Here is a 57,671-nt window from a genome sequence, read left to right as displayed (position 1 = left end):
CACCTTCCTGGTTCAATTCGGGCTGGCGCAACCGTCCTGGTTGCGCCCCCGGATTTCGCTCCTAAGCTTCGCCAAGGGCTGTTTCCGGCGCTCCAACATGTCGTTCGCTAATGATAACGGAACTCCCCTGTTATCCACATTTTAAAAAAAGCATAATTTCCTAAACAATAAAAAAATTACCCTCACTTGTGAATCGGTCGTAGACCGTAACAGGAGGGCTGTTTTGCTTAGTTTTATACCATTTTGGCATTTTTTAAGGCTGCTACAAAGACATCCACCAGCTGGGGGTCGAAGTGTTTGCCGGCGCACCTTTGGATTTCCTGCAGCGCTTCCTCGGGGCTTTTGCCCTTGCGGTAAGGGCGGTCGCTGGTAATGGCGTCAAAGGCGTCGGCAATGGCAATGATCCTGGCCACCAGGGGAATTTGCTTACCCCGCAGGCCGCTGGGGTAGCCGGTGCCGTCATATTTCTCCTGGTGATACATGACGCCTTCATATATTTGTTTCATAATGGATTTGGGTTCGATTTGTTCGATAATCTGGGCGCCGATCACCGGGTGGCTCTTCATGATCTGCCATTTTTGTTCGTCCAGGGGACCCGGATCCAGCAGCACGTTATCCCGGATGCCGATCTTACCCACATCATGCAGCAGGGCAGCCTGCTGCAGAATTTCCTGCTGCTTGGCGCTCATGCCCATTTCCCGGGCCATCAACAGGGACAGCTCGCTGACCCTTTCCGAGTGGCCCCGGGTGTAGGGATCCCTGGCATCCAGAGCCGAAGAAAGGGCTCTGATCAGGCTGATCATTAATTTTTCCTGGTTGGCAAACAGCAGGCTGTTATCGATAATGACCGCCGCCTGGCTGGCAAAGGTGTTGCAAAGTCTCAAATCCCTGCCGCCGAACCGGTTGCCGTCCTGTTTGTTGATTAACTGCAGGCAGCCCAGGGTGCGTCCCTTACTGACCAGCGGCAGAAAAACCATGCTGGAAACGGCAAAGTTCAACGCATAGGTGGCAAGCTCCAACAAATGTCCGTCCTGTTTACCGGCGCCGGTGATGACCGGCTTCCCTGCCACGGCCAGGCCGTTCACATAATCTTGAAACTGCCTGCGCAGCAGGGTAACGGAGTCAAAGTCCAGCCCGTAGGAAGCCACCGGAGAGATTTCCTGTTCTTCTCCCGGCCTCAGCCACAGGATACCGGTTTCGGCCTTAACCAGGAGCACCGCCTGCTCCATCAAAATTTCCACCACTTCCTCCAGGCGGAGGTTGGAGCTGAGCAGGGCGCCCACCTCGATCAGGGTTTCAATTTCCTCGGTGGTGAAGGGATTTTCTGTTTCTACAGCCATACCATGCTCTGCCACAGGAAATTTCTCCTGCAAAATAATATTTAAATAAAATATTGGCTATATTCCAAAAAAACCTGCTGTTTTTAAAGAAACAAGTCTTTTTTAAGTTTTTTGTGCAAAAGTTTTACCCCGGAAACCCCGGGGTAAATTGTTTTATCTATATTTGCTGCAGCATGTTTCTGGCGTTGGCAATGGATTGTTGGACAGCCTCGGGAGCCGGGCCGCCCCTGACTTTCCTGGCGGCGGCGCAGTGCTCCACCCCGATGGCGGCATAAATGTCCTCCGCAAAGGCCGGGGACAGTTCTTTGTATTCCTCCGGGGTCAGTTCTTCCAGGGCCTTTCCCTGCTGCAGGCAGTAGAAGACAGCTTTTCCCACAATTTCGTGGGCTTCCCGGAAGGGTACACCCTTTTTAGCCAGGTAATCCGCCACATCGGTGGCGTTGGTGAAACCGCCCCGGGCCGCCCGGGCCATGTTTTCTTTGCGCACCGTCATGGTGGCAAGCATGGGACGGAAGACCAGCAGGCAGCCCTTGACGGTGTCAATGGCATCAAACAGCGCCTCTTTGTCCTCCTGCATGTCTTTGTTATAGGCCATGGGCAGCCCCTTGAGCATGGTTAACAGGCCCATCAAATCGCCGTACACCCGGCCGGTTTTGCCCCGGATCAGTTCCGCCACGTCGGGGTTCTTTTTCTGGGGCATAATGCTGGAACCGGTGCTGTAGGCATCATCCAGTTCAATAAAGCAAATTCGCCGGTGGACCAGAGAATAATTTCTTCACAAAAACGGCTGAGATGCATCATGATCAGCGAAGCTGCGGCACAAAACTCCACGGAAAAATCCCTGTCGCTGACAGCGTCCAGGCTGTTCTCACTGACGGCGGCAAACCCCAGCAGTTCTGCGGTATACTCCCGGTCCAGCGGGAAGGTTGTGCCGGCCAGCGCCCCGGCCCCCAGGGGCATGACATCAGTGCGCTTGTGGCAGTCCGCCAGCCTGTCCATGTCCCTGAGGAACATCTGGCATAGGCCATCAGGTGGTGGGCCAGGGTGATGGGTTGGGCCCGCTGCATATGGGTATAGCCAGGCATCACGGTATGCAGGTGCTGCTCCGCCAGGCTAAGCAACGTCTCGATGAGTTCTTTCAACTGGGCACGGATTTCGGTGATTTCATCCTTAAGGTACATGCGGATGTCCACTGCCACCTGGTCGTTGCGGCTGCGGGCGGTATGCAGCTTCTTGCCTACGGCGCCGATTTTGGCGATGAGCAGCTGCTCCACATTCATGTGAATATCTTCCGCAGCAATGTCAAACTCCACGTTGCCGCTTTCAATCTCCGCCAGGATTTCTTGTAAACCCCAGACAATTTGCTCCGCTTCCTCGGGAGTAATGATGCCCACTTTCCCCAGCATGGCAGCATGGGCAATGCTGCCCCGGATATCCTGCTTGTACAGTCTCCGGTCAAAAGAAATGGAGGAGTGAAAGTCCTCCACCAAACGATCGGTTGTTTTCTGGAAGCGACCGCCCCATAATTTCATCGTTATACATCTCCTATGTATGACAAAGTGTATGGACACACATTTAGTGTTTATTAATGGTTATTGTGACGCTTCTCACCTAAGTCCCGCCTTTTTCTCCATCATGGCCCGGACTTTCAGGGGCAGGCCGAAGAGGTTGATGAAGCCTGCGGCGTCGGCCTGGTTGTAGACTTCGTCACGGCCGAAGGTGGACAGTTCTTCGTCATAGAGAGAGTAGGGCGAGGTGGTACCGGCGGGCATGATGTTGCCTTTATAGAGTTTCAGTTTGACGGTACCGGTGACGGTGCGCTGGGTGCTGTCCACAAAGGCATCCAGGGCTTCCCGCAGGGGGGCGAACCACACGCCGTCATAAACCAGTTCGGCATACCGCAGGGCAACCTGTTCCTTATAATGCAGGGTAGCCCGGTCCAACGTCAGCAGTTCCAGCTCGTGGTGGGCGTACACCAGGATGGCGCCGCCGGGGGTCTCATAAACACCCCGGGACTTCATACCCACCAGGCGGTTTTCCACCATGTCCACGATACCGATGCCGTTGGCCCCGCCGATGGCGTTCAGCTTTTCCAGCAGGCTGACTCCATCCATCCGCTGGCCGTTTAATGATACAGGAATCCCCTTCTCAAAACCGATTTCCACATAGGCGGGCCGGTCCGGCGCCTTTTCCGGAGGCACGGTCAGCATCAGCATATCGTAGGAAGCAGCATTGGCGGGACTTTCCAGTTCGCCGCCTTCGTGGCTGATGTGCCAGATATTGCGGTCCCGGCTGTAGATGCTCTTCTTGGTTACCGGCACAGGGATTCCCCTGGCTTCGGCATAGTCAATGGCGTCTTCCCGGGAGCGGATGTCCCACTCCCGCCAGGAGCTATGACTTTCAGGTGCGGGGCCAGGGCCTTGACGCCCAGTTCAAAACGCACCTGGTCGTTGCCCTTGCCGGTGGCGCCGTGGGCTACGGCCACAGCGCCCTCTTTTTCGGCGATTTCCGCCAGTTTCTTGGCGATCAGCGGCCGGGCAAAGGAGGTGCCCAGCAGGTATTTTCCTTCGTAGACGGCGCCAGCCTTTAAAGTCGGCCATATGTATTCTTCCACGAATTCCTTGCGCAGGTCTTCAATGTAAATTTTGCTGGCGCCGCTCTGGATGGCCTTTTCTTCCAGGGGGGCCAGTTCCTCTCCCTGGCCCAGGTCGGCGGTCATGGCAATGACTTCGTAGCCGTAGTTTTCTTTCAGCCAGGCAATGATAACGGAGGTATCCAGCCTCCGGAGTAGGCCAGTATAACTTTTGGCATGCAATAAGCCCCTTTCATTGGTTTTAATTTTAGTGTTTTCGACAATTTGCTAGATATTCCTACCTGAGGTCATTTGTCTTGCCAAATAATCATAGGAAAAGGCTGATGGTCCCTTAAGCGAACCAACAGCCAGAAATTTTTACATCAACAGCGCCATAACCGCCTTCTGGACGTGCAGGCGGTTTTCCGCTTCGTCCCAGACCACCGAGTGGGGTCCGTCGATAATTTCCGCCGTGACTTCCTCACCCCGGTGGGCCGGCAGGCAGTGCAGGAAGATGAAATCCTTTTTGGCGTGGGAGCACAGGGCTTCGTTCACCTGGTAAGAAGCAAAGACCTTTTCCCGTTCCTGCTGCTCCGCTTCCTGCCCCATGCTGGCCCACACATCCGTGACGATGACATCCGCATCTTGAACGGCCTCCACCGGATCGGTGAGTACCTCGATTTTAGCGCCGGTGGCCTGGGCATCCTGTTTGGCCAGTTCCTCCACCCAGGCCTTGGGCCGGTATCCCTCCGGGGAAGCCACGCTGATATCCATGCCTACCTTGGCACAGCCGTACATCAGCGAATGGGCAATGTTGTTGCCATCCCCTACGTAAGCCAGCTTCAGACCTGACAGTTTGCCCTTGTGTTCTTTGACGGTCAGCAGGTCCGCCAGGATCTGGCAGGGGTGGGTCAGGTCGGTGAGGCCGTTGATGACCGGAATGTCGGCATATCGGGCCAGTTCCTCCACCTCGCTCTGGTCAAAGGTGCGGATCATGATGCCGTCCACCATGCGAGACAACACCCTGGCGGTATCCGCCACCGATTCTCCCCGGCCCATCTGAATGTCCTTGGGACTTAAGAAGAGCCCGTAGCCGCCCAGTTGATAGATGCCTACCTCAAAGCTGACCCGGGTGCGGGTGGAACTCTTTTGAAAGATCATGGCCAGGATTTTTCCCTGCAGATAGGGGTGCGGGATGCCGGCCTTTTGCAGGCCTTTGATGCGGGCGGCTTCCTCCAGCAGCAGGTTGACTTCTTCCACCGTAAAGTCATGCAGGGTCAGTAAATCCCTGCCCTTCAGTCTTTTATTCAGGTCTTCCATCTATGTCATCCCCTCCGGCCATTAACCTATGTTTTTGGCAGGCCTTTTTTCATTGAGAAACTCGGTAAAGCGATCCAGGGAGACCGGCGCCACCGGGTCGCCCTGTAGCAGTTCGTGCAGCACACCGGCCATGGCCTTGGCGGTATCCAGGGAAGTTAAGCAGGGCACTTTATACTCCGCTGCCAGCCGGCGCAGGCGGAAGCCGGCACGCCCGGGCACCTTGCCCCTGGTGGGGGTATTGATCACCATTTGCACATTGCCGGAACGCACTCGGGCCAGGGGATCTTCGGTGCCCACCACCGGCAGCCCGGCGGAGGCCAGGGCGGCAGCGGTATTCATGGTGGCGTACAGCTTGAAGCCCAGGTTGGCGTACTGGCGGGCCACCGCCACGGCCTCCAGCTTATCCCGGTCCGCCACCGAGAAGAGGACAGCGCCGCTTTTGGCCACTTTCAGTCCGGCGGAGGTAATGGCCTTGTAGAAGGCGTGGGAGAAGGATTTGTCAACCCCCATCACCTCTCCGGTGGATTTCATTTCCGGTCCCAGGGAGGTTTCCACCAGCCCCAATTTTTCAAAGGAGAATACCGGCGCCTTGACGGTAATATGATCGGAGACCGGGCCCAGTCCGGGACGGTAGCCCAGGTCCGCCAGGCTTTTGCCCAGCATGCAGCGGGTGGCGGTCTGCACCATGGGAACCCCGGTCACCTTGGAGAGGATCGGCACCGTCCGGGAAGCCCGGGGGTTCACTTCCAGCACAAAGACTTCCCAGTCGCCCACCACGTATTGGATATTCATCAGGCCGCAGACCTTTAAGGCCCTGCCGATGCGGACAGTGTAGTCCACCACCTGCTCCATTTCCTTCTGGCTCAGGCTCTGGGGCGGGTATACCGCAATGCTGTCCCCGGAGTGAACCCCCGCCCGCTCGATGTGCTCCATAATGCCGGGAATAAAGATCTTCTGCCCGTCCCCAATGGCGTCCACTTCCACTTCTTTGCCCCGCACATATTTATCCACCAGCACCGGGTGCCTGGGGGACACCTGCACGGCGCTGGACATGTATTTCAACAGCTGGTCGTCGTTGTAGACAATCTCCATGGCCCGGCCGCCCAGCACGTAGGAAGGGCGCACCAGCACCGGGAAGCCCAGGTCTGCCGCAATTTGCCGGGCCTGCTCCACGGTGGTGGCGGTTTTCCCTTCGGTCTGGGGGATGCCCAGGCCTTTCAGCAGTTTTTCAAATTTCTCCCGGTCTTCGGCGGCGTCAATGCCCTCCACCGGGGTGCCCAGGATGTTCACTCCCAGTTCCGCCAGGTCGCCGGCCAGGTTGATGGCGGTCTGCCCGCCAAACTGGACAATGACACCCAGGGGCTTCTCTTTATCAATGATGTTCATGACGTCTTCCACCGTCAAGGGCTCGAAATACAGCTTGTCGGCGGTATCAAAGTCGGTGGAAACGGTCTCGGGGTTGTTGTTGATAATAATGGCCTCGACATTTTCCTTCTGCAGGCCCCAGACCGAGTGCACCGAGCAGTAGTCAAATTCCACGCCCTGGCCGATGCGGATGGGGCCGGAGCCCAGCACAACCACTTTTGGCCGCCCGGACACTGCCACCTCATCCTCGGCATCATAGGTGGAATAGTAATAGGGTGTGGAGGCTTCAAACTCGGCGGCGCAGGTATCCACCACCTTGTAGGTGGGCAAAATACCGTATTGCTTGCGCAGTTCGCGGATCTCTTTCATAGATTTGCCGCACAGACGCCCGATGTGGGCATCGGATAAGCCGCAAATCTTGGCCTTGCGCAGCAGTTCCTGCCCGGGCAGCCCGCCGGCCTTGCGGATTTGCTGCTCCAGCACCACCAGGTCCTTGATTTTTTCCAGGAACCAGTAGTCTATACCGGTCAGCTGCCGAACTTCCTTCAGGGTCCAGTAGCGGCGGAAGGCCTCGGCCACCACAAACAGCCGCTCGTCGTCCGGCCGGTTCAGCTTGCTTTCCAGTTCCATCTCGGTCCAGCTGGCGCTGCCCTTGATCTGCAGGCTGTCGACGCCGATCTCCAGGGAGCGCACCGCCTTCATTAAAGCCCCCTCAAAGCTCCGGTCAATGGCCATCACTTCGCCGGTGGCCTTCATCTGGGTGCCCAGGCTCCGGTCGCCGCTGGCGAATTTGTCAAAGGGCCAGCGGGGAATTTTGACCACCACGTAATCCAGGGTAGGTTCAAAGCAGGCGGTGGTCTTGCCGGTCACCGGGTTGGTAATTTCATCCAGATTGAGCCCGATGGCGATTTTGGCGGCCAGTTTGGCAATGGGGTAGCCGGTGGCCTTGGAAGCCAGGGCCGAAGAACGGCTGACCCGGGGATTTACTTCAATGACAATATAATTCATGCTGTGGGGGTCCAGGGCAAACTGCACGTTGCAGCCCCCGGCCACTTTGAGAGCACGGATGATCTTCAGGGAGGCGCTGCGCAGCATTTGATATTCCCGGTCCGACAGGGTCTGGGAGGGCGCCACCACGATGCTGTCCCCGGTATGGACTCCCACCGGGTCGATGTTTTCCATATTGCAGATGGTGATGCAGTTGTCCGCATTGTCCCGCATCACTTCATACTCGATTTCTTTCCAGCCTGCCACACTGCGCTCCAGCAGCACCTGGTTGATCATGCTCATCTTGAGACCCCGGTGGCAGGTGGCGGTTAATTCCTTTTCATCCTTGACGATGCCGCCGCCGGTGCCGCCCAGGGTATAGGCCGGGCGTACGATGAGCGGGTACCCGATTTTGTTGGCGAAGTCAATGCATTCCTCAACGGTGCTGGCAATGGTGCTTTCCGGAATGGGCTCGCCGATTTCCAGCATGGTGGCCCGGAAAAGTTCCCGGTCTTCGGCCTTTTTAATGGTTTCCAGGGAGGTGCCCAGCAGTTCCACACCGTACTTTTCCAGGATGCCGCGCTCGGCCAGTTCCACCGCCATGTTCAGGCCGGTCTGGCCCCCCAGGGTCGGCAGCAGGCCGTCCGGGCGCTCCTTGGCGATAATTTTTTCAATGCTTTCCCAGGTGATCGGCTCTATATAGACAACATCGGCGATGTCCCCGTCGGTCATGATGGTGGCCGGGTTGGAATTCACCAGCACCACTTTGATGCCCTCTTCCCGCAGCGCTTTGCAAGCCTGGGTTCCGGCATAGTCAAATTCCGCCGCCTGGCCGATGATGATGGGACCGGAACCGATTACCAGTACTGTTTTGATGTCCTTCCGTTTGGGCATCGTGAACCTCCTACAATACATTCTTCATTGCTTGATCCAGAATAGCCACTGCCTGGTCCACTTCATCTCTGGTTATGATCAGGGGCGGCAGGAATCTCAACACGTTGCCGTTGGTGCAGTTGATGAGCAGTCCCTGCTCCAGGCAGCGGGCGACGATGTCCTTGCCTTCGATGGCCAGCTCCATCCCCAGCATCAGGCCCAGTCCCCGGACTTCTTTGACATAGGGATATTTCTGTGCTAGGGTGGTTAATTGGTTCTTAAAGTATTCGCCCATGCTTTGGGCGTTTTCCTGCACCCCGTCCTGGAGGATGGTTTCCATGGCTGCCAGGGCAGCGGCGCAGGCCAGGGGGTTGCCCCCGAAGGTGCTGGCGTGATCGCCCGGTTGGAAGGCGCTTGCCACGTGATCCTTGGCCAGCATCGCCCCGATGGGGAAGCCGCCGCCCAGTGCCTTGGCCAGGGTAATAATATCCGGTTCTACCTGGTAGTGCTGGTAAGCCAGAAACTTGCCGGTACGTCCCAAACCGCACTGAACTTCATCAAAAATGAGGAGCAGCCCCTTCTCTTTACACAGCCCGGCAACCCCTTCCAGGTACGCCGGATGGGCCGGAATGACGCCCCCTTCCCCCTGCACCGGTTCCAGCATCACCGCGCAGGTTTGGGGACCGATGCTTTGCTCCAGGGCCGCCAAATCGTTGTAGGGCACATAGTTGAAGCCCGGGGGCAGGGGATCAAAACCCTTTTGATATTTGGTCTGGCCTGTGGCGGTAACAGCCGCCAGGGTGCGTCCGTGAAAGGAATTGGTGGCTGTAATGATTTCATATTTGTCCGGGCCGAGGTTTACTTTGGCATACTTGCGGGCCAGTTTAATGGCCCCTTCGTTGGCTTCGGCGCCGCTGTTGCAGAAAAAGACTTTCCCTGCACAGGAGTTTTCCACCAATAATTTGGCCAGTTTTACCTGTGGTTCGATCCAGTAAAGGTTGGAGCAGTGCAGCAGGGTTTTGGCCTGCCGGCAGACGGCCTCCGCCACTTTCGGGTGAGCGTGGCCCAGGGAATTCACCGCCAGCCCCCTACAAAGTCCAAATACTGCCGCCCGTCCGCATCCCAGACCCGGCACCCTTCCCCTTTAACAAGTGCCATAGGCAGCCGCCCATACGTATTCATCACATACTCCTGCCCCATGGCCAATATCTCTTGGTTATTCATTCTTTCCCACCTGACCTTTCATTTAAAAAGGCCGACGTCCGACGACTGACGACCGACGACTAAACAACCATGGTTCCGATCCCTTTGTCCGTGAATACCTCCAGCAGGATGGAGTGGGGCACCCGCCCGTCCAGGATGTGGGTGGTGGCCACCCCGCCCTTGATGGCGTTAATGCAGCATTCCACCTTGGGGATCATACCCCCCTGGATAACGCCCCGCTCAATCAGCGTAGGGATTTCCTCCACCTTGATGGTGGACAGCAGGGAATCTTTATCGTTACGATCCGCCAGGATCCCTTCTACATCGGTTAAGATAATCAATTTATCCGCCTGCAGCGCGGTGGCAATGGCGCCGGCCACCGTGTCCGCGTTAATGTTGTAGCTTTCCCCTTGCTGGTCCACACCCACCGGGGAAACCACCGGAATGTAGCCCTCTTTGATGACCGTCTCCAGCAGTTGGGGATTAATCTGGGCCACTTCTCCCACGAAGCCGATGTCCTGCTGCCCGCTGCCAAGCTTTTTGCCGGCGATGATTAAATTGGCGTCCTTGCCCGAAAGACCGACGCCCCGGCCCCCCAGCCTGTTGATGAGGGCCACGATTTCTTTATTCAGCTTGCCCAGCACCATTTCCACCACTTCCATGGTGGGGGAGTCGGTTACCCGCAGGCCGCCGACAAACCGAGACTCTATGCCCAGCCTTTTCAGCATGCCGGTGATTTCCGGGCCGCCCCCGTGCACCACCACCGGGTTGATGCCCACAAACTTCATTAACACCAGGTCGGTCATGACGGCCTGCTTCAGCTCGCCGTTGATCATGCATGGCCGCCGTATTTGATGACAACGGTTTTCCCGTAAAATTTCTTGATATAAGGCAGTGCCTCCACCAGGATGCCGGCCTTTTCCAGTGCAGTTAGCATAGTTTTATAGATTCTCCCTCATCGCTCCTATATTCCTAAAGGTAGTTCCTGGCACTCTGCCATCAGCCGTCAGCTTTCAGCTTTTTTGGCCTTAGCCATTAGCTTTTGGCCCTTGGCTATTAGAACAGTTTGGTTGGCAAATGGCCAACAGCCAAAGGCTAATTATGTTCGATAACTGCCGTTAATCCTTACGTAATCATAGGTTAAATCACAGCCCCAGGCTGTGGCGGAATACGCGCCGGATTTTAAGTCCACAAAGATAATCACCGGGTCCTGGCTTAACATTTCGGTGGCCCGTTCCTCGTCGAATTCAACCGCCCCGCCGTCTTTGGCCACCTGGACGTCGCCGATAAAAATATCCGCCCGGGCGGGGTCAAAGACAGCTCCGGAATACCCCAGGGCACAGAGGATGCGCCCCCAGTTGGCGTCTTTGCCGAACACCGCAGCTTTAAACAGGTTGGAGCCCACCACCGAGCGGGCCGCCAGGTTGGCATCCTGTCTGGACGGTGCACCGGTGACGTTCACTTCGATGAGCCGGGTGGCTCCCTCACCGTCCCGGGCAATCATTTTGGCCAGGGCGGTGCATACTTCCAGCAGTCCCTCGTAGAAAAAGCGGTAATCCTCGGAATCCAACTTGATCTCCGGGTTGCCTGCCTGGCCGTTGGCCAGCACCACCACCATATCATTGGTGCTGGTGTCCCCGTCCACCGTGATCATATTAAAGGAGCGATCCACCGCCCTCTTGAGGGCGGTTTGCAGTGCCTCGCTGCCAATGGCGGCATCGGTGGTGATAAAGCACAGCATGGTGGCCATGTTGGGGTGAATCATGCCCGAACCTTTGGCCATGCCGCCGATGGTCACAACACTCTTCTTGATGTGTACCTGCACCGCAAATTCCTTGGGCACCAGGTCTGTGGTCATAATGGCCCGGGAGGCCAGTGCGTGATTCTCTTTATTTAAGGAGGCCACCGCCTGCGGCACTGCGGCTGTAATCTTCTCCACCGGCAGCGGTACGCCGATCACCCCGGTGGAGGCCACCAGCACTTCCTCCTCGGCAATGCCCAGGGAAGACGCTACGGCCCGGGCCATCTCCACGGCATCCGGCAGGCCCCTCTCGCCGGTGCAGGCGTTGGCGTTGCCGGCGTTAACAATCACCGCCCGGGCGGTTCCCGCAGCAACCCTCTGGCGGGTCAGTTCCAGGGGGGCTGCCTTTACCAGGTTGGTGGTATAAACCCCCGCCGCGCTGGCCGGCGCTTCGGAATAGATGAGGGCCAGGTCTGGTTTGCTGTCCTTTTTCAGCCCTGCGGGCACCCCGCTGGCAGAAAAACCCCTGGGGGCGGTCACCCCGCCGAGGATATTTTTATAAGCTCCTGCTTCCGTCATAATTTTCCTTCCTCTCCTACGGGTACATCCCCGCAAAGTCCAGGCCGGTGTCCTCCGGCAGCCCCAGCATGACATTTAGATTTTGTACTGCCTGGCCTGCGGCACCCTTCATGAGATTATCAATGGCAGATAAGACAATCACCCGCCCGGTTCTGGGGTCCACTGTCACGGAAAGATCACAGTGGTTGGACCCGGCCACTGCCTTGGTGGACGGGTACATGCCCGCCGGCAGCACCCTGACAAACCGTTCCCCCTTGTAAAACTGCCGGTAGAAATCGGTAAGTTCCTCGGTATTGAGTTCCGCGGTCAGTTTCCCGTACATGGTGCTGAGAATGCCCCGGACCATGGGGGTAAGGTGCGGGGTAAAATTCACGGTCACCGGCATACCCGCCAGTTCCGATAACTCCTGCTCAATTTCCGGCGTATGGCGGTGGGTTGCCACCCCGTAGGCTTGAAAGTTTTCGGTGGTCTCCGAAAAATGAGTCTTCAGGCTTAACCCCCGGCCGGCGCCGGAAACGCCGGATTTGGAGTCAATAATAATGGTTTCCGTATCAATTAATTTATTAGTAAGCAGGGGTGCCAATCCCAGAATGGCGCTGGTGGGGTAACAGCCCGGGTTACCCACGATGACACTGCCCCTGATTTCTGCCCGGTTCAGTTCCGGCAAACCATAAACCGCTGATGCCACCAGAACCGAGGCGGTATGCTCTGTCTTGTACCAGGACTGGTAGACATCCACGTCTTTCAAACGGAAATCCGCACCCAGGTCGATCAGCCGCCTGCCGCGGCGCATCACCTCATGCCCGACGGGCATGGCATGGCCGTGGGGAAGGGCGGTAAAAATCACATCACAGCGGGAAACCAGATCACTTAAATTGAATTCTTCCAGGGTTTTGTCCACCATTCCGTATAAATGGGGGAAAACCTCCCACATGTTTTTTCCGGCATAGGTCTGGGAGGTTAGAACACTTAACTCCACCTTTGGATGACCGGCCAGCAGGCGTACCAATTCAGCGCCCGCATAGCCGGTTGCTCCCACCACTCCTACCTTGATCATTCCGGCACCTCCAAAATAATGCATAATTATTTGTATATTCTATGTTTTTATTCATAAAATTAAGGGGTTAATATTTATAATTATACATAACAGCGAATAAAATACAATGATTAATTTTTACCCTTTGATTTTTATGGCTTGCCCGCACTCCCGGCAGGCTTGTCCCGCCAGACCCACCACCTCGGTTTGATAGCCGCCCCTTTTGATGATTAATTTACCGCATCGGGGACAATAGGTATTCTGGGTGGAGGGGTCCCCCAGGTTGCCCAGAAATACGTAGTTTAACTTTTCCCTGGCCATCTCATAGGCCCGGTGCATGGTTTCCACCGGGGTGGGCGGCAGGTCAAATTTGTAGTTGGGAAAGTAGCGGGAAAAGTGAACCGGTATGTCCGGGTTCATGCCCGCCACCCAGTCCACCAGTTCCCTGATTTCTTCGGGAGAGTCGTTCAGCCCGGGCACCAGCAGGGTGGTGATTTCCACATGGCACTGCCGCTGGGCGATTTCCACCGTTCGGATGACCGGTGCCAGGCGTCCCACACAGTTTTCTTTGTAATATTTATCCGTAAACCCCTTGACATCAATGTTCATGGCATCGATATAGGGCAGTAGTTTCTTTAAGGGCTCTTCTTTTGCGTAGCCGTTGGTCACCAGCACATTTTGCAAGCCGGCCTCCCGGGCCAGGCGGGCGGTATCATAAACATACTCGTACCACATAAAGGGCTCCGAGTAGGTATAGGCAATGCCCACACAGGGCAGCCCCTTGTCCCTTTGTTCCAGGGCCAGGTCCACCGCCTCTTTGGGCAGCAGCTTCAAGGTATTGGGGTCGCCATGGGCAATCTGCCAATTCTGGCAGAAGCCGCAGCGCAGGTTGCAGCCCACGGTGCCCAGGGAAAGAATCAGGTTGCCGGGGTAAAAGTGGTAAAGGGGTTTCTTTTCCATGGGATCCAGGGCATAGGAGGATACCTTCCCGTAGTTCAAGGTATATAAAACATCTCCCCTGTTTTCCCGCACCCGGCAAAACCCCCTGTGCCCGTCCTTAATGCTGCAGCCCTTGGGACAGAGCTCACAGAAAACCAAACCATTGTCCTTCTTGTGCCAAAACATCGCTTCATGCATTTGCACACCACTCCGGTTCTCTTCTATGAATGGTTTATTCCCACCTCTAACCTCTCACTTCCCACTTCTCAGCAGTAGCGAACCACCTCAAACCGCTCCAACTGCACTTCTTCCTCCGGGGCGATGCCGGCCTTCTGCTTGGCGATCTCCACCTGCTGCCGGGGTGTGTCAACTCCCTCCAGGTCCGGCAGCAGCAGGCCGCTCCTGCTGCCCCGCCGCACAATCACCCCGTATTTCTTCACGTCCAGTTGGTCGATGCTCTGGATGGGTTCCGGCGGCATCAATACGTCCACCGAAACTGTCAGTTCATCCAACTCATCCAGGCGGATGGGGTAAAAGCGGGGGTCCTGGGTGCCGGCACTCACGGCGTTGTAGGCCACTTCCTGCACCACGTTCTGCCGGGTGGGAGCGGTGGTGCCGATACACCCTCTTAACTGGCCGTTCTTTTTAAAGGAAACAAAGGCACCGGCCTTACCGGCAAACTCCGGCGGAACTTGATAGCTGTCCGGTTCTTTCCACTGCCCCTTGAGATGACTCTCCAAACTCTGCCGGGCCACCTGAATCAGGTAGCTTTCCCGGCTTCGCATTCCCTCCAGGGCCTTTTTGCGGTCCTCCTGCAGCTTCTCCAGCAATTCTCTGCCCGGATCGCTGCCGGTGGGCGCCAGGGAGTACACCAGATAGCCGACTCCAAAGGGACCCTCATAGGATAACACTTCACTGTTTACCGCACAGCCGTCCAGCGCCCCCAGCATCATGATGATGGGGCGCAGGCCGCACTCGCCGGCCCGCTCGCACAGGTCTTCTTCCAGGTTGATGATGCCCGGTACATCCAGGTTCTTGATCAGGGACACAATGGTCCGGTCGAACTCCTTCCCTCGGGGGTCATAACCCGCCGGGGCATCCGGTGTCAGCCGGTGGGATAAGTCGCCGCTGGCAATCACCGCCACTTTGGTTTCCGACGCCCGGGCAGCCCGCTGCACCGCAACGCCAAAGGCATATAATTTTTCCGGTGAAAAGACACCCATGGAGCAGGGGACCAGGGGCAGGTCAACCCCGGCCTGCCGGAGGTAGTACAGGGGAACGGTAAACCCGTGGTCCAGGCTTAGATCCACCCCTACCCGGCCCGCCACTTTTGGATCAATCTCAACCACAGGCAGGCCGAGGTCTTCGGCCTGCCAGCCGATTTCATTTCCCAGTTCCTTGTCGTAGCGGCAGGTAAAGGCCACCTCTGCCGCCCCGAAGCGCCGCAGGTCTCCCTTGGATTCAGGCAGCGCGTTAATGGCAATGGCATCCCCGAAGACCGGAGCATGGGGGGAAATCATGACCAGCGTGGCGGCACCGCTGCTCTTAATCCGGCGCCCCAGTTCCAGCATTGCGTCCCGGGTGGCCATAATCTTATCCGCCTCGGCGCCGCCCACTTCCGGCAAAGCAATGGGCGGGTGAGGCATGATACCACAGAATACCACCGTCATAGTGCATCCCTCCGAACCTATGAAATTCCGAAACTACCGGGCTTTCATCCGTATTCTTACTTAAATACTCACTTTTTATGTGATGCCCGTAAATCCCTTATAGACAAACATACCGCCCAGCCAAACCAAAAAGATGCCGCAGGCACTAAAATGCCTCTGTAGATGGTCGGGCTGAGAATTTTTCTGCCGGCTGTCACAGCCCCGGCAATCAAAGAGTACCAGAGCAGGTCCGCCAGGAAATGTCCGGCTACAAATGCACCGAGGCCCATGGTGCCTTCTTTCATGGAAAGGGTGATATAGCCTAAGCCCACCGTTGCCCACCAGAGCGACCAGTAGGGGTTAGAAAAGGAAACAACGGCGCCTACGGCCACCAGGTGCAAATCTGTTTTGACTTCCCCCTTTTCCCCGGGGGAGGGGTCCCCGTGGCCCGGCATTTCAAGTGAAACTTTTCTAAGATAGGCATCCCTGGCCATGCCGTATCCCATATAGAAAAGGAACACACCGCCGAGGACGGCAATCATACTGCCCACACTGGGTACAGTAAGGATTTTGGCTAACCCTGACAGCAACGCCAGCACCAGCGACAGTTCCAACAGCACGTGTCCTAAAATGAGCAGCGGTCCCGCCATAAACCCTCGTTTGGCGCTCTCACTGAGGGCCAATGTGAAGAGCGGTCCGGGCATCATGGCTCCGGAGAGGGCCAAGACAAAAGATGACACAAATATCGCCAGGATCTCCATAAAAATCACCTCGCCTTAAACTTCTGGTATCTCGGGCAAATCCCTGCCATTCTGTCAAGGGTGGAAGGAACAAATTTACCTTTGTCGAAGGTATAGTTTTTAAAGGGGGGTTTTTGATGATTGACAAAGTGATGTCTGCCCTGTTCAAAGCCAGCGAAAACATGAGGGTCACCCCTGGGAAACACGTCGACAAAATCCAACAAAAACCCTTTGGACTGGAACAAAACCTGGCCGCCGAGGCGGCCAGGGAAATGACCAAAACCGGCCGTCCTGCGGGACCCAGGACACCGGACCCCGTCACCGCTCCCGACCGGCAGGATCAGTTGGCCTTTGTGCCGCTTCCTTTGCGCACCCCGCTCTACGAAGATGCCAGGTTTTATTGGAAAGTAAAAGACTTTTCCGCCAAAACCGGGAAAGACGGGGAAGCCAAGGTTATTTTCAGTCTCAACACCGATACCCTGGGCCTATTGTGGTTTACCTTAACCACCCAGCCCGGCAGCTCCCTGTCGGTGCAATGCATTACCGAAATCCAGACCGCGGCCGAAATCTTCCGGGCCGGCGCGGCGGATCTGCAGAAGGAATTGACGGAACTGGGCTATCAAAACGTGATTGTTTCCTGCCGGATGCAACCCGGCATACGCAGTATCGCCGACATTGACCCGGATTTTGCCTCCGGGGAAAGCAACATCTTATTGGATGTGCAGGTGTGAGTATGAAAACGAAGAGAGAAAGGGTCGCCGCAGCCCTGCGCTACCGTCAGGACCGGGACAATGCGCCCACCGTTGTGGCCGTTGGCAAAGGGGATATGGCCAATGCCATGGAAAAATCGCCCGGGAAAATGACATTCCCCTTTACCGCGATGAAACCCTGGCCCATACCCTGGTTGAACTGGGCCTGGGCGTGGAAATTCCCCGGGAACTTTATGAGGCCGTGGCCAAAGTGCTGGTGCATGTGGCTGCTTTGGATAAGAAACTCATTCGGTAGTGTTGTAGCTCATCAAGAGCCGGGCGGAAATTGTTTTTCTGCCCACACAAAATAACTTAATAACTTAGGTAGCAGGTACCTGCGGGAAGAGTGGCCACCACCAGGGGACTCGCTGCCGCAATCTCTTGAAGGGCATTTAGCGCAAAGTCCACTTCTTCGGGTTTGTTGAAATAGGAGAAACTAAAACGCACCAGCTTTTCCTCAAAGGTGCCCAGGGTGCGGTGGGCATCCGGGGCGCAGTGCAGTCCTGCCCGGCAGGCGATAGTATATTTTTTATCCAGCAGGTCTCCCACCTCGCCGGCTTTATAGCCGTCAATGCGGAAGGAAACCACCGGCACCCGTTTCTCCAAATCCCCTGGTCCGTAAATATGAAGCCCGTTAATTTGGGCTGCCCCCTCCAGAAACCGTTTGGTTAATTTCATTTCGTGTCCCCTGATTTTGGCCATCCCAACCCGGCGCAGGAATTTGACTCCCGCTCCTAAACCGGCAATTCCCACAGCGTTCAAGGTGCCGCATTCATATTTTTCCGGCAGCATGTCGGGCTGGGTCGGGGTTTCGGAGCCGCTCCCGGTGCCACCTTCCCGCAGGGTCATTAACTGCACACCCTCCCGGATATAAAGACCTCCGGTACCCTGGGCCCCAGCAGGCTTTTATGCCCCGGGAAGGTTAATATGCTGATGTTTAATTTTTTTACATCTATGTCCAGCAGACCGGCCGTCTGGGCCGCATCCATGAGAAAGTGAACCTGATGCCTGGCAGCAATGCGCCCCACCTCTTCCACCGGCATGATGGAGCCGGTCACATTGGAGGCATGGGTCATAACAATGGCCCGAGTATTGGGCCGGATGGCCTTTTCGATCTCATGAACATCAATATTCCCCCGGCTGTCACATTGCACTTTGGTAACCTGCACCCCGTAGGATTCCAGGGTATGGAGTGGCCGGGTCACGGAATTGTGTTCCATGGAACTGGTAACCACATGATCTCCGGGTCGTAATAATCCTTTGATGGCCAGGTTTAAGCTGTCGGTGGCGTTTAAAGTGAAGATCATCCGGTGATGGTCCCCTACGTTAAAAAGGTCAGCCAAAAGCTGCCTCGTTTCATCAACAATTCGATTGGCCTCAACGGTTTTTTTGTGACCTGCTCGCCCGGGGCTGGCTCCCACTTCTCTGATAAAGTGTTCCATTGCCTGCCAGACTTCCGGCGGCTTGGGCCAGGAAGTGGCAGCGGAATCAAAATAAATCAATCTTATCTCCCCCTTTACAATTCTGGTCTTTTTAATGTTCCATACTATGCAAAGCATTATTCTCCAGTGACTCCTGGTGATATTTATTGGGACTTCAAACAAAAGATCACCCGGCGGGACAAATGCTCTGTCCAGGCGGATGATCCGGTGTTTACGGTGCTGGTATATGATTACCGGGCTGCTGCTGAAATGTTTTCAGGACATCTTTTTCATTGACGCCGGAGTTTTCTCTGCTTTTTTCTTTCTCCTCATAATATTTTATAATCCCGGCGGCAATGCTCCAGGCCACTTTACTCTGGTACAAAGGATCCTGCAGCAGTTTATCCTCTTTGGGGTTGGTCAAAAAGCCGATTTCTACGATAGCCGCCGGCATCTTGGTTGTTCTTGTAACAAAGTAGTCCACCTGCTTGGCTTTCCGGTGGGTATTGCCTAAAATGACGGCCATTTCCTTCTGAATGCATTTAGCCAAAATTTTACTTTCCGGGGAATTGGGCTGGGAGAACACCTGGGCTCCGTGTTCCTTCTGGCCGGGAAACCCATTGCAGTGAATGCTGACGAACAAGTCGGCGTTTCTTTCATTGGCCAATTCCGCCCGCCGGGATAAATCCTGCCTTTTTTTGCTGCCCTGGACCGAAGTGTCGCTTAAATCTATATCAGTGTCCCTGGTCAAGATAACCGCTGCTCCCATTTCACCCAGAACGGTGGCCAGTCGTTTGGACACCTCCAGGTTGATCTCCTTCTCGGGCACCCCGCTGACACCGATCTTCCCCGGGTCTCTCCCCCCGTGCCCCGGGTCCACCACAATCACCTTGTTGGCCAGAACATAGGACATGGCCGCAATGTTCTTTTCTTCTTGTTTTATCATGCCATCTTATAAATTTGAACCGACAGCACCAACAGGACCAAACACCCGATGATGTATCGTTTATTTATTTTGACTGCTCTGATGATGGCCAAGACCTACCACTCCTTTAACCAGTACAAGTCTTCTAAAGGAATGGTATGCACAAAAATTGGTAAATAGAAGCAGTCGCAGCAAAAAAAGCCAGTTTCATTGGCAGTTGGTCATTGATTCTGCATAGATTGTAAGAACCGGAAATAGTTTGGGTCAGGTTTGAACTTATTATTGACTTATTCATTAATCCCAGGTTTATCTATTTCATGATAAAGGCTTACCCGTGTCCCCGCTCCTAAAAAGTCAAGTAAGCGCTTATACGCGGGAAAATATCCAGGAACAGCAACACCCCGACGATCATTAGGATAAGACCGCTGGCCACAGAGAGGACAGTGAGATACTTGTTGAACCTGGGCAGATAGTTGACCGTCCAACTGATACTGATGGCTGCCAGCATAAAGGGAATCGCCAATCCCAGGGAATAAACCCCCAGCAAAAGGACCCCTTTGGTTACCGTGCCGGACATTCCGGCATATACCAGGATGGACCCCAGGACTGGGCCCACGCAGGGAGTCCACCCGGCAGCAAAGGTAACCCCCAGCAGCAACGCCCCCAGGGAACCGTTCACCCGGACGGGAAGATGAACCTTGTATGTCCGGTAAAGGGCCTGCCACTTCAGCAGCCCGGTCATCTGCAGGCCCATGATGAAAATGATGATGCCGCCAACCTTGGCCAGCACTTGCTTATGTGCCAGAAAAAATTTGCCTATATAACTGCCGGTGGCCCCCATTAAAATAAACACCAGCATAAAGCCCAGGTTAAACAGGGCTGCCCTGCTGATCACCAACCGCTTATTAACCTCCGGGGTCCCCGCTGTGATGGACACCCCGGCCAAATAAGAAATATATCCCGGCACCAGCGGCAGTATGCAGGGTGAAAGAAAAGAAACGATACCTGCCCCAAAGGCCAGGTATAACGGAACAGAAGACATCGGAATCACCACTTAACTTTTTAAATCTTTATATCAATGATAACACAATTGTTCCATTGTTTTAGTTAGAAAAATGACACCCTCCTAAAACCAGTCAGGCCCTAAAAGCACCAGATACTCCCTGTCCAAATTAACAAGGTATCCTCTATAAGTCCAACAGTTCAAAACCGGTGCCGGGATCAATTTTCCTTTGGGCGGAAGTGTTCTTAAGTTCTAAAATGACGACTTCCCCGATGTGCCAAATGGTAATACCCTCCCTGGTGCAACCGGTTACGGTTTCTTTGTTACGCCCAAAGGCAGAGTGTAAGTGCAATTTCGGACTCTTTTCTTCATTGGTAAACAAAGTCCCAACACCTACGGCTTCGCTTACCCCAAACAAACTTGTGATCATGGGTACCGGTTTTGGGGACGTACCGTCTTCCGGTCCAACCACAACCTTGCTGTCTTTATCAACACCGCCAAGAAAAAACACGATTGCGGATTTTATCTGATTGGCCTTTGCAAATCCCTCAATGGTGTCGGGTATCTTGTCTCCGTGTTCCAGTCTTAAAATAAAGATCCTGCCCAAGTTGGCTTCCGAATACTTCATAAATGTCTCCCCTCAATTCGACGAAATGTCTTCTAAACAACTTCGTATAAAGGTCTTGCACTTCCGGCACCCTTGAGCCCAGTTTAAAACTTGCATACCGGTCAACCGACTCCGGACATCTATAACACCTTTTTCTAACAAAGACGGCCGAATCCTGCCGGCGGGTGTGAAAATATCCTCTGGCAACGGTCCCAGATCTTTTAGTCGCAACTGAACGTGGTAGTATCACGGAACATCCGCTTTACTTGATGGGTGTTGCCTGGTTTTGGACCGGTGTCGGTAATCTTTTCGGGGAGTGTTATCAGACCTTTTAATGGGGATTTTTTTATCCAAGCGAGCAGTTCATCGGCTTCCTCTACCACTTGGCCCAGACGCTCCAAATTGGCCGATTCATCCAAATGATGTTCAAAGAAAATTGTGATGCTGAATAGTTACTAAAAATGCAAAAAAGGAAGGCATTTGCCTTCCTTTTGTATGTTCGAAGATTAACGTTTGGAGAATTGGGGTGCACGACGGGCTTTCTTGAGACCGTACTTACGACGCTCTTTCATCCGCGGGTCACGGGTTAAGAAACCGGCGCGCTTTAATACGGGACGCAGGTTGGGGTCGGCTTGCACCAGGCACGGGCGATGCCGTGTCTTACGGCACCTGCCTGGCCGCTGACGCCACCGCCTACTACTTTGCAGATGACATCAAAACGACCGGTGGTGTTGGTCAGCTCCAAAGGCTGGCGAACAACCATGTCCAGGGTTCTGCGTCCGAAATATTCCAATACTTGCTTGCTATTTACAACAACCTTGCCTTCGCCGGGTACCAGGTATACCCTGGCCACTGCGTTCTTACGACGGCCGGTTCCGTAAAATTGTACTTGAGCCACAATATTTCCTCCTTCCGGTAAGACTTTAATGATTAAAAGTTCCACACTTCCGGCTTTTGAGCCTGATGGGGATGTTCGCCGCCAGCATAGACCTTCAGCTTTTTGCTCTGCTGTTCGCCTAAACGGTTGTGGGGCAGCATGCCTCTGATGGCTTTTTCCATAATTAGCTCCGGGCGCTTATCCATCATGGTCCGGTAGGTGAACTGCTTCAGACCGCCGGGATAACCACTGTGCCGGGTGTACATTTTTTGATCCAGTTTATTACCGGTAAGGACTACCTTATCAGCATTGATTACAATTACATGGTCACCGGTATCTACGTGGGGAGTGAACATGGGAGTGTGCTTACCACGCAAAATACGAGCAGCTTCTGCAGCCACACGACCAAGGGGCTTTCCTTCAGCATCTATGACATACCACTTGCGCTGTATTTCAGCTGGCTTGGCCATGAATGTTGTCTTCATTATCCGTATACCCTCCTTACTGCACTGGGCCAAATTACGATAACGGGGCGGGAATCGCAACTGGCCACACATAATAGTATTTTAATCGATTAAAATGGAGTGTCAAGTGGAAGAGCATGACTTATTAGTACTCCACTTCCATTAGACAAAGTCCCTGGGGTGGAACGGTGGTACCTGCCTGGGTGCGATCTCTGGATGCGATGATTTGTCCTATTTCTTCGGGCTTTATTTTTCCCATACCGATCTCCAGCAGGGTCCCGGTGATAATGCGTACCATGTTGTAAAGGAAGCCGTTCCCTCTGAGGTAGAGGTGGATTACAGGGGGGGCTTCAATAATTTCTGCCCGGTAAAGGGTTCTGACGGTGTCTTTCACCGGTGTCCCCTGGGCCTGGAAGCATTTGAAATCGTGGGTTCCCAAAAGATATTTGGCGCCTTCCTTCATGGCCTCAATATTGAGAAGCTTGGCTCGTGATAACAATACAGGCGGTGCAGCGGTGACATGACCCGGTGATGGTAGATGGAATAGCGATAGGTCTTCGCTGTGGCAGAAAACCGGGAGTGAAAGTCCGGGGGTACATCCTCCGCCTTCCGCACCTTGATGTCTTCCGGCAGCAGGGTGTTCATGGCCAGGTGGATCTTTTCCGTGGGCACCGGCCAGCTTTCGCTACGGAAATTGACCACCTGCCCCTGGGCATGGACGCCGGCGTCGGTACGTCCGGCCCCGATGATCTGAACAGGTGTTTTGGCAATTTTACCAAGGGTGCTTTCTAAAACCTCCTGGATGGTTGCCAGCCCCGTCCCCCGCTGCTCCTGAAAGCCGTGGTAATTTGTACCGTCGTAAGCCACCGTTAATTTTATATTTTTCAAGTTTTCCTATCACCACCCTAACTCCAGTTCGAACTTCGAAGGAAAAGTCAATAATAAGTCAAGCCTGACCCCTGGTTGCTGCTACGGCAATGGCGGATGTGAGTAAAACCCCTAATACAATAATATCCGGAAGCCGGTATTTAAATTGTTTTAATTGGGTCCGCCCGGTATCTCCCCTGTAACAGCGGGCTTCCATGGCCACTGCCAGTTCATCGGCTCTCCTCAGAGAACCTGCCAGCAAAGGCACCAGCAGCGCCACCGATGCCTGCAGCCGCCTGTTGAAGCTCCCGGTGCTGATGGAGCCCCCTCGGGCTTGCTGGGCCTTCATGATCGCTTCGGCTTCCTCTAACAGGCTGGGGACAAAGCGCAGAGCAATTGTCATCATCATGGCCAGTTCATGGGTCGGTAACCCAAATCGTTTAAAGGGCTGCAGCAGCCTTTCCATGGCTGCAGTCAAGTTCACCGGTGTGGTGGTCATGGTTACGATCATGACCGACAGGATCAGTAAACTCAGGCGGTAAAAAAGCTGCATCCCCAACGTGAAGCCCTCCCGGCTGACGTGGATCATTCCCCACTGCCAAAGCGCTTCCCCGGGATAGGTCAAGGATTGGAGCACCGGGCTGATCAGCAGGACGACCCAGAGCAGTTTCATGCCCCGCCAGTAGGTCCCCAGGGGAATCCCGGCCAGCACTAGGGCCAACAGCACCGGTATCCCCGCCGCCAAATACCCAACCGGGCCGCCGGCAAGCAATACCGAAGCCATCACCAGGGGCATCGCCAGGATTTTTGCCCTGGGATCCATCCGGTGCAGCAGAGAATCTCCCGGGTAATATTGTCCGATTGTGATGTTGTAAAACAGAGACAAGGCCAACACCTACAATTCTACTGTACTTTTCCCTTAAGCCTCAGCAATCTCTCCACTTCCCGTACCGCTTCCGGCAGGGTGGTCATGTTCTGTACCGGCAGGCCTTTCTCTTGCAGGGCCATGGACAGTTGGGAGGCAAAGGGTGTGGATAAGCCAAGGCTTGCCAGTTCCTTGCCTCGGCTGAAGATTTCTTTCGGGGTTCCCTCCATGGCAATTTTACCGCGGTACAACACGGTGACAAGATCGGCCCGGTGGGCTACTTCTTCCATGTCGTGGCTGACTAATACCACGGGAACCTGTTGTTTTCGGCAAAGGTTGGAGAAGAGGTCCATCAACTGCCGCTTCCCCCGGGGGTCCAGTCCGGCTGTGGGCTCGTCCAGCAGTAAAACTTCCGGCTCCATTGCCAGGATTCCTGCCACGGCAGCCCTGCGCCGCTGTCCACCGCTGAGTTTAAAGGGGGATAGGTGATAAACCTCTTCCCCCAGGTTTACCTCTTGCAGGGCTGTTTTTACGCGCCGGTGCACCTCAGCTTCGCTGAGACCCAGATTTATGGGTCCGTAGGCAACATCATTAAAAACGGTATCCTCAAACAGCTGCCGTTCCGGGTACTGGAAGATGACGCCCACCCGCCGCCAGAGACCGGCCCTGTTTTTTTGTTACTCATGTCTTGGCCACATATAGCAACCCTGCCTTCCCCCTGCAGCAGCCCGGCCATCACCTGCAGCAGGTTGATTTGCCGGACCCCTGGGGGCCTATGATCGCTCTGAATTCCCCTTTTTCTACGACAAAACTGACATCCCGCAGGCGTCCCGCTGTAAAGGAGTGCCGGGCACGTAGGACACGCTCAGGTTTTTTATCTCCACTATTTTTGACATAAATACTCAACCCAATCCGTTACGTGGTACAGGGTCTCCGGAACAGCCAGTCCTCGCTCCCTCATCCTGCGGGCCAATTCAGCCGGCGGGGGGATCTCAAGTCCGATTTCCCTGAGCCAGTCAACCCGGGAAAAACATTCCCGGGGGCTTCCCACGAAGGCTGTTTTTCCCTGCTCTAACACGACAATTCGGTCCGCCGCCACCGCTTCGGTCATATCATGGGTCACAAGGACCACCGTTTTGCCGGACTGCTTTAAGCGAGCCAGCTCTGACAAGACTTCCCGGCGTCCGGCAGGGTCCAGCATGGACGTAGGTTCATCCAGGACCAGCACCTGCGGTTCAATGGCCAGGACGGAAGCAATGGCCACCCGCTGTTTTTGCCCCCCGGACAAACGGTGGGGCGGAAAATCCAGAAACTCTTCCAACTGCATGCGGGCGCTGAGCTCCTTGATGCGCTTTTTCATTTCTTCAGGAGGGAAGCCCAGGTTTTCCATGCCAAAGGCCAGTTCCTCTTCCACCAGTGCCGCCACCAACTGGTTATCCGGGTTCTGAAACACCATCCCGACTTGCTTTCTGATTTGCCACAGGGAAGTCTCATCGGCGGTATCCAGGCCGTCCACCAGCACTTGACCGCCGGTTGGCGCCAGCAGCCCGTTCATAAGCCTGGCCAGGGTGGACTTGCCCGACCCGTTGGGGCCAAGCAAAACAAGCATTTCCCCGGCATAAACATCCAGATTGATGTTATCCAGCACAATCCGGTTGTTTGTCCCGGGGTAACTGAAGGATACCCCTTGGATATTGATAACCTTACGGTTTTCTATCATTATATATCACCTGTGCCCCGTAGGCTTTCATACATGTCCGGCTATTCGCTGTTCGCTTTTCGCCTTAAGGGCATTCCTCAAAGGGTTAATAGTTCAAAATCCTAGAATTTACTTTAACGGTTCTTACTTAAAGCAATAAGACCCAATAGAAAAGCAGGATAAGGCTAGCAACAGAACCCAAAAGGAATACCCCATAGGCAAAAGCGAATAGCGAACGGCGAAGGACTAAGAGTAGATCCCCATAAATATCCGCAGCGTTTACACTAATAAAAAACCCCGGGGTTACACACAATCGTTACCCCCGGGGCTTTTCCTCTTTCCTTCAGGCAAGGCGAAACGGAAACCGCACGTCCCGGGGTTTCCGCCAATTCTTACGCCGTGGAAATTATACCAGTTCCAACAGCACCATTTCTGCTGCGTCACCCCGGCGATAACCTACCTTCACGATACGGGTGTAGCCACCCTGTCGTTCGGTATATTTCGGGGCAATGGAATCAAACAGTTTTCTTACTACATCTTCTTCGTAGATATATTCTAAGCACTGGCGGCGAGCAGCCAGGTCGCCTCTTTTGGCAACGGTAACCAGCTTCTCGGCTATACTGCGTACATCTTTAGCCCTGGGTTCGGTGGTCTGAATCCGCTCATCCCGGAATAAAGAGGTAACGAGGTTTCTCAGCATAGCTTTTCTGTGGCCAGTGGTTAAACCAAATCTGCGATAACCCACAAGTCGTCCCTCCCTTACTCGTCGTCATTCCTTAGCGACAGGCCTAATTCGTGTAATTTGTTTACCACTTCTTCCAGCGATTTCTTACCAAGGTTGCGCACCTTCATCATATCCTCTTCATTACGCTGGATCAGTTCTTCGACGGTGTTAATACCAGCCCGTTTCAGGCAGTTGTAGGAGCGAACAGACAGGTCAAGTTCCTCAATGGTCATTTCCAGGATCTTGTCCTTTTGCTCCTCTTCTTTTTCCACCATAATTTCAACATCGTTGACCGTCTCGGTTAAACCAATAAACAGTCGTAAATGTTCGCTTAAAATTTTGGCAGACAGGCTGGTGGCCTCGTCCGGTCGGATACTGCCGTTGGTCCAGACCTCAAGAGTGAGCTTGTCGTAGTCTGTGATCTGACCTACACGGGTATTTTCCACAGTGTAGTTGACCTTACGTACCGGTGTATAAATGGAGTCGACGGGAATCACCCCGATAATGTGCTCACCCTTCTTGTTCTTCTCTGCAGAAGCATAGCCCCGGCCTTTGTTTACGGTAATTTCCATAAACAGGCGGCCGCCGGTATCCAGGGTAGCCAGGTGCAATTCGGGGTTTAAAATTTCTACATCGGCGTCATGAATAATGTCACCGGCAGTGACGGGACCTTCGGTTTGTGCTTCCACCCGAAGAACTTTTTCCTCGTCGCTGTGAATCTTAAGACAAAGATTTTTGAGGTTCAGGATAATGTCGGTAACGTCTTCCCGAACACCCGGAACGGTACTGAATTCGTGCAGTACACCGTCAATTTTCACGGAAGTAACAGCTGCTCCAGGCAGGGAGGAAAGCAGAATCCGGCGGAGGGAGTTGCCCAGGGTAATCCCGTAGCCACGCTCCAGCGGTTCTACCACAAATTTACCGTACGTATTGTCCTCACTTTGTTCCACAATCTCAATCTTCGGCTTTTCAATCTCCAACAATTCGGTAACCCTCCTTTGGCCGGACCGGAACTAACATAAAACCGACCAATTACCTGGAATACAATTCAACGATCAGATGCTCTTCAACAGGAGCGTCGATTTGATCCCGAGTCGGTAAAGCAACCACTCTTGCTTTGGCTTCCTGAACGTCATACTCCAACCAGGCCGGAGAAGTACGGTCAGCAGCTCTCTCCATTAATTCCTTAACCCGTGGAGAATTTTTACTTTTATCACGAACAGCAATTTCATCCCCTACACGGACCTGGAAGGAAGGGATGTTTACTTTTTTGCCGTTGACAGTAAAGTGTCCGTGACGGACCAGTTGCCGGGCCTCCACTCTGGAAGCGCCCAGGCCCAGGCGGTAAATTACGTTGTCCAAGCGGCGCTCTAACAGGCGCAGCAGGTTTTCACCGGTAACACCGGGCTGGCGTTCTGCACGCTCAAAGTAGTTACGGAAAGGTTTTTCCAATACGCCGTAGATACGGCGCGCCTTTTGCTTGGCACGCAGCTGAATGCCATATTCGGAAATCTTTTTACGACCCTGACCATGTTGTCCGGGAGCATAGCTACGACGGTCAATTGCACATTTACCGGTGTAGCAGCGGTCTCCCTTTAAATACAGTTTCAGGCCTTCACGCCGGCACAGACGGCAGTGTGGACCAGTGTATCTTGCCATGGAAACTCACGCACCTCCCTTTACACTCTCCGGCGCTTCGGCGGCCGGCAGCCATTATGCGGAATGGGTGTTACGTCTTTAATCATGTTCACTTCGAGTCCTGCGGCTTGCAGGGAACGAATCGCAGCCTCACGACCGGAACCGGGTCCTTTAACGGTCACTTCCACTTCTTTCAGACCGTGTTCCATTGCGTCTTTGGCAGCGGCTTCGGCAGCCATTTGGGCGGCAAAGGGAGTGCTTTTACGGGAACCCTTGAAACCAACCTGACCGGCGCTGGACCAGCCAGGCAGTTGCCCTTCAGGTCGGTGATGGTCACGATGGTATTGTTAAAGGTGGACTTGATATGAGCCACACCCTGCTCAATGTTTTTCTTTTCCTTACGTTTTGTTCTTACTTGGCGACGCGCCATGTTTGTTCTTTACCCCCTCTCACCTTACTTCTTCCTTCGTACGCCAACGGTCTTTTTGGGACCTTGCGGGTACGGGCGTTGGTCTTTGTACGCTGGCCGCGAACAGGCAGTCCGCGACGGTGTCTGAGGCCCCGGTAGCAACCAATTTCAATCAGTCGCTTGATGTTGAGTGCAACTTCCCGGCGGAGGTCACCTTCAACCTTGATGTTTTTATCGATATAATCCCGGAGTTTATTAATTTCTTCTTCAGTCATGTCCTTGATTCTGGTGTCCGGGTTAACGCCGGTCTGGTCCAGAATTTTTTGAGCGGTGGGCTTACCGATACCGTAAATATAGGTAAGAGCGATTTCTGCTCTTTTATCCTTCGGCAGGTCCACCCCGGCAATACGTGCCATATTTCGATTACACCTCCCGTGTTACCCTTGCTTTTGCTTGTGCTTGGGGTTTTCGCAGATAACCATAACCTTACCTTCACGGCGGATGATCTTGCATTTCTCACAAATCGGCTTGACCGATGGTCTCACTTTCATAATGTAACCCTCCTTTGGGGGATCTTTTACTTGAAGCGGTAAACGATGCGACCCCGGGTTAAGTCATAGGGAGACAGTTCCACCGTAACCCTGTCGCCAGGTAGTATACGGATGAAGTTCATGCGAATCTTTCCGGATACATGGGCCAGTACTTTATGTCCGTTCTGAAGCTCCACCCGAAACATGGCGTTCGGGAGCGGCTCTAAAACCTTGCCTTCAACTTCTATCACATCATTTTTTGACATTGCTCTTTACCCAACCTCCTTACCTTTGAGTAAAGGTTCCTCCTGGAGTTTCCTCATCAACTCAGCGAGTTCCGACATTACCTCTGCATTTGTTACCTTGCTTTGGGCTGCCAGCTTTACTCCGATATTCTCAGAAACCAGCGGCCAAACTTTAAGGTGCTTGGGGTTCTTCTTCTTTGGCTTTTCCGTCCCCCGATATTCACCGTCGGTAACCACTACAAAACCATTATCAGACTGATGCAGAACCAGGTAGTACCTTCCTGCGTCACGCCCCTGGGTCGAACTTACCAGCTGTCCGGGCCTCACTTGATCTACCAAACCTATTGCACCTCCAACACCTCTCCGCGTCCTTAGCCACTTAAAGTTTTGTTAGAATTTCTGGTGTATCATCGGTTATGGCTATTGTGTGTTCAAAGTGGGCCGACAACTTACCGTCCAGTGTGACAACCGTCCAATTATCCGGTAGCGTGCGAACCTCAAAGGTGCCCAAGTTTACCATTGGTTCAATGGCTAACGTCATACCTTTTTTTAGCCTGGGCCCCCGGCCGGGAGGTCCAAAATTGGGTATTTGCGGGTCCTCATGCATTTTGGCTCCTATACCATGCCCTACATAGTCCCGAACAACTGACATACCGTGTTTCTCCACCCATTTTTGAACGGCGTGGGAAACATCCGTAAGGCGATTCCCCTCCACTGCCTGAGCAATGCCGGCGTATAACGATTCTTCGGTGACCCTTAGCAGTTCCCGGGCGTCGTGGCTGATAACCCCGACCGGCAGTGTAAGGGCACTGTCACCAACAAAACCATTTATTACCGCACCACAATCAATGCTAATAATATCCCCATTTTCCAATTTTCTTAAACCGGGGATTCCGTGCACCACTTCTTCATTCACAGAGGTGCACAGGGTGGCCGGGAATCCGCCGTACCCTTTAAAAGCCGGCCTGGCGCCTTTACCAACAATGAAATCTTCGGCCTTTAAGTCAAGTTCCCTGGTAGTGACACCGGGCTTCACCATATCCCTGATTTCTTCAAAGGTTTGCGCAACCACCCGGCCGGCATCCCGCATGTAGTTCAGTTCTCGTTCGCTTTTTATGGTAATCATCTGAATCCACCCGCTACTTCAGGAAACCCTGGTAACTCCGCATCAGCAGGTGAGATTCAATCTGCTTCATGGTATCTAAAGCAACACCCACTACAATCAGCAGCGCTGTACCACCAAAGTATATATTGGGAATCCGAGTCAGGGGAAGTATGATGTTCGGCATGATCGCAATCAGTGCCAGGAATACCGCCCCGGCCAGGGTGATCCTGCTCATCACCTTGCTGATATATTCAGCCGTGGAACGACCAGGTCGCAGTCCCGGGATGAATCCACCATACTTCTTAATGTTTTCCGCCATATCAACGGGGTTCATAATCACCGCGGTATAGAAGTAGGTGAAGCCGATGATTAACATGGCGTATAAAATGCTGTTTAACACGCCGCCCCAGGCGAACCACTTGAGGTACCAGTCTGCCACGGCGTTGCCTGTAAACCAGGATGCAATCTGGCCCGGGAACATTAAAAGTGAAGAGGCAAAGATGATGGGAATTACACCGGCCTGGTTCACTTTTAATGGCAGGTGGGAAGTCTTACCGCCGTAAACGCGACGGCCCACAACCCGCTTGGCATACTGCACAGGGATACGGCGCTGGCCTTCCTGTACTGCCACCACGGCGGCGATTACCAGCACGCCAATAATGAGCAGCGCCAGCACACTCAGGATATTAATGGTTCCTGCACTTAAATATTCTCCAATGCTGACGAGGGCCGACGGTATTCTTGAAACAATACCGGCAAATATGATCAGCGAAATACCGTTGCCAATCCCTTTGTCGGTAATTTGTTCACCAATCCACATCAACAGTACAGTGCCGGCTGTAAAGGTGATGGCTACGATTAAGTAGTTCAGGACGGTGGGGTTCACCATGGCGCCCTGCAGGGCCACTGACATGCCGATGGCCTGAATGAAGGCCAGCACGGCAGTAAAGTAACGGGTGTACTGCGTGATTTTCTTGCGTCCCTCTTCTCCTTCTTTGGCCAGTCTTTCCAGGTGAGGAATGACCACCGTCAGGAGCTGCATAATAATTGAGGCGTTGATGTAGGGGGTAATGCTCATAGCAAAAATACTGGCGTTTTTAAAGGCACCCCCGGAAATGACGTCAAAGAATCCAAGCAGTTGACCTTTTGTCAACAGGTTGGCAAATGCCTCCGGGTTAACACCGGGTACCGGAATATGAGCTCCGACCCGGAACAGGAACAGCATCGCCAGGGTAAAAAGCAGCTTGTTCCGCAGTTCGTCCAGTTTGAACGCAGCTTTCAGGCTGTTTAGCACCCTTAAATCACCTCGGCTTTACCGCCTGCAGCGGCAATCTTTTCAGCTGCCGATTTGCTGAAGGCGTGAACTTTTACGGTCAAAGCTTTTTCCAGGGTTCCTTCTCCCAGGATCTTTACACCGTCGCCGATCTTCTTGATGACTCCTGTTTCTAATAATACTTCGGGCGTTACTTCTGTGCCGGGTTCAAATACATTGAGGGCGTCCAAGTTAATGGCAGTAATCTTCTTTTTGAAGATGTTTGTGAAGCCCCGCTTGGGGAACCGGCGCTGTAAAGGCATTTGACCGCCTTCAAAACCAGGGCGCACACCGCCGCCGGATCTGGCTTTTTGACCTTTATGGCCTCTACCGGAAGTTTTACCTAAACCCGAGCCGATGCCCTGACCCTTACGGGTTGGCTTTGTTCTGGCGCCGGGAGCCGGTCTTAATTCAGAAAGATTCAACCGGTACACCTCCTTTAGGCTTCCTCAACCTTGACCAGGTGAGCAACTTTATTGATCATTCCCCGTATCTGGGTATATCCTGATGTTCGACTACACTATTGGTCTTACCCAAGCCAAGGGCGCGGACAACTTTCCGCTGTGCCTCAGGCCTGCCGATAAGACTGCGAACCAGCGTAATTTTCAGCTTGGCCATTGTCCGTCCCCCTAACCTAACAATTCTTCCACGGTCTTGCCGCGTAAACGGGCCACTTCCTCTGGGGTCTTAAGCAGTTTAAGTCCCTCCATGGTGGCGCTAACCATGTTATTGGCGTTGTTGGAGCTAAGGACTTGGTTAAGATGTCCCTTACCCCTGCCAGTTCCAGGATCGCACGCACAGGACCGCCGGCAATGACACCGGTACCTTTGGCGGCAGGCTTCATCAGGACTTTACCTGCCCCGAAACGACCATGTACTTGGTGGGTAATGGTGGTACCGTTTAAGGGTACTTTTATCATGTTTTTCTTGGCGTCTTCGATTCCCTTGCGAATAGCTTCGGGAACCTCAGAAGCTTTGCCTAAACCGGCGCCAACGTGGCCGTTGCCGTCGCCGACAACCACCAGAGCGGAGAAGCTAAAACGCCGACCACCCTTTACAACTTTGGCAACACGGTTTATATACACAACCTTTTCGGTCAGTTCTAACTTGCTGGCATCAATTCTCGCATGAGTCGTTGCTTCCCTCCTTTGTCAAACAGACTAGAAGTCCAACCCTGCTTCTCTGGCACCTTCCGCCAGAGCTTTTACACGACCGTGGTACAGGTAGCCTGCACGGTCAAACACCACTTCTTTAATGCCCTTTTCCAGGGCCAGTTTGCCGACTAAATTCCTACAGCCTTGGCAGCCTCAACGTTGCCACCGTTTTTCACCTGATCCTTTAATTCCGGCGATAGGGTTGAAGCGGCAACCACGGTCACGCCAGTTTCATCGTTGATGAGTTGGGCGTAGATATTGTTCAGGCTGCGGAATACGTTAAGACGCGGTCTTTGCGCAGTGCCCACAATCTTATTCCGTACTCTGCGACGACGCTTTGCACGTATCGCTTTACGGTCAATTTTGGTAAGCAACCGAGTTCAACTCCTTCCCTATTTCTTACCTTTACCGCCAGCTTTACCGGCCTTGCGGCGGATCACTTCGCCTTCGTATTTGATCCCCTTGCCTTTGTAGGGTTCGGGCTCGCGTACGGCACGAATGTTGGCTGCCAGTTGGCCCACTGCTTGCTTGTCGGAGCCTTTGACAGCGATTTTAGTGGGAGCCGTCACTTCGATATCGATTCCTGCCGGGGGTTCAATTTCTACCGGGTGAGAATAACCGACGGTCAATACCAGCTTATTCCCTTGCTTGGCAGCACGGTAACCGACGCCGACCAGTTCCAGATTGCGCTGGAAGCCTTTGGTGACGCCTTCCACCATATTGCTTAACAGGGTGCGGGTCAGACCGTGTAAAGACCGGTGGGGCTTCGCATCGCTGGGGCGCTCAACCACCAGATTGCCTTCTTCCAGTTTAATAATCATATCCCGGTGGACTTCCCGCTCCAGTTGACCGTTGGGGCCTTTTACTTTGATCAGGTTGCCGTCAATCTGAATGTCAACCCCCTGCGGTACCGGAATGGGCTTTTTACCAATCCTGGACATCTATCACACCTCCTGTTACGAACGCTACCAGACGTAGCAAACAACCTCGCCGCCCAGGCCGGACTGGCGCGCTTGTTTGTCGGTCATAATTCCTTGTGAAGTAGAGACGATTGCGATACCCAGTCCGCCCAATACCTTGGGGATCTGGTCTTTCTTGGCGTACACCCGCAGCCCGGGTTTGGAGATTCTCTTCAGCCCGGTGATCACGCGCTGCTTATTGCTGCCATATTTCAGATAAAGTCTGATTATACCTTGTTTACCATCTTCCACAGTTTCGTATTCTTTGATGTAGCCCTCTTGCTTCAGGATTTCAGCAATAGCCTTTTTTACGTTGGAGGCCGGGGCTTCTACTTTATCATGGTAAACAGTGTTAGCATTGCGAATTCTTGTTAAGAAATCCGCAATGGGATCGGTCATGACCATGTGATGCAACCTCCTTCCTGATTACCAGCTGGCTTTCTTTACTCCAGGAATCTCTCCACGATAGGAAAGTTCACGGAAGCAGATTCGGCAAATGCCAAACTTTCTCATATATCCGTGGGGCCGACCACACAGTTTGCAGCGATTATGGGCGCGTACTGTGAATTTCTGTGGTCTGTTTGCCTTGTTGATCATTGATTTTTTTGCCATCGATTACCCTCCTTTACCGGAAGTTTAGCTTGCTTTAACAAAGGGCATGCCCATCAGTCTAAGCAGCTCTCTGGCTTCTTCGTCAGTTTTGGCGGTGGTGACAAAGGTAATGTCCATGCCCCGCACTTTATCAATTTTATCGTATTCGATTTCCGGGAAAATTAGCTGTTCCTTCAGGCCCAGGGTGTAGTTGCCACGGCCGTCAAAGGATTTGTCGGATACACCACGGAAATCTCTTACCCGGGGCAGCGCAACGTTGAACAGTTTGTCAACAAACTGGTACATCCGCTGGCCGCGCAGGGTCACTTTAGCGCCAATGGTCATGCCTGCACGGAGTTTAAAGGCAGCAATGGACTTCTTGGCTTTGGTGGTAATGGGACGCTGACCGGTAATGGTCATTAAATCGCCAACAGCTGCATCAATGGCTTTGCTGTTTTGAATGGCTTCGCCCAGTCCAACGTTGATAATCACTTTTTCCACTTTAGGTACCTGCATTATATTCTTGTAACCGAACTTTTGCATTAAAGCCGGTACAACTTCATTCAGGTATTTATCCTTTAGCCTTGCCACGTGTTCTCCTCCTTTCCGACGCTCCTGTTAGCTGAGTGTTTCTCCGCAATGCTTGCAAACCCGCTCTTTGTTGCCGTTGCCCAGAACTTTCTTTTGGATTCTGGTGGGCTTGTTGCATTTGGAGCAGTACAGCATAACGTTCGAGCTATGGATGGGGGCCTCTTTTTCCGTAATGCCTCCCTGAGGCATCTGGGGAGTGGCCTTTTGGTGACGCTTGACAATGTTTACGCCTTCCACAATCACACGGCTTTTGGCCGGTTCAACGGATACCACTTTACCCTTCTGGCCGGCGCTTTTACCGGTGATCACCATGACAGTATCGCCCTTACGAACGTGAACTTTCGGCATGTAGTACATACACCTCCTGTTTGAGAGGTGAGAGATGGGAAGTTAGAGGTTGGATCGATTTACTCTCCTACCACTCTTACCTCTTGCTTGAGTCCGACTAGATAACTTCGGGTGCAAGTGAAACGATTTTCATGAAGTCTTTTTCACGCAACTCCCGGGCCACAGGTCCAAAGATACGTGTACCCCTGGGGGTTTTATCGTCTTTAATGATGACAGCTGCGTTCTCATCAAACTTGATGTAGGAACGTCCGGACGGCGAACTTCTTTGTTGGTGCGCACAATTACACACTTTACAACATCACCTTTTTTAACAACGCCGCCGGGTGTAGCTTCCTTAACAGAAGCGACAATAATATCTCCAACGCTGGCATAACGACGCAGGGATCCACCCAGAACGCGGATGCACATCAGTTTACGGGCCCCTGTGTTATCAGCAGCTTTCAAGATCGTTTGAACTTGAATCACGGAATTGACCTCCCTTCGTGCCCGGTATAAGCCAAAACCTTACAGTTGTTCGGCCCGTTCCAGGATTTCAATCACACGCCAGCGCTTATCCTTGGACAGCGGGCGGGTTTCCATGATACGAACAGTATCGCCGATACGGCAGCTGTTTTCCTCATCATGGGCCTTGAATTTCTTCGTTTGACGAATGGTGCGGTTGTACAGCGGGTGACGTACACGGTCTTCTACAGCCACAACAATGGTTTTATCCATTTTGTCGCTAACCACTCTACCCTGACGAACTTTGCGCATGTTACGCTGCTCTTCCACCATCGTACCTCCTTCCTGGTCGATGACAATTTACCAGATTGCTGCTTAGCGAATGCCCAGTTTTCTTTCGGTCTCTACGGTTTTTAAACGGGCAATCTTCCGTTTGCATTCTTTAATCTTCATGGGGTTATCCAATTGTCCGGTGGCCAACTGAAATCTCAGTTTAAAGAGCTCGTCTTTGGAGTCATCTAACCTCTTAGCCAATTCGGCATCAGTGAGATCTCTGAATTCCTTAACTTTCATTGGCTTCACCTACTTCCCCGCGTTTTACGAACTTGCACTTCACGGGCAGTTTGTGCATGGCCAGTCTCATCGCTTCACGGGCAGTTGCCTCGGGAACGCCGGCAACTTCAAACATAACACGACCAGGCTTTACAATGGCTACCCAGTGCTCTGGAGCACCTTTACCGGAACCCATACGGGTTTCAGCCGGTTTCTGTGTGATCGGCCTATCCGGGAAGATGCGAATCCATACTTTACCACCACGTTTAATATAACGGGTCATGGCAATACGAGCAGCTTCGATTTGACGGTTCGTAATCCAACCGGCCTCCAGGGCCTGGATTCCGTATTCGCCGAAGCTTACCTCTCCGCCGCCTTTGGTAACGCCGCCGTTGCCACGGGGACGGTGCTGCTTGCGGTATTTAACCCTTTTCGGAATAAGCATCGGTTACTCGCCTCCTTGACCGGCTGCGGGTTTTTTCGCTTCCGGCAAAACTTCTCCTTTATAGATCCATACTTTTACGCCAATTTTACCGTAAGTTGTGTTGGCTTCGGCAAAACCATAGTCAATGTCAGCACGCAGGGTGTGAAGGGGTACCTTGCCTTCGCTGTACCACTCGGTACGGGCAATTTCAGCACCGGCCAGACGTCCGCTGCAGGCAATTTTAATGCCCTTGGCACCCAGTCTCAGGGAACGCTGTACGGTTTGCTTCATGGCGCGGCGGAAAGCAATCCGCTTTTCCAGCTGGGAGGCGATGTTTTCTGCCACCAGTTGAGCGTCTGTTTCCGGGGTCTTGATCTCTACGATATTTACATGAACCTGCTTGCCGGTCATTTTTTCCAGTTCTTTTCTTAAGGCTTCTACTTCAGCGCCGCCGCGGCCGATAACGATGCCCGGCTTGGCAGTGTGAATGGAAATCTTGACCCGGTTGGCGGCACGTTCAATTTGGGTTTTGGAGATACCGGCCTGATAAAGCTTGCGCTTGATAAACTCGCGAATTTTTACGTCTTCGATCAGTAAATTGGAGTAATTGCGCTTATCAGCAAACCATTTACCTTCCCAGTCTTTAATAATGCCAATACGCAAACCCTTGGGGTTAACCTTCTGGCCCACGCACTTATCCCTCCTTTTTATCCGACACCACGACTGTAATGTGGCTGGTTTTTCTTTTGATAATATCCGCACGCCCCATGGCTCTGGGCATCACACGCTTCAGGCTGGGACCCTGATCTACGAAAATTTGGGATATTACAAGTTCCTCTTTATCCATTTCATAGTTGTGTTCCGCGTTAGCAGCAGCAGATTTGACCACCTTGGTCACAGCGGCGGCAGCTTTATTGGGAGTATAGCGCAGAATGGCTAAGGCCTCTTCCAATTTTTTGCCCCGGACTAAATCCACTACCATGCGGGCTTTACGCGGGGATACGCGGATAAATTTGGCGATTGCTCTCGCTTCCATCGTTTAGCCCCCTCTTGTGGTTACTTAAGCGCAGTGGACCGCTCGGTGTGGCCACCGTGGCCCCTGTATGCTCGGGTGGGTGCGAATTCACCCAGTTTGTGTCCGACCATATCTTCAGTTACATAAACCGGGATATGCTTGCGGCCATCATAAACAGCGATGGTGTGGCCGATCATCTGCGGGAAGATGGTGGAACGGCGGGACCAGGTTTTAATAACCCTCTTTTCGCCCTTCTCATTCATCTGTTCAACTTTTTTCAAAAGGTGATCGTCGATAAACGGTCCTTTTTTAAGAGAACGAGTCATTATGAACCTCCTTCCGGGATCATGCTCATAGTCCATACTCACGGGGCCGGGTGTGTTGCAGCCCCTACTCTGACTTACTTTTTATTGCGACGTTTTACGATCATGCGATCGCTCTTCTTGTTGCCACGGGTCTTAACGCCCATTGCCAGTTTACCCCAGGGAGTGGATGGGTTGCGACCGATGGGGTTACGGCCTTCACCACCGCCGTGCGGGTGGTCAACGGGGTTCATCACTTTACCGCGAACGGTGGGTCTGATCCCCAGGTGACGGGAGCGACCGGCTTTACCGATGGTGATGTTTTCGTGTTCCAGGTTGCCTACCTGGCCAATGGTGGCCCGGCATTCCTGCAGCACCAGGCGCATTTCACCGGAGGGCAGACGCAGGTTGGCGTATTTGCCTTCCTTTGCCATCAGCTGGGCTGCGGCACCGGCAGAGCGGACCATTTGAGCACCGGCTCCGGGATACAGTTCAATGTTGTGCAGCATGGTACCGACGGGAATGTTGCGCAGGGGTAAGTTGTTACCCACTTTAATGTCGGCTTCCGCTCCGGATTCTACGGTCATGCCCACGGTCAGGCCCACGGGGGCCAGAATGTAGCGTTTCTCACCGTCTGCGTAGTGCAGCAGGGCAATACGGGCGGAACGGTTGGGATCATATTCAATGGCTGCAACCTTGGCGGGGATACCGTCCTTGTTGCGCTTGAAATCAATAATGCGGAACATCCGCTTGTGGCCACCACCCTGGTGCCGAACGGTCAGCCGGCCCTGGGCGTTGCGTCCTCCGGTCTTCTTTAGAGGCTCCAGCAGAGATTTTTCAGGTTCAGTCTTGGTGATCTCGCTAAAGTCGGAGACGGTAACAAACCGGCGGCCAGGTGAGGTAGGTTTGTAATTTTTTACTGCCACCTGGGCTTCCCTCCTTACAGTCCTTCAAAGATCTCGATCTTGTCGCCCTCTTTTAAGGTAACAATGGCTTTTTTACGGTCAGGGGTTCTGCCGGTGAATTGACGAACACGCTTCAGTTTGCCCTTCACCCGCATGGTATTTACCTTTTCTACCTTGACCTTAAAGATGTCCTCAACAGCCTTCTTGATTTCGGTTTTGTTAGCATTCAAATCTACGATGAAGGTGTACTTGTTCTCTGCTAATAAACCGGTACTTTTTCGGTAACCACCGGCTTGATGAGGATGTCGCGCGGATTTTTCATTACGCCAGCACCTCCTCAATCTTAGCAACGGCGTCTTTGGTGATAACCAGCTTGGTGTATTTCAACAGGTCGTAAACATTAACACCTTCAGCCTTTAAGGGCTTCACTCCCTCAATGTTGCGGGCGGATTTTTCAACGTTGGCGTCCCGCTGGGCGGTTACAACCAGGGCCTTTTCTGCATTGAGGTTGTTCAGGATGCGGACCATGTCTTTGGTCTTGGGAGCATCATGATGAGTTGATCCAGTACGATAATGTTTTGATCCAGAACCTTGCTGGAAAGGGCCGATTTAAGGGCCAGGCGACGTACTTTCTTGGGCAGGGCATAGGCGTAATCACGGGGATGGGGTCCGAAGACGATACCACCCTTACGCCAGATGGGGGATCTGGTGCTACCTGCCCGTGCACGACCGGTGCCCTTTTGGCGCCAGGGTTTGCGTCCGCCGCCGCGCACTTCCGCTCTGGTTTTGGTATCATGAGTCCCTTGCCGTTGGTTGGCAAGCTGCATGGTTACGGCATCATGCAGGACAGACTCGTGGGGCTCAATGCCGAACACTTCGTCCTTCAGCTCCACTTCGCCCACCTGTTCGCCGTTGATGTTATATAAAGCTACTTTAGGCATTCTTCACAGTCCTCCTTTCGCTGCGCCACCGCTACTTGGCCTTGACGCTGTTTTTAACCAGTAACAGGCCGCCCCGTGGACCGGGCACTGCACCTTTGATGGCAAGTAAATTACGTTCAGGGTCCACTTTAACAATCTGCAGGTTTTGTACGGTTACCCGTTCAACACCCATGTGGCCGGGAAGTTTTCTGCCTTTAAAGGTTCGAGCCGGGCCTTTGGCTGCGGAGGAACCGGGCCGACGGTGATACTTGGAACCATGAGCCATGGGTCCACGGTGGAAATTGTGACGTTTGATGCCACCGGCAAAACCTTTACCCTTGGAAGTTCCTACAACGTCCACCTTTTCGCCTTCGGCAAAGATGTCCGCTTTAATTTCTTGACCGACTTGATATTCATCAAGATTTTCTACCTTGAGTTCCCGTAAAAAACGCACCGGACGCACACCGGCCTTGGCCAGGTGACCTTTGGTGGGCTTGTTGAGCAGGTTTTCACGCTTCTCACCAAAACCCAGCTGAACGGCGCTGTAACCGTCGTTCTCGGGACTTCTCTTTTGCACTACCAAGCAGGGGCCGGCCTCCACAACAGTCACGGGGATGGCAACGCCTGCTTCGTTAAAAATTTGGGTCATGCCCACTTTTTTGCCAAGAATACCTTTTGGCATGGCAAACACCTCCTGTTATAGTCAGAGGTTAGAAGCCCGTGGGGTCCCCAGGGCTTCTAACATACACTCTCGGGGTCAAACTACAGTTTTATTTCAATATCCACGCCGGCAGGCAGGTCCAGGCGCATTAGAGCGTCAACAGTTTTCGGGGTGGGCTCAAGGATATCGATTAAACGCTTATGCACACGCATTTCAAACTGTTCCCGGGAGTCTTTATTCACGTGGGGGGAACGCAAAATGGTGTAAATGCTTTTCTCGGTCGGCAGCGGTACGGGACCTGCTACCTGAGCACCGGTCCGCTTGGCGGTATCCACAATCTTGGTGGCAGACTGGTCAAGCATTTGATGATCAAAGGCCTTTAGCCTGATTCTGATTTTTTGGCTTTTCATTTGGTCTTACTCTCCCTTCGTCCGATTGTGCGGACTGCTCCGTGAAAATTACCTCGGGGTGCGAGCAACCTTCCACTTCATCGCTAGCCACGCTGCAGGATGCACAGCGTACACAAATCTATTTGAATGAAATTATTCGCGGATACCGGTTACAACGCCGGCGCCTACGGTACGGCCGCCTTCACGGATGGCGAAGCGCAGGCCTTCTTCGATGGCGATGGGGGTGATCAGGTCAACGTCAACTTTAATGTTGTCACCAGGCATAACCATTTCCACACCTTCGGGCAGGTGAACGATGCCGGTTACGTCGGTGGTACGGAAGTAGAACTGGGGACGATAGCCGTTGAAGAACGGGGTGTGACGTCCACCTTCTTCTTTGGTCAGTACGTATACTTCCGCGGTGTATTTGGTGTGGGGCTTGATGCTGCCGGGCTTCGCCAGTACCTGGCCTCGCTCGATTTCTTTACGGTCTACGCCGCGCAACAGCGCTCCGATATTGTCACCGGCCTGAGCATAGTCAAGCAGTTTGCGGAACATTTCCACACCGGTTACAACGGTCTTGCGGGGCTTTTCGTTCAGACCTACGATTTCTACTTCGTCCTGTACCTTTACTTGRCCACGCTCTACACGRCCGGTGGCAACGGTACCGCGACCGGTGATGGAGAACACGTCTTCTACGGGCATCAGGAAGGGCTTATCTACAGCACGTTCGGGAGTGGGGATGTAGTTGTCTACGTTGTCCATCAGTTCCCATACCTTGCCGCACCATTCGCACTCGCGCTTGCCGCAGCCGCATTCCAGGGCTTTCAGGCCGGAGCCGGCTACGATGGGGGTGTCATCGCCGGGGAAGTCGTAGGAGCTTAACAGTTCGCGAACTTCCATGTCGACCAGTTCGAGCAGTTCGGGGTCATCAACCATGTCGGCTTTGTTCAGGAAGACGACGATGTAAGGAACGCCTACCTGACGGGAGAGCAGGATGTGCTCACGGGTCTGGGGCATCGGGCCGTCAGCGGCGGATACAACCAGGATGGCGCCGTCCATTTGAGCAGCACCGGTGATCATGTTCTTCACATAGTCAGCGTGGCCGGGGCAGTCAACGTGGGCATAGTGACGGTTGGCGGTTTCGTATTCTACGTGGGCGGTGTTAATGGTAATACCGCGTTCACGCTCTTCGGGAGCGTTGTCGATTTCATCATAACGCTTAACGGCAGCGCCGCCGGTGGTGGACAAAACAACGGTGATGGCAGCGGTCAGAGTGGTTTTGCCGTGGTCAACGTGACCGATGGTGCCGATGTTTACGTGGGGTTTAGTACGCTCAAATTTAGCCTTAGCCATTTTAAAAACTTTCCTCCTTGCTTCAATCGCAAATATTACAAATTAGCCGTTTCGCTTGGCAATAATGCCTTCGGCAATGTTTTTGGGTACTTCTTCGTAGTGGTCGTGCTGCATGCTGTAGGTACCACGACCCTGGGTCTTGGAACGCAGGTCGGTGGCGTAGCCAAACATTTCAGCCAAAGGAACAAAGGCGGTTACCACCCGGGCATTACCACGACTGCCCATTTCCTCAATGCGTCCCCGGCGGCTGTTCAGGTCGCCGATAACATCCCCCATGTACTCTTCCGGAACTACCACTTCCACCTTGAAAACTGGTTCCAGCAGGACCGGGTTGGCCTTTTGGGCCGCATTCTTGAAAGCCATGGAACCTGCGATTTTAAAGGCCATTTCAGAGGAGTCCACTTCATGGTAGGAACCGTCATAGAGGGTTGCCTTAATGTCCACCATGGGGTAGCCCGCCAGAATACCGTTTTCCATAGCCTCTTTGATACCGTTATCAACGGGGGCAATGTATTCCCTGGGAACCACACCGCCCACAATCTTGTTTACAAACTCATAGCCGGGGCCGCCTGGCTCCAGGGGCTCCAGTTCAATCCATACGTGACCGTATTGACCTTTACCGCCGGACTGCCGTACAAATTTACCTTCGGCCTTAACGGCTTTGCGAATGGTTTCTTTGTAGGCAACCTGGGGCCGTCCAACGTTGGCCTCTACCTTGAATTCCCTCAGCAGACGGTCCACAATGATCTCCAGGTGCAGTTCGCCCATGCCGGCAATAATGGTTTGCCCGGTTTCATGGTCGGTATGCACTTTGAAGGTGGGATCTTCGTCGGTGAGTTTGCCCAGGGCAACACCCATTTTATCCTGATCAGCCTTGGTTTTCGGCTCAATGGCCACGGAGATAACCGGTTCGGGGAATTCCATGGATTCCAGAATGATGGGATTCTTTTCATCACACAGGGTATCACCGGTGGTGGTATCCTTCAGACCCACGGCTGCTGCAATATCGCCTGCATAGACCTCGGGAATCTCTTCCCGGTGGTTGGCGTGCATCTGCAGAATACGGCCAATGCGCTCACGCTTACCCTTGGTTGAGTTGAAAACATAGGAACCGGAACTCAAGACACCGGAATAGACCCGGAAGAACGACAACTTACCAACATAGGGGTCGGTCATAATCTTAAAGGCCAGGGCAGAGAAGGGTTCCGCGTCGCTGGAAATTCTCTGATCCTCGGCTCCGGTGTCGGGGTTAACCCCCTGGATGGCCGGTACATCTGTAGGCGCCGGCATGTAATCCACAATGGCATCCAGCAAGGGCTGCACACCTTTGTTCTTAAAGGAAGAACCACAAAGTACCGGGGTGATTTTAACTGCCAGGGTGGCTTTACGAATGGCCAGTTTTATTTCTTCCTCGGTCAGTTCTTCCCCTTCGAGGTACTTCATCATCAGTTCTTCATCGGATTCAGCCACTGCTTCCAGCAGTTTTTCCCGGTACTCAGCGACCTGATCTGCCATATCGGCAGGAACCTCAGACACTTCGCTCTTGGTACCCAGGTCATCCACATAGAAGATGGCCTTTTGGGTCACCAGATCCACGATACCGCGGAACTGGTCTTCACTGCCGATGGGCAGTTGAATAGCCACCGGGTTTGCACCCAGGCGGTCTTTAATCATGTTCAGACCGTTGAAGAAGTCTGCTCCCACACGGTCCATTTTGTTAATGTAAGCAATTCTGGGCACGCCGTATTTATCGGCCTGTCTCCAGACAGTTTCAGATTGGGGTTCTACCCCACCGACCGAACAGAACACAGCCACAGCACCATCTAACACCCGCAGCGAACGTTCTACCTCTACTGTAAAATCCACGTGCCCGGGTGTGTCTATAATATTTATACGGTGATTATTCCACCGGGCGGTTGTAGCAGCAGACGTAATGGTAATACCCCGCTCCTGCTCCTGTACCATCCAGTCCATGGTGGCTGCGCCATCGTGTACTTCACCAATCTTGTGAACTTTCCCGGTGTAGAACAAAATACGCTCTGTGGTAGTGGTTTTTCCGGCATCAATATGGGCCATTATGCCAATGTTGCGGGTTCTCTCCAACGGAAACTGTCGGGCCATAATGATTCCCCCTTACCACCTGTAATGAGCAAATGCCTTGTTGGCCTCCGCCATTTTATGTGTATCTTCACGTTTTTTAACAGTTGCTCCGACATTGTTTGCTGCATCCATTAATTCGGCAGCCAGCTTTTCAGCCATCGATTTCCCTGCACGCTTGCGGGTGAACATGGTCAGCCAGCGAATGCCCAGGGTTTGACGGCGTTCTGCCCGAACTTCAACAGGAACCTGGTAGTTGGCGCCACCAACACGGCGGGCTTTTACTTCCAGCACGGGCATGACATTTTTCATAGCGGCGTCAAACACTTCCAGTGGATTTTTGCCGGTTTTCTCCCGAATAATTTCGAAAGCGTCGTAGACAATCTTTTCGGCTACGCCACGCTTACCATCCAGCATCATTTGACTAACAAGCTTTGTAACTACCTTGCTGCCATACACGGGATCGGGAAGTACTTCCGTTTGGGGATTCCACCTCTTCTTGGCACTAGTTTTCCCCCCTTTACGCAGTAATTCTTTTAATTATGAAGTAAAGGTTAAATCGCTTATTTTTTAGGACGCTTGGCCCCGTATTTGGAACGTCCACGGTTGCGGTTTTGCACGCCGGCAGAATCCAGAGCGCCGCGAACGATATGGTAACGTACGCCCGGCAGGTCCTTCACACGGCCACCACGAACGAGTACCACTGAGTGCTCCTGGAGGTTGTGTCCGATACCCGGAATGTATGATGTAACCTCAATGCCGTTGGTTAAACGAACACGGGCCACCTTACGCAGGGCAGAGTTGGGTTTCTTGGGGGTTGTGGTGTAAACCCTGGTGCAAACGCCACGCTTTTGGGGGCATTCTTTCAGAGCAGGGGCAGTTGATTTGTAAACAACCTCTTCACGACCCTTACGAATCAGCTGGTTAATGGTAGGCATATCTCTCTACACCTCCTCTCGAAGTTCTGCATATTTAAGTAGAAGCTTAATATTCCGTGATAGCAGCAATGGCACAGCCCACTTCAATGTTGCAGGCCCTGCCCAAGTCTTTCATACTCTCTACCTTGACGGTGGGTATGTTTTTAGAAGAACAAATCCGAAGGATGGGATCCACCACGCGAGCCTCGGCATCAGAGGCCCAGTAGACTTCCTTTGCCTGGGACTTTTCCACGGCCTTTATCGTCTGTTTTGCTCCCACAGTTCTCTTGCGTGCCGACTTTAAAGGCTCCAAAGACATGGCAATCCCACCTCCAGCAATCAAACACTTACATATAATATCATTTACCATAACCGGTGTCAACAATTTGTAGTTTTAGTTCCTCCAGGGTTATTTTTCTAATACCAGGTCGAAATCGTCAGGTTCTTCCGGCAGGATGTTGTAATCCCGGTTGCGGTCGCCGGTGGGCAGCAGGATGTCAAAGTCCTCTTCCCTTTCCCGCTGGCCCTGGGTTGCCACCTCAATGTTGCGGTAGCGGGACATCCCTGTGCCGGCAGGTACCAGCTTCCCTATGATGACGTTTTCCTTCAGGCCCAGCAGCGGTCCATCTTCCCTTTAATGGCTGCTTCGGTGAGTACCCTGGTGGTCTCCTGGAAGGAGGCTGCTGACAGGAAGGAGTCGGTGGCCAGGGAGGCCTTGGTGATGCCCAGCAGCACCGGCTTGGCAACGGCCGGTTCCCCGCCGGCTTCCACAGCTCTGCGGTTCTCTTCCTCAAACTCGAAGATATCGATCAAACCGCCCGGCAGCAGTTCGGTATCGCCGGCTTCCTCGATCTTCACTTTCCTCAGCATTTGACGGATCATCACTTCAATGTGCTTGTCGTTGATTTCTACGCCCTGCAGGCGGTATACCCTCTGCACTTCCTGCAGCAGGTAGATCTGCACGCCGGCAGGGCCTTTGATTTTTAGCAGGTCGTGGGGGTTTACGGAACCCTCGGTCAGTTCATCCCCGGCCTCCACCCGCTGGCCTTCTTTCACCTTCAAGCGAGCACCGTATGGTACGGCGTAGACGTTCTTTTCGCCGTTGTCCTTGGTGATTTCAATTTCCCGGCGGCCCTTCACTTCCCGGATGGCGACGACGCCGTCATCTTCGGCCACAATGGCCTGGCCCTTGGGCCGGCGGGCTTCAAAGAGTTCCTCAACCCGGGGGAGACCCTGGGTGATGTCGTCACCGGCCACACCACCGGTGTGGAAGGTACGCATGGTTAACTGGGTGCCCGGTTCGCCAATGGACTGGGCGGCGATAATGCCCACCGCTTCCCCGATATCAATGGTGCCGCCGGTAGCCAGGTTTTTGCCGTAGCAGTGTTTGCACACGCCGTAGCGGGTCTTACAGGTGATAACGGATCTGATTTTGACTTTCTGTATGCCTGCTTCCTGAATGGCCTGGGCCTGGTCTTCGGAGATCAACCCGTGGTTGTCAACCTGTTCCTGGGAGATAATCACTTCGCCGGTTTCCGGGTGGACCACCGGTTCCATGGGTACCCGGCCTTCCAGGCGTTCCCCTAATTTCTCGATGCTTTCGGTGCCGTCCCGGACTTCGCTGACTTCAACGCCCTCGGTGGTGCCGCAGTCATCTTCCCGTACGATCACGTCCTGGGCCACGTCCACCAGACGTCTGGTCAAGTAACCGGAGTCAGCGGTACGGAGGGCGGTATCGGCCAGACCTTTGCGGGCACCGTGGGTGGAAATAAAGTATTCCAAAACCGTCAGACCTTCACGGAAGTTCGCCTTGATGGGCAGGTCGATAATTCGACCGGACGGGTCGGCCATCAGACCCCGCATGCCGGCCAGCTGTCGAATCTGCTGGATGTTGCCGCGGGCACCGGAGGTGGCCATCATATAGACGTTGTTAAATCTGTCCAGGGTGTCCATCAGTGCTTTGGTCACCCGATCGGTGGCATCGTTCCAGATGCCGATGACCTTGCGGTAACGCTCGTCTTCGGTAATCAGACCGCGGCGGAATTGGGTTTCAATTTTATTGACCTGTTCCTCGGCCCCGGCCAGGATTTCCTTCTTGGCTTCCGGAATGATGATATCGGCAACGCCGATGGTAATGCCGGCCCGGGTAGAGAACTTGTAACCCAGGGCTTGATGCCGTCCAGCAGTTCCGCGGTATAGGAGTTGCCCAATTTGCGGTAGCAGTCGGCCACGATTTTACTGAGGGTCTTTTTATCGCAAACTTTATTGATAAAGCCCAGTTCTTGCGGAATGATTTCGTTAAAGATGATTCTGCCGATGGTGGTCTGCAGTCTTTCACCGTTTCTCCGGCGGACGGTAATCCTGGCATGCAGGGAAACTTCTTTGTTATCGTAGGCCAGGATTGCTTCTTCTTCGTCTTTAAAGAGACTGCCTTCGCCCTTGGCTCCCTCTCTCTCCATGGTCAGGTAGTAGCATCCCAAAACCATGTCCTGGGTGGGACTGGCCACAGGCTTGCCGTCCTTCGGGTTGAGGATGTTGTTGGCAGCCAGCATGAGCAGCCTTGCTTCGGCCTGGGCCTCGGCGGACAGGGGCACGTGAACGGCCATTTGGTCGCCGTCGAAGTCAGCGTTGTAAGCTGTACAGACCATCGGGTGAATCTTGATGGCCCGGCCCTCCACCAGGACCGGCTCAAAGGCCTGGATCCCCAGGCGGTGCAGGGTTGGGGCACGGTTCAACAGGACAGGATGTTCTTTAATGACTTCCTCTAAGACATCCCATACTTCAGGCCGTACCCTTTCCACCATTCGCTTGGCGCTCTTGATGTTATGGGCATGGCCGTCGTTGACCAGCTTTTTCATGACAAAGGGTTTGAACAGTTCCAGGGCCATTTCCTTGGGCAGGCCGCACTGGTGCATCTTTAAGTGGGGACCCACCACGATAACCGAACGGCCGGAGTAGTCAACCCTCTTACCCAGCAGGTTCTGGCGAAAACGCCCCTGCTTGCCCTTTAACATGTCGGACAGAGATTTCAAAGGACGGTTGCCGGGGCCGGTGACCGGACGCCCGCGGCGGCCGTTATCAATCAGCGCGTCCACCGCTTCCTGCAGCATCCGCTTTTCGTTGCGTACGATAATATCCGGCGCACCGAGATCCAGCAGGCGCTTGAGGCGGTTGTTGCGGTTAATCACCCGGCGGTACAGGTCGTTCAGGTCGGAGGTGGCAAAGCGTCCGCCGTCCAGTTGAACCATGGGCCGGAGTTCCGGGGGAATAACAGGAACCACGTCCATGATCATCCACTCGGGGCGGTTGCCGGACTTTTTAAAGGCCTCTACCACTTCCAGGCGGCGGATGGCACGGATCTTACGCTGGCCGGAAACCTCTTTCAGTTCCTGGCGCAGTTCTCTGGCCAGTTCCTCAAGTTCAATTTCTTCCAGCAGGACTTTAATGGCTTCGGCTCCCATGCCTGCTTTAAAGCTGTTGCCGAACTTATCCTTGTACTCCCGGTACTCGGTTTCCGTCAGCAGTTGCTTTTTCAACAGGGGTGTATCGCCCGGTTCAATCACAATATAGGAAACAAAGTACAATACCTTTTCCAGTGCCCGGGGGGACATATCCAACAAAAGCCCCATGCGGCTGGGAATACCTTTGAAGTACCAGATATGAGATACCGGGGCGGCCAGTTCAATATGTCCCAGTCTCTCACGACGTACTTTGGAACGGGTGACTTCTACGCCGCAGCGGTCACAGACGACGCCTTTGTAGCGGACACGCTTGTATTTGCCGCAGTGGCATTCCCAGTCCCGGGTGGGGCCGAAAATCCGTTCACAGAACAGGCCGTCCCGTTCGGGTTTCAGGGTCCGGTAGTTGATGGTTTCCGGTTTTTTGACTTCACCGCTGGACCACTGGCGGATTTTGTCCGGTGAAGCCAAGCCGATACGAATACTATCAAAGTTATTTAATTCTAACAAAGGACCTACTCCCCCTTATAGCGGATTTGGTAGATGGTTGCAATGCCGCTCGTTTTAGTCCTCGTCATCCAGACTGAATTCATCTTCGGCCTCTTCGAGGAAGGTTTCGTCGAACTCGTCGGTGTCTTCGTCGTATTCATCTTCCTCGTCGTTCTCCATTCTGGGAGCGCCGGGACGTCTTTCCTCCGGTAGGTCAATACCTAATTCCTTGGCGGTTTCGGTTACGTCTTCTTCAATTTCCTTAATCTCAATTTCCTCTTCGTCTTCGGACAGCACCTTAACATCAAGGCCAAGGGATTGCAGTTCCTTGATTAATACCTTGAAGGATTCCGGCACGCCGGGCTCAGGAACGTTTTCTCCCTTGACGATGGCTTCGTAGGTCTTGACGCGGCCCACCACATCATCGGACTTGACGGTGAGGATTTCTTGCAGGGTATAGGCAGCACCGTAGGCCTCCAGGGCCCAAACTTCCATCTCACCGAAACGCTGGCCGCCAAACTGGGCTTTACCGCCCAGGGGCTGCTGGGTGACCAGGGAGTAGGGACCGGTGGAGCGGGCATGGATCTTGTCGTCCACCAGGTGGTGCAGTTTAATCATATAAATATAGCCAACGGTGACCCGGTTATCAAAGGGTTCGCCGGTGCGCCCGTCATAGAGCACCGTTTTGCCGTCTTCGGGCCGGCCGGCACGAATGAGGGATTCCCAGATGGCTTCTTCGGAGGCGCCGTTAAATACCGGGGTGGCCACATGGAAGCCCAGGGTCTTGGCGGCCCAGCCAGGTGCGTCTCCAGCACCTGTCCGATGTTCATACGGGAAGGCACACCCAGGGGGTTCAGCACAATCTCCACCGGGGTGCCGTCCGCCATAAAGGGCATATCTTCTTCCGGCAGGATGCGGGCCACCACCCCTTTGTTACCGTGGCGTCCGGCCATCTTGTCGCCCTCGGAGATCTTTCTCTTTTGGGCAATGTAGACGCGGACCAGGTGGTTGACCCCCGGCGGCAGTTCATCGCCGTTCTCCCGGGAGAAGACCTTAACATCTACAATTTTGCCGGCTTCCCCGTGGGGCACCCGTAAGGAAGTATCCCTTACTTCACGGGCCTTTTCGCCGAAGATGGCCCGCAGCAGGCGTTCTTCTGCGGTCAGTTCGGTTTCGCCCTTGGGGGTCACTTTGCCCACCAGGATATCGCCGGGCCTGACCTCGGCACCCACCCGGATAATGCCCCGGTCGTCCAGGTCCTTTAAAATATCTTCACCCACGTTGGGAATATCCCGGGTAATTTCTTCCTGACCCAGTTTGGTGTCCCGGGCGTCGCATTCGTACTCTTCTATGTGAATGGAGGTAAAGAAGTCTTCTTTGACAGCCTTTTCACTGATCAGGATGGCGTCCTCGTAGTTGTTGCCTTCCCAGGTCATAAAGGCCACCAGAATGTTTCTGCCCAGGGCCAGTTCGCCCTTGTCGGTGGCAGGCCCGTCAGCAATAATCTGCCCCGCCTCCACCCTGTCACCCTTGGCAACGATGGGCTTCTGGTTAATGCAGGTGCCCTGGTTGGAGCGGGTAAATTTCAGCAGTTTGTGGGACTCGTTTCTTCCCTCATCAGTACGGATAACAATTTCATTGGCAGTCACCCTGGCCACTTCGCCGCCGTCTTTGGTAACCACCACGACCCCGGAGTCTTTGGCCGCCCTGTGTTCAATGCCGGTACCCACCACAGGGGCCTGGCACCTCAGCAGGGGCACGGCCTGACGCTGCATGTTGGCGCCCATCAGGGCCCGGTTGGCATCATCGTGCTCCAGGAAGGGAATCAATGCGGTGGCCACCGAGAAGACCTGTTTGGGCGACACGTCCATATAATCCACCCGGTCGGTGGGGACCAGCAGGGTATCGTGGCCCCGGCGGGCATTGACCCGCTCTTCCACAAAGTAGCCATTCTCATCTAAAGGAGCGTTGGCCTGGGCGATGATATGGCCTTCTTCCTCGTCGGCGGTCAGGTAGACAATTTCATCGGTAACTCGCTTGTTTTCCTTTTCCACCTTGCGATAGGGTGTCTCGATAAAGCCGAAACTGTTGATCCGGGCGTAGGTGGACAGGGAGCCGATCAGACCGATGTTGGGACCTTCCGGGGTCTCAATGGGGCACATGCGTCCATAGTGGGAATGGTGCACGTCCCGCACCTCAAAGCCCGCACGCTCCCGGGACAGACCACCGGGACCCAGTGCAGACAAACGTCTTTTATGGGTTAATTCTGCCAGCGGGTTTGTTTGGTCCATAAATTGGGACAGCTGGCTGGAGCCAAAGAATTCTTTAATGGCAGCAACCACCGGGCGAATGTTAATCAGCACCTGGGGTGTGATGACATCCACGTCCTGAATGGTCATTCTTTCCCGGACAACCCGTTCCATCCTGGACAAACCGATGCGGAACTGGTTCTGCAGCAGTTCGCCTACGGAACGAAGCCTTCTGTTGCCCAGGTGGTCAATATCGTCAACGTTCCCTTCCCCCTTCATCAGACCGAGCAGGTAACGGAAGGTGGCGATAATGTCTTCTTTGGTCAGTTCCCGGATAAATTCGCGTTCCACAGGAACTTCTTTATTTAAATAGCGGTCCCATTCTTTGGGGCCGTCTTCTCCTTTGGGATAGCGGTAGAGAATGCCGTGTTTAAGTTTCTTCTGTAATTTATAGCGTCCCACATGGGCCAGGTCATAACGCTTGGGGTCAAAGAATAAGGTATTTAATAGGGAGCGGGCGCTTTCCACCGTAGGCGGCTCGCCTGGTCGCAGTCGCTTGTAAATTTCTACCAGGGCTTCTTCCTCGGAATCGGTATTATCCCGGGTCAAAGTTTCCTGTACGAATTTATCATTTTCGAACAATTCGGCAATCATAGCATTTGAGCCATAGCCTAGAGCCCGGATCAACACAGTTGCCGGGATTTTACGGGTGCGGTCAATGCGGACGAAGATATGGTCGTTAACGTCGGTCTCAAACTCCAACCAGGCCCCACGGTTCGGAATCACAGTGGAGGTGATCAGTCTTTTGCCGCTGGTATCAATTGCATCTGCAAAGTAAACACCGGGTGACCGGACCAACTGGCTTACGATAACCCGCTCGGCGCCGTTGATAATAAAAGTGCCTTTGCTGGTCATGAGAGGGAAGTCTCCCATAAAGACTTCCTGTTCCTTTACTTCCCCGGTTTCCTTGTTAATCAGGCGGACTTTCACCCGTAAGGGAGCAGCATAGGTTACGTCGCGTTCCTTGCACTCTTCCACCGAGTACTTGGGTTCTCCCAGAGTGTAGTCCAGGAATTCCAATACCAAATTTCCTGTAAAGTCCTGGATGGGAGAGATGTCATGGAACACTTCCCGCAGGCCCTCCTGCAGGAACCATTCGTAAGAGTTTCGCTGAACTTCAATCAGGTTGGGCAAATCCAGCACTTCACGAAGTTTGCCGTAGTTCCACCTCACCCTGTTTCCTACTTGTTCCGGGTAAGCCATCGAACGCATCACACCCCTTAAATATTTAACATAAATACGCAATCACTTAAAAGCAGAGACAACGAAAAGCAAGGTCTTGCCTTTTCAACAATCCCTCGCCCTTAAACATTATAATGCCTTATCTACTTTATTTTGGCCATTTATGCAGAAAAATATGCACAATTTTTGCCACCTAACGAAAAATATTAACAAATAACCATAGAATGACATTTTGTAATGTTAGCATACGTACCTTGATTTGTCAAGGTGTTTTTTCGCCTGCACTGTCGATTTTTATGAATAATTCTATCTTAACGAAATATTATCCACGTTTTCTATGATAATCTTAAAACTTCATTCATTTTTATGGTGCAAGCAAAAACGCCGCCAGTGGTGGGGCGGCGTTTTTGCTTCTTTAATAATAGGAAGTAAATAAGTGATTACTTAATTTCAACAGTAGCGCCGGCTTCGGTAAGCTTAGCCTTGATGGCTTCGGCATCTTCTTTGCTGGTCTTCTCTTTGATGGGCTTGGGAGCGCCGTCAACCAGGTCTTTGGCTTCTTTGAGGCCCAGGCCGGTGATTTCACGGACAACCTTGATAACGTTGATCTTTTTGTCGCCGGCACTGGCCAGGATAACATCAAATTCGGTCTTTTCTTCTTCAACGGGGGCAGCAGCGGCTGCGGGAGCAGCAGCAACAGCTACGGGAGCAGCAGCGGATACGCCAAATTCTTCTTCAAAAGCTTTTACCAGTTCAGCCAGTTCCAGTACGGTCAGGCCTTTCACGATTTCTAATACTTCAGCTACTTTAGACATAGTAATTAATAACCTCCTCAGGGTTTATAAAATAATAGTTTACGCTGCGGATCGAATTAAGAAGCTTGCCCTTCTTTTTGCTGACGGACCTGATCCAGGACACAAACCAGGTTGCGCAGGTTGGCCGCCAGAACGCTGGCAAAGCCGTACATGGGAGCCTGCATGCCGCCCAGAACTTTGGCCAGCAGAACTTCTCTGGAAGGCAGGTCTGCCAAGCTTTTACGCCACTGGCATCGATCACTTTTCCTTCCAGGATACCGGCTTTAATGTCAACGCCTTGTTTTACTTCCCTGGCGAAATCCGAAAGGATTTTGGCAGGGGCCACAGGGTCTTCCACCCCAAAGGTAAAAACGGTAGGACCTTCTAAGTACTGGTCCAATCCTTCAACGCCAATTTCTTTAGCGGCAATGCCAGCGATGGTGTTTTTGGCTACTTTCATTTCACTGCCGGCCTTGCGCAGGCGGGACCGCAGGTCGGTGATTTTCGCTACGGAAATACCGCGAAAATCCGCCAGAATGGTGACCTGGGCACTGGACATTTTTTCTTTGATCTCTTCCAGCATGACTGCTTTTTGGGCTTTTGTAGTCGGCATGAGCTACACCTCCTTCCGGTAGGATAAAAAAACATTGCGGGGAATCCGCGCAGACAATGCCAGAATTCCCCGCAATCTTTAGTAAGCTTGCAGTTATTCACCCGGCCTCGGCTGGCGGCTTATGCCATTAAGTCAAATGACACCAACTGTCTACGACTGGAACTATTCTGTTGTAGAAACCGGGCAAGTGGTAACTAGATTTTGTTCGGGTTGATGCGAACCCCAGGGCCCATGGTGGAAGATACCGTAATGGTCTTCATGTACTGGCCTTTGGCGGCAGCGGGTTTAACACGAACCAGCGTGTCAGCCAGGGTCTTAAAGTTTTCGGCCAGTTTCTGAGCATCAAAGGAAGCTTTGCCAATGGGAGCGTGAACGATACCGACCTTATCGGTACGATAGGTTATTTTACCGCCCTTGGCGTCTCTTACGGCAGCTCCTACTTCGAAGGTGACGGTACCGGTTTTCGGGTTGGGCATTAAGCACGGGGACCCAGGATACGGCCCAGTTTACCGGCCATACCCATCATATCCGGGGTGGCAATGGCTACATCAAAACCAATCCAACCACCTTGAATCTTTTCTACCAGGTCTTCGGCACCCACGAAATCAGCGCCGGCAGCTTCTGCTTCCTTCGCTTTGTCGCCTTTGGCAAATACCAGAACAGTCTTGGTTTTACCGGTACCGTGGGGCAGAATAACGGCGCCCCTCAGCTGCTGGTCAGCATGACGGGGGTCGACGCCCAGACGGAAGGCCACTTCAACGGTTTCGTCAAACTTGGCCGAAGCAACCTTTTTCACCAGCTCCATGGCTTCAACTGGCTCGTAGAGTGCATTCTTATCTACTTGCTTTTTGGCTTCCAGGAGCTTTTTGCCTTCTTTCGGCATAAAATTTCCTCCTTTGTGGTACTAGCGGACTACATCCTCCCACCGGATGAAGTTATCCTTCTACAATTTCAATGCCCATGCTGCGGGCGGTACCTTCAACCATACGCATGGCAGCTTCTACGCTGGCAGCGTTGAGATCAGGCATCTTTAATTCAGCAATTTCTCTAACCTTGGAGCGGGGCACTTTGCCCACTTTCTTCTTGTTAGGTTCGCCAGAAGCGGTCTCAATACCCAGGGCCTTCTTCAGCAATACTGCTGCAGGAGGAGTTTTGGTAACAAAGGTAAAGGACCGATCTTCATAAACAGTAATTTCAACCGGAATAATTAAGCCAGCCTGTGCGGCGGTGACTTCATTATATTGTTTAACAAACCCCATAATATTAACCCCGTGCTGACCCAGAGCAGGGCCTACCGGGGGCGCTGGGGTGGCTTTGCCGGCCGGAATTTGCAGTTTAATAATGGCAGCTACCTTTTTGGCCATATCCAGTCCACCTCCTTACAACCTACAAGCTTAACGCATCTTTTCAATTTGTGAAAAATCAAGTTCGATGGGAGTTTCACGTCCAAACATGGATACCATAACTTTAACTTTACCCTTTTCAGGGTAAATTTCTTCTATCACACCAACAAAGTTCTCAAAGGGACCGTCAGTAACCTTGACGTTTTCGCCAACGGTAATGTCCATCCTGGTCTTCGGTTCCTCGATCCCCATTTGTTTAATGATGGCTTTTGCTTCTTCTTCACTTAACGGGATGGGTTTCGAGCCCGAGCCAACAAAACCGGTAACCCCCGGTGTGTTGCGTACGACGTACCAGGAATCATCGGTCATAATCATTTCCACCAGAACATAGCCCGGAAAGACCTTTTTCTTTGAGATCTTCTTCTTGCCGTTTTTAATTTCTACTTCATCTTCCATGGGCACAAGAATACGGAAGATTTTATCTTCCATATTCATTGATTCAATTCGCCTCTCCAAGTTGGCCTTGACCTTGTTCTCGTACCCGGAGTAAGTATGCACAACATACCACTGTTTACTCATCAACAGAAGGAACCCTTTAACCCCGTGGGTTCCCCACCCCCTCGTTTACAATTAGGAAACAATGCTTCCAACGCCCAAACTGAGAAGCGAATCTAAGACCCAGATAACAGCAGCCACTACGGCAACGGAAGCCAGTACAACCGCGGTATAGGTAACAACTTCTTTACGGGTGGGCCAATGAACTTTTTTCAACTCATTCTGAACGCCACGCAGGTATTTGCTTACGCTGCCGGCACGATCCGAAAAGGACGACTTCGGTGCCTTGGCCGGTTCTTTTTTGGCCACAGCCTTAGCAGCATCCTTGGGGGCCACATCCTTTTTATTCTCGGCCCCGCTGGTTTCTTTGGTTGCCGCTATTTCCTTGGCAGCGCTTGCCTTTTTAAGTGTCTTCTTTTGCACAGCCATTGAAAAACGCCACATCCTTAACTTTTTTCTTTTTTCCAGTAGTGCCTCGAATAAAACCCCATACGGAATGCGGCATATAATAACGCTTGGGGTTAAGCCGGCCCAAACTATCTGGTTTCTTTGTGTGTTGTGTGGGTATGACACCACTTGCAGTATTTTTTCAGTTCGATCCGGTTGGGATCGTTCTTCTTGTTCTTGTTAGTGGTGTAGTTGCGCCGTTTGCATTCGGTGCAAGCCAGAGTTACGCCTACTCGCACTGTTGCCACCTCCCTAAAACGAAAAAAGACTTGAACCGATATTGTCTGGTAATATACCTTAACAAATTTATCACAAGTGTTGTTGGATGTCAATACTCAACCTGTGGCAACAACCCATATTCGTATTTTGTCTCATAAATTGGTTTTATATACCATTTAAGAAGTGAGAGGTTGTAGTTTGCCATATGTCTAGGGGGTTACCGGGGGGCGGGGGTTGTAGTTTGCTATTTATTAAGTGCTGTATCCGGTGCTGCGCAAGTCGTTCACTCGGATAACACCGTACCCCTTAGACCCGTTTACTTGTTTACCTAAAAGAAATGTGCAAGGATAGTTTAAAAGGGAGTGGACTTTAACCCACTCCCTTTAATGTAAAGCTTCAATATTATTCGTGATTATTCGCGGATACCGGTTACAACGCCGGCGCCTACGGTACGGCCGCCTTCACGGATGGCGAAGCGCAGGCCTTCTTCGATGGCGATGGGGGTGATCAGGTCAACGTCAACTTTAATGTTGTCACCAGGCATAACCATTTCCACACCTTCGGGCAGGTGAACGATGCCGGTTACGTCGGTGGTACGGAAGTAGAACTGGGGACGATAGCCGTTGAAGAACGGGGTGTGRCGTCCACCTTCTTCTTTGGTCAGTACGTATACTTCCGCGGTGTATTTGGTGTGGGGCTTGATGCTGCCGGGCTTCGCCAGTACCTGGCCTCGCTCGATTTCTTTACGGTCTACGCCGCGCAACAGCGCTCCGATATTGTCACCGGCCTGAGCATAGTCAAGCAGTTTGCGGAACATTTCCACACCGGTTACAACGGTCTTGCGGGGCTTTTCGTTC

At 53.1% G+C, this 57,671-nt stretch carries 52 protein-coding genes and 20 pseudogenes; 2 read left to right on the top strand and 70 right to left on the bottom strand.

The window, feature by feature from the left end; genetic code table 11:
* Nucleotides 1–233: 233 nt before the first annotated feature.
* The 12 genes and pseudogenes from P378_RS15925 to P378_RS15870 form a co-directional block, all read right to left on the bottom strand.
* A complete protein-coding gene (locus P378_RS15925; protein WP_238473324.1) occupies nt 234–1,355 on the bottom strand; it encodes an HD domain-containing phosphohydrolase in 1,122 nt (373 codons plus the stop codon).
* A 142-nt stretch (nt 1,356–1,497) separates the two neighbouring features.
* Nucleotides 1,498–2,872: pseudogene (argH, locus tag P378_RS15920) on the bottom strand (argininosuccinate lyase).
* A 75-nt stretch (nt 2,873–2,947) separates the two neighbouring features.
* Nucleotides 2,948–4,151 (bottom strand): annotated as a pseudogene (locus P378_RS15915) (argininosuccinate synthase).
* A 139-nt stretch (nt 4,152–4,290) separates the two neighbouring features.
* Nucleotides 4,291–5,232, bottom strand: coding sequence for an ornithine carbamoyltransferase (argF, locus tag P378_RS15910; protein WP_099083935.1), 942 nt, complete (start codon nt 5,230–5,232; stop codon nt 4,291–4,293).
* A gap of 21 nt (nt 5,233–5,253) precedes the next feature.
* Nucleotides 5,254–8,478, bottom strand: coding sequence for a carbamoyl-phosphate synthase large subunit (gene carB / locus P378_RS15905; RefSeq protein WP_099083934.1), 3,225 nt, complete (start codon nt 8,476–8,478; stop codon nt 5,254–5,256).
* Between the two features lie 10 nt (nt 8,479–8,488).
* A pseudogene (locus P378_RS15900) lies at nt 8,489–9,681 on the bottom strand (acetylornithine transaminase).
* A 59-nt stretch (nt 9,682–9,740) separates the two neighbouring features.
* Nucleotides 9,741–10,597: pseudogene (gene argB, locus P378_RS15895) on the bottom strand (acetylglutamate kinase).
* 162 nt (nt 10,598–10,759) lie between these two features.
* Nucleotides 10,760–11,980 (bottom strand): bifunctional glutamate N-acetyltransferase/amino-acid acetyltransferase ArgJ, encoded by a 1,221-nt coding sequence (argJ, locus tag P378_RS15890; RefSeq protein ID WP_099083933.1) that lies wholly within the window; start codon nt 11,978–11,980, stop codon nt 10,760–10,762.
* Between the two features lie 16 nt (nt 11,981–11,996).
* Nucleotides 11,997–13,037 carry an N-acetyl-gamma-glutamyl-phosphate reductase gene (argC, locus tag P378_RS15885; protein WP_099083932.1) on the bottom strand — a complete coding sequence of 347 codons (1,041 nt, stop codon included), beginning with the start codon at nt 13,035–13,037 and terminating at the stop codon, nt 11,997–11,999.
* Nucleotides 13,038–13,154: 117 nt separating this feature from the next.
* Nucleotides 13,155–14,153, bottom strand: a complete 999-nt coding sequence (amrS, locus tag P378_RS15880; RefSeq protein ID WP_099083931.1) for an AmmeMemoRadiSam system radical SAM enzyme — start codon at nt 14,151–14,153, stop codon at nt 13,155–13,157.
* A gap of 68 nt (nt 14,154–14,221) precedes the next feature.
* Nucleotides 14,222–15,625 carry an AmmeMemoRadiSam system protein A gene (amrA, locus tag P378_RS15875; protein ID WP_099083930.1) on the bottom strand — a complete coding sequence of 468 codons (1,404 nt, stop codon included), beginning with the start codon at nt 15,623–15,625 and terminating at the stop codon, nt 14,222–14,224.
* Nucleotides 15,626–15,693: 68 nt separating this feature from the next.
* Nucleotides 15,694–16,365, bottom strand: a complete 672-nt coding sequence (locus P378_RS15870) for a LysE family transporter (protein ID WP_238473323.1) — start codon at nt 16,363–16,365, stop codon at nt 15,694–15,696.
* 116 nt (nt 16,366–16,481) lie between these two features.
* On the opposite strand from P378_RS15870, the gene fliK reads away from it, so the two are divergent.
* Both fliK and P378_RS15860 read left to right on the top strand, forming a co-directional pair.
* Nucleotides 16,482–17,075, top strand: a complete 594-nt coding sequence (gene fliK / locus P378_RS15865) for a flagellar hook-length control protein FliK (RefSeq protein WP_099083929.1) — start codon at nt 16,482–16,484, stop codon at nt 17,073–17,075.
* Entirely contained in the window at nt 17,062–17,349 is a 288-nt protein-coding gene (locus P378_RS15860) for an EscU/YscU/HrcU family type III secretion system export apparatus switch protein (protein WP_238473322.1), read from the top strand. The genes fliK and P378_RS15860 overlap by 14 nt, the downstream gene beginning before the upstream one ends.
* Before the next feature lie 56 nt (nt 17,350–17,405).
* Here the strand turns inward: P378_RS15860 and P378_RS15855 are convergent.
* The 58 genes and pseudogenes from P378_RS15855 to P378_RS15575 all read right to left on the bottom strand — a co-directional run.
* A pseudogene (locus P378_RS15855) lies at nt 17,406–18,535 on the bottom strand (aminotransferase class V-fold PLP-dependent enzyme).
* Between the two features lie 211 nt (nt 18,536–18,746).
* Complete coding sequence (locus P378_RS15850; RefSeq protein WP_238473321.1) at nt 18,747–19,460, bottom strand: N-acetylmuramoyl-L-alanine amidase family protein; 714 nt, start codon at nt 19,458–19,460, stop codon at nt 18,747–18,749.
* Between the two features lie 325 nt (nt 19,461–19,785).
* Complete coding sequence (locus P378_RS15845; protein ID WP_099083928.1) at nt 19,786–20,481, bottom strand: cytochrome c biogenesis CcdA family protein; 696 nt, start codon at nt 20,479–20,481, stop codon at nt 19,786–19,788.
* A 145-nt stretch (nt 20,482–20,626) separates the two neighbouring features.
* Nucleotides 20,627–21,070 carry a PPC domain-containing DNA-binding protein gene (locus tag P378_RS15840; RefSeq protein WP_099083927.1) on the bottom strand — a complete coding sequence of 148 codons (444 nt, stop codon included), beginning with the start codon at nt 21,068–21,070 and terminating at the stop codon, nt 20,627–20,629.
* Between the two features lie 200 nt (nt 21,071–21,270).
* Nucleotides 21,271–21,450 carry a hypothetical protein gene (locus tag P378_RS15835; RefSeq protein ID WP_099083926.1) on the bottom strand — a complete coding sequence of 60 codons (180 nt, stop codon included), beginning with the start codon at nt 21,448–21,450 and terminating at the stop codon, nt 21,271–21,273.
* A gap of 105 nt (nt 21,451–21,555) precedes the next feature.
* Nucleotides 21,556–21,947: pseudogene (gene rpsI, locus P378_RS15830) on the bottom strand (30S ribosomal protein S9).
* 32 nt (nt 21,948–21,979) lie between these two features.
* Nucleotides 21,980–22,411 (bottom strand): 50S ribosomal protein L13, encoded by a 432-nt coding sequence (rplM, locus tag P378_RS15825; protein WP_099083925.1) that lies wholly within the window; start codon nt 22,409–22,411, stop codon nt 21,980–21,982.
* A gap of 124 nt (nt 22,412–22,535) precedes the next feature.
* Nucleotides 22,536–23,278, bottom strand: a pseudogene (gene truA, locus P378_RS15820) (tRNA pseudouridine(38-40) synthase TruA).
* A 58-nt stretch (nt 23,279–23,336) separates the two neighbouring features.
* On the bottom strand, nt 23,337–24,143 hold the full coding sequence (locus P378_RS15815) for an energy-coupling factor transporter transmembrane component T family protein (protein WP_099083924.1): 807 nt from the start codon (nt 24,141–24,143) through the stop codon (nt 23,337–23,339).
* A gap of 17 nt (nt 24,144–24,160) precedes the next feature.
* Nucleotides 24,161–24,769: an ATP-binding cassette domain-containing protein gene (locus tag P378_RS23180; RefSeq protein ID WP_420796020.1), complete on the bottom strand. Its 609-nt coding sequence runs from the start codon at nt 24,767–24,769 to the stop codon at nt 24,161–24,163.
* Between the two features lie 88 nt (nt 24,770–24,857).
* Nucleotides 24,858–25,028 carry an ATP-binding cassette domain-containing protein gene (locus P378_RS24335; RefSeq protein ID WP_420796019.1) on the bottom strand — a complete coding sequence of 57 codons (171 nt, stop codon included), beginning with the start codon at nt 25,026–25,028 and terminating at the stop codon, nt 24,858–24,860.
* On the bottom strand, nt 25,006–25,842 hold the full coding sequence (locus P378_RS15805; RefSeq protein ID WP_099083923.1) for an energy-coupling factor transporter ATPase: 837 nt from the start codon (nt 25,840–25,842) through the stop codon (nt 25,006–25,008). Before P378_RS15805 ends, P378_RS24335 begins: the two co-directional genes overlap by 23 nt.
* A gap of 385 nt (nt 25,843–26,227) precedes the next feature.
* Entirely contained in the window at nt 26,228–26,566 is a 339-nt protein-coding gene (rplQ, locus tag P378_RS15800; RefSeq protein ID WP_099083922.1) for a 50S ribosomal protein L17, read from the bottom strand.
* 14 nt (nt 26,567–26,580) lie between these two features.
* The gene (locus tag P378_RS15795; protein ID WP_099083921.1) at nt 26,581–27,528 is read right to left on the bottom strand and encodes a DNA-directed RNA polymerase subunit alpha; all 948 of its coding nucleotides are present in this window, start codon (nt 27,526–27,528) and stop codon (nt 26,581–26,583) included.
* Between the two features lie 49 nt (nt 27,529–27,577).
* Nucleotides 27,578–28,204, bottom strand: coding sequence for a 30S ribosomal protein S4 (gene rpsD / locus P378_RS15790; RefSeq protein WP_099083920.1), 627 nt, complete (start codon nt 28,202–28,204; stop codon nt 27,578–27,580).
* A 20-nt stretch (nt 28,205–28,224) separates the two neighbouring features.
* A pseudogene (gene rpsK, locus P378_RS15785) lies at nt 28,225–28,499 on the bottom strand (30S ribosomal protein S11); the annotation flags it as partial.
* Nucleotides 28,500–28,637: 138 nt separating this feature from the next.
* Nucleotides 28,638–29,008: pseudogene (gene rpsM / locus P378_RS15780) on the bottom strand (30S ribosomal protein S13).
* A 21-nt stretch (nt 29,009–29,029) separates the two neighbouring features.
* Nucleotides 29,030–29,143 carry a 50S ribosomal protein L36 gene (gene rpmJ, locus P378_RS15775; RefSeq protein WP_003544690.1) on the bottom strand — a complete coding sequence of 38 codons (114 nt, stop codon included), beginning with the start codon at nt 29,141–29,143 and terminating at the stop codon, nt 29,030–29,032.
* A 26-nt stretch (nt 29,144–29,169) separates the two neighbouring features.
* On the bottom strand, nt 29,170–29,388 hold the full coding sequence (infA, locus tag P378_RS15770; protein WP_003544696.1) for a translation initiation factor IF-1: 219 nt from the start codon (nt 29,386–29,388) through the stop codon (nt 29,170–29,172).
* Between the two features lie 6 nt (nt 29,389–29,394).
* Nucleotides 29,395–29,706 carry a KOW domain-containing RNA-binding protein gene (locus tag P378_RS15765; protein ID WP_180261142.1) on the bottom strand — a complete coding sequence of 104 codons (312 nt, stop codon included), beginning with the start codon at nt 29,704–29,706 and terminating at the stop codon, nt 29,395–29,397.
* Nucleotides 29,707–29,746: 40 nt separating this feature from the next.
* Complete coding sequence (map, locus tag P378_RS15760; protein WP_099083918.1) at nt 29,747–30,493, bottom strand: type I methionyl aminopeptidase; 747 nt, start codon at nt 30,491–30,493, stop codon at nt 29,747–29,749.
* 13 nt (nt 30,494–30,506) lie between these two features.
* Nucleotides 30,507–31,766, bottom strand: coding sequence for a preprotein translocase subunit SecY (secY, locus tag P378_RS15755; RefSeq protein WP_099083917.1), 1,260 nt, complete (start codon nt 31,764–31,766; stop codon nt 30,507–30,509).
* Between the two features lie 2 nt (nt 31,767–31,768).
* The gene (gene rplO, locus P378_RS15750) at nt 31,769–32,209 is read right to left on the bottom strand and encodes a 50S ribosomal protein L15 (protein ID WP_099083916.1); all 441 of its coding nucleotides are present in this window, start codon (nt 32,207–32,209) and stop codon (nt 31,769–31,771) included.
* Between the two features lie 14 nt (nt 32,210–32,223).
* Nucleotides 32,224–32,402: pseudogene (gene rpmD / locus P378_RS15745) on the bottom strand (50S ribosomal protein L30).
* A gap of 11 nt (nt 32,403–32,413) precedes the next feature.
* Nucleotides 32,414–32,904 (bottom strand): annotated as a pseudogene (rpsE, locus tag P378_RS15740) (30S ribosomal protein S5).
* A gap of 39 nt (nt 32,905–32,943) precedes the next feature.
* A pseudogene (rplR, locus tag P378_RS15735) lies at nt 32,944–33,311 on the bottom strand (50S ribosomal protein L18).
* Nucleotides 33,312–33,329: 18 nt separating this feature from the next.
* Nucleotides 33,330–33,878 carry a 50S ribosomal protein L6 gene (gene rplF, locus P378_RS15730; protein ID WP_099083915.1) on the bottom strand — a complete coding sequence of 183 codons (549 nt, stop codon included), beginning with the start codon at nt 33,876–33,878 and terminating at the stop codon, nt 33,330–33,332.
* A gap of 24 nt (nt 33,879–33,902) precedes the next feature.
* Nucleotides 33,903–34,301 carry a 30S ribosomal protein S8 gene (gene rpsH, locus P378_RS15725; protein ID WP_099083914.1) on the bottom strand — a complete coding sequence of 133 codons (399 nt, stop codon included), beginning with the start codon at nt 34,299–34,301 and terminating at the stop codon, nt 33,903–33,905.
* A gap of 21 nt (nt 34,302–34,322) precedes the next feature.
* Nucleotides 34,323–34,508 carry a type Z 30S ribosomal protein S14 gene (locus P378_RS15720; RefSeq protein ID WP_099083913.1) on the bottom strand — a complete coding sequence of 62 codons (186 nt, stop codon included), beginning with the start codon at nt 34,506–34,508 and terminating at the stop codon, nt 34,323–34,325.
* Between the two features lie 24 nt (nt 34,509–34,532).
* Nucleotides 34,533–35,078, bottom strand: a complete 546-nt coding sequence (rplE, locus tag P378_RS15715; RefSeq protein ID WP_099083912.1) for a 50S ribosomal protein L5 — start codon at nt 35,076–35,078, stop codon at nt 34,533–34,535.
* Nucleotides 35,079–35,105: 27 nt separating this feature from the next.
* Nucleotides 35,106–35,426 (bottom strand): 50S ribosomal protein L24, encoded by a 321-nt coding sequence (rplX, locus tag P378_RS15710; RefSeq protein ID WP_099083911.1) that lies wholly within the window; start codon nt 35,424–35,426, stop codon nt 35,106–35,108.
* Nucleotides 35,427–35,523: 97 nt separating this feature from the next.
* Nucleotides 35,524–35,891 (bottom strand): annotated as a pseudogene (gene rplN, locus P378_RS15705) (50S ribosomal protein L14).
* A 39-nt stretch (nt 35,892–35,930) separates the two neighbouring features.
* A complete protein-coding gene (gene rpsQ, locus P378_RS15700; RefSeq protein WP_099083910.1) occupies nt 35,931–36,200 on the bottom strand; it encodes a 30S ribosomal protein S17 in 270 nt (89 codons plus the stop codon).
* 42 nt (nt 36,201–36,242) lie between these two features.
* Entirely contained in the window at nt 36,243–36,440 is a 198-nt protein-coding gene (gene rpmC / locus P378_RS15695; RefSeq protein ID WP_099083909.1) for a 50S ribosomal protein L29, read from the bottom strand.
* A complete protein-coding gene (gene rplP, locus P378_RS15690; RefSeq protein WP_099083908.1) occupies nt 36,430–36,864 on the bottom strand; it encodes a 50S ribosomal protein L16 in 435 nt (144 codons plus the stop codon). Before rplP ends, rpmC begins: the two co-directional genes overlap by 11 nt.
* Before the next feature lie 3 nt (nt 36,865–36,867).
* A complete protein-coding gene (gene rpsC / locus P378_RS15685) occupies nt 36,868–37,533 on the bottom strand; it encodes a 30S ribosomal protein S3 (RefSeq protein WP_099083907.1) in 666 nt (221 codons plus the stop codon).
* 4 nt (nt 37,534–37,537) lie between these two features.
* A complete protein-coding gene (gene rplV / locus P378_RS15680) occupies nt 37,538–37,879 on the bottom strand; it encodes a 50S ribosomal protein L22 (RefSeq protein WP_099083906.1) in 342 nt (113 codons plus the stop codon).
* Between the two features lie 20 nt (nt 37,880–37,899).
* The gene (gene rpsS, locus P378_RS15675; protein ID WP_099083905.1) at nt 37,900–38,184 is read right to left on the bottom strand and encodes a 30S ribosomal protein S19; all 285 of its coding nucleotides are present in this window, start codon (nt 38,182–38,184) and stop codon (nt 37,900–37,902) included.
* Nucleotides 38,185–38,258: 74 nt separating this feature from the next.
* On the bottom strand, nt 38,259–39,086 hold the full coding sequence (gene rplB, locus P378_RS15670; RefSeq protein ID WP_099083904.1) for a 50S ribosomal protein L2: 828 nt from the start codon (nt 39,084–39,086) through the stop codon (nt 38,259–38,261).
* Between the two features lie 14 nt (nt 39,087–39,100).
* A pseudogene (rplW, locus tag P378_RS15665) lies at nt 39,101–39,387 on the bottom strand (50S ribosomal protein L23).
* Nucleotides 39,387–40,006, bottom strand: a pseudogene (gene rplD, locus P378_RS15660) (50S ribosomal protein L4). Before rplD ends, rplW begins: the two co-directional pseudogenes overlap by 1 nt.
* A 31-nt stretch (nt 40,007–40,037) precedes the next feature.
* Complete coding sequence (gene rplC / locus P378_RS15655; RefSeq protein ID WP_099083903.1) at nt 40,038–40,667, bottom strand: 50S ribosomal protein L3; 630 nt, start codon at nt 40,665–40,667, stop codon at nt 40,038–40,040.
* Nucleotides 40,668–40,747: 80 nt separating this feature from the next.
* A complete protein-coding gene (rpsJ, locus tag P378_RS15650) occupies nt 40,748–41,056 on the bottom strand; it encodes a 30S ribosomal protein S10 (protein WP_003544757.1) in 309 nt (102 codons plus the stop codon).
* Nucleotides 41,057–41,188: 132 nt separating this feature from the next.
* Complete coding sequence (tuf, locus tag P378_RS15645) at nt 41,189–42,391, bottom strand: elongation factor Tu (RefSeq protein WP_099083902.1); 1,203 nt, start codon at nt 42,389–42,391, stop codon at nt 41,189–41,191.
* A 42-nt stretch (nt 42,392–42,433) separates the two neighbouring features.
* On the bottom strand, nt 42,434–44,512 hold the full coding sequence (gene fusA / locus P378_RS15640; RefSeq protein WP_099083901.1) for an elongation factor G: 2,079 nt from the start codon (nt 44,510–44,512) through the stop codon (nt 42,434–42,436).
* Nucleotides 44,513–44,524: 12 nt separating this feature from the next.
* Nucleotides 44,525–44,994, bottom strand: a pseudogene (gene rpsG / locus P378_RS15635) (30S ribosomal protein S7).
* A gap of 57 nt (nt 44,995–45,051) precedes the next feature.
* Nucleotides 45,052–45,426, bottom strand: a complete 375-nt coding sequence (gene rpsL, locus P378_RS15630) for a 30S ribosomal protein S12 (RefSeq protein WP_099083900.1) — start codon at nt 45,424–45,426, stop codon at nt 45,052–45,054.
* A 46-nt stretch (nt 45,427–45,472) separates the two neighbouring features.
* Nucleotides 45,473–45,724 carry a ribosomal L7Ae/L30e/S12e/Gadd45 family protein gene (locus tag P378_RS15625; RefSeq protein WP_099083899.1) on the bottom strand — a complete coding sequence of 84 codons (252 nt, stop codon included), beginning with the start codon at nt 45,722–45,724 and terminating at the stop codon, nt 45,473–45,475.
* Nucleotides 45,725–45,814: 90 nt separating this feature from the next.
* Nucleotides 45,815–49,373 (bottom strand): annotated as a pseudogene (gene rpoC, locus P378_RS23175) (DNA-directed RNA polymerase subunit beta').
* A 54-nt stretch (nt 49,374–49,427) separates the two neighbouring features.
* Nucleotides 49,428–52,864: pseudogene (gene rpoB, locus P378_RS15615) on the bottom strand (DNA-directed RNA polymerase subunit beta).
* Nucleotides 52,865–53,283: 419 nt separating this feature from the next.
* A complete protein-coding gene (gene rplL / locus P378_RS15610) occupies nt 53,284–53,658 on the bottom strand; it encodes a 50S ribosomal protein L7/L12 (protein WP_099083898.1) in 375 nt (124 codons plus the stop codon).
* Nucleotides 53,659–53,714: 56 nt separating this feature from the next.
* Nucleotides 53,715–54,250 (bottom strand): annotated as a pseudogene (gene rplJ / locus P378_RS15605) (50S ribosomal protein L10).
* Nucleotides 54,251–54,444: 194 nt separating this feature from the next.
* Nucleotides 54,445–55,133: pseudogene (gene rplA / locus P378_RS15600) on the bottom strand (50S ribosomal protein L1).
* 52 nt (nt 55,134–55,185) lie between these two features.
* Nucleotides 55,186–55,614: a 50S ribosomal protein L11 gene (gene rplK / locus P378_RS15595; protein ID WP_099083897.1), complete on the bottom strand. Its 429-nt coding sequence runs from the start codon at nt 55,612–55,614 to the stop codon at nt 55,186–55,188.
* A 30-nt stretch (nt 55,615–55,644) separates the two neighbouring features.
* The gene (gene nusG, locus P378_RS15590) at nt 55,645–56,172 is read right to left on the bottom strand and encodes a transcription termination/antitermination protein NusG (RefSeq protein WP_099083944.1); all 528 of its coding nucleotides are present in this window, start codon (nt 56,170–56,172) and stop codon (nt 55,645–55,647) included.
* Between the two features lie 51 nt (nt 56,173–56,223).
* A complete protein-coding gene (gene secE, locus P378_RS15585) occupies nt 56,224–56,577 on the bottom strand; it encodes a preprotein translocase subunit SecE (protein ID WP_099083896.1) in 354 nt (117 codons plus the stop codon).
* Between the two features lie 107 nt (nt 56,578–56,684).
* Nucleotides 56,685–56,834 carry a 50S ribosomal protein L33 gene (gene rpmG / locus P378_RS15580; RefSeq protein ID WP_099083895.1) on the bottom strand — a complete coding sequence of 50 codons (150 nt, stop codon included), beginning with the start codon at nt 56,832–56,834 and terminating at the stop codon, nt 56,685–56,687.
* Nucleotides 56,835–57,226: 392 nt separating this feature from the next.
* A partial coding sequence (locus tag P378_RS15575) for an EF-Tu C-terminal domain-related protein (protein ID WP_274378742.1) occupies nt 57,227–57,671 on the bottom strand: 445 nt, incomplete at its 5' end.

Source organism: Desulforamulus profundi (assembly GCF_002607855.1).
This window is presented reverse-complemented; position numbering and strand designations above follow the sequence as displayed.

Coding starts and splice junctions, on each gene's coding strand:
- nusG (WP_099083944.1), bottom strand. CDS start 56,172: ATGAGTAAACAGTGGTATGTTGTGCATACTTACTCCGGGTACGAGAAC.
- P378_RS15840 (WP_099083927.1), bottom strand. CDS start 21,070: ATGAAGTATTCGGAAGCCAACTTGGGCAGGATCTTTATTTTAAGACTG.
- P378_RS15845 (WP_099083928.1), bottom strand. CDS start 20,481: ATGTCTTCTGTTCCGTTATACCTGGCCTTTGGGGCAGGTATCGTTTCT.
- rplC (WP_099083903.1), bottom strand. CDS start 40,667: ATGCCAAAAGGTATTCTTGGCAAAAAAGTGGGCATGACCCAAATTTTT.
- carB (WP_099083934.1), bottom strand. CDS start 8,478: ATGCCCAAACGGAAGGACATCAAAACAGTACTGGTAATCGGTTCCGGT.
- P378_RS15720 (WP_099083913.1), bottom strand. CDS start 34,508: ATGGCAAAAAAATCAATGATCAACAAGGCAAACAGACCACAGAAATTC.
- rplK (WP_099083897.1), bottom strand. CDS start 55,614: ATGGCCAAAAAGGTAGCTGCCATTATTAAACTGCAAATTCCGGCCGGC.
- rplL (WP_099083898.1), bottom strand. CDS start 53,658: ATGTCTAAAGTAGCTGAAGTATTAGAAATCGTGAAAGGCCTGACCGTA.
- fliK (WP_099083929.1), top strand. CDS start 16,482: ATGATTGACAAAGTGATGTCTGCCCTGTTCAAAGCCAGCGAAAACATG.
- rpsD (WP_099083920.1), bottom strand. CDS start 28,204: ATGGCAAGATACACTGGTCCACACTGCCGTCTGTGCCGGCGTGAAGGC.
- P378_RS15870 (WP_238473323.1), bottom strand. CDS start 16,365: ATGGAGATCCTGGCGATATTTGTGTCATCTTTTGTCTTGGCCCTCTCC.
- rpsQ (WP_099083910.1), bottom strand. CDS start 36,200: ATGGTGGAAGAGCAGCGTAACATGCGCAAAGTTCGTCAGGGTAGAGTG.
- rplP (WP_099083908.1), bottom strand. CDS start 36,864: ATGCTTATTCCGAAAAGGGTTAAATACCGCAAGCAGCACCGTCCCCGT.
- rplM (WP_099083925.1), bottom strand. CDS start 22,411: ATGAAGACAACATTCATGGCCAAGCCAGCTGAAATACAGCGCAAGTGG.
- rpmC (WP_099083909.1), bottom strand. CDS start 36,440: ATGAAAGTTAAGGAATTCAGAGATCTCACTGATGCCGAATTGGCTAAG.
- secE (WP_099083896.1), bottom strand. CDS start 56,577: ATGGCTGTGCAAAAGAAGACACTTAAAAAGGCAAGCGCTGCCAAGGAA.
- rplX (WP_099083911.1), bottom strand. CDS start 35,426: ATGCCGAAAGTTCACGTTCGTAAGGGCGATACTGTCATGGTGATCACC.
- P378_RS15805 (WP_099083923.1), bottom strand. CDS start 25,842: ATGATAGAAAACCGTAAGGTTATCAATATCCAAGGGGTATCCTTCAGT.
- P378_RS15860 (WP_238473322.1), top strand. CDS start 17,062: ATGTGCAGGTGTGAGTATGAAAACGAAGAGAGAAAGGGTCGCCGCAGC.
- map (WP_099083918.1), bottom strand. CDS start 30,493: ATGATTACCATAAAAAGCGAACGAGAACTGAACTACATGCGGGATGCC.
- rplF (WP_099083915.1), bottom strand. CDS start 33,878: ATGTCCAGGATTGGTAAAAAGCCCATTCCGGTACCGCAGGGGGTTGAC.
- rpsJ (WP_003544757.1), bottom strand. CDS start 41,056: ATGAAAAGCCAAAAAATCAGAATCAGGCTAAAGGCCTTTGATCATCAA.
- amrA (WP_099083930.1), bottom strand. CDS start 15,625: ATGACGGTGGTATTCTGTGGTATCATGCCTCACCCGCCCATTGCTTTG.
- argJ (WP_099083933.1), bottom strand. CDS start 11,980: ATGACGGAAGCAGGAGCTTATAAAAATATCCTCGGCGGGGTGACCGCC.
- rpsH (WP_099083914.1), bottom strand. CDS start 34,301: ATGGTCATGACCGATCCCATTGCGGATTTCTTAACAAGAATTCGCAAT.
- P378_RS15850 (WP_238473321.1), bottom strand. CDS start 19,460: ATGATAAAACAAGAAGAAAAGAACATTGCGGCCATGTCCTATGTTCTG.
- argF (WP_099083935.1), bottom strand. CDS start 5,232: ATGGAAGACCTGAATAAAAGACTGAAGGGCAGGGATTTACTGACCCTG.
- fusA (WP_099083901.1), bottom strand. CDS start 44,512: ATGGCCCGACAGTTTCCGTTGGAGAGAACCCGCAACATTGGCATAATG.
- rpsS (WP_099083905.1), bottom strand. CDS start 38,184: ATGACTCGTTCTCTTAAAAAAGGACCGTTTATCGACGATCACCTTTTG.
- amrS (WP_099083931.1), bottom strand. CDS start 14,153: ATGCATGAAGCGATGTTTTGGCACAAGAAGGACAATGGTTTGGTTTTC.
- rpsL (WP_099083900.1), bottom strand. CDS start 45,426: ATGCCTACCATTAACCAGCTGATTCGTAAGGGTCGTGAAGAGGTTGTT.
- P378_RS15625 (WP_099083899.1), bottom strand. CDS start 45,724: ATGTCTTTGGAGCCTTTAAAGTCGGCACGCAAGAGAACTGTGGGAGCA.
- rpmJ (WP_003544690.1), bottom strand. CDS start 29,143: ATGAAAGTGAGACCATCGGTCAAGCCGATTTGTGAGAAATGCAAGATC.
- infA (WP_003544696.1), bottom strand. CDS start 29,388: ATGTCAAAAAATGATGTGATAGAAGTTGAAGGCAAGGTTTTAGAGCCG.
- rplV (WP_099083906.1), bottom strand. CDS start 37,879: ATGGAAGCGAGAGCAATCGCCAAATTTATCCGCGTATCCCCGCGTAAA.
- argC (WP_099083932.1), bottom strand. CDS start 13,037: ATGATCAAGGTAGGAGTGGTGGGAGCAACCGGCTATGCGGGCGCTGAA.